Annotated in this window: 40 protein-coding genes (1 of these 40 running past the window's edge); 18 read left to right on the forward strand and 22 right to left on the reverse strand. The window is 67.9% G+C overall.

Annotation, left to right across the window (positions count from 1 at the left end; genetic code table 11):
* Positions 1-952 carry the 3' portion of a flavin-containing monooxygenase gene (locus V1Y59_RS20520; protein ID WP_330506894.1) on the forward strand. It extends 533 nt beyond the left edge of the window, so the window shows 952 of its 1,485 coding nt (coding positions 534-1,485); its start codon lies off the left edge, out of view; the stop codon is at positions 950-952.
* A 24-nt stretch (positions 953-976) separates the two neighbouring features.
* Here the strand turns inward: V1Y59_RS20520 and V1Y59_RS20525 are convergent, their stop codons facing one another.
* Entirely contained in the window at positions 977-1,921 is a 945-nt protein-coding gene (locus tag V1Y59_RS20525; protein ID WP_330506895.1) for a diacylglycerol/lipid kinase family protein, read from the reverse strand.
* Positions 1,922-1,941: 20 nt separating this feature from the next.
* On the opposite strand from V1Y59_RS20525, the gene V1Y59_RS20530 reads away from it, so the two are divergent.
* Together V1Y59_RS20530 and V1Y59_RS20535 are read left to right on the forward strand one after the other, a co-directional pair.
* On the forward strand, positions 1,942-2,550 hold the full coding sequence (locus V1Y59_RS20530) for a TetR/AcrR family transcriptional regulator (protein ID WP_330433624.1): 609 nt from the start codon (positions 1,942-1,944) through the stop codon (positions 2,548-2,550).
* A complete protein-coding gene (locus tag V1Y59_RS20535) occupies positions 2,547-4,082 on the forward strand; it encodes a glycerol-3-phosphate dehydrogenase/oxidase (protein WP_330506896.1) in 1,536 nt (511 codons plus the stop codon). The genes V1Y59_RS20530 and V1Y59_RS20535 overlap by 4 nt, the downstream gene beginning before the upstream one ends.
* A 40-nt stretch (positions 4,083-4,122) precedes the next feature.
* On the opposite strand, the gene V1Y59_RS20540 is transcribed toward V1Y59_RS20535, so the two are convergent.
* Positions 4,123-5,214, reverse strand: a complete 1,092-nt coding sequence (locus V1Y59_RS20540; RefSeq protein WP_330506897.1) for an aminotransferase class V-fold PLP-dependent enzyme — start codon at positions 5,212-5,214, stop codon at positions 4,123-4,125.
* A 79-nt stretch (positions 5,215-5,293) separates the two neighbouring features.
* Here V1Y59_RS20540 and V1Y59_RS20545 point away from each other — a divergent pair, with 79 nt between their 5' ends.
* Positions 5,294-5,776: a MarR family winged helix-turn-helix transcriptional regulator gene (locus V1Y59_RS20545; RefSeq protein ID WP_330506898.1), complete on the forward strand. Its 483-nt coding sequence runs from the start codon at positions 5,294-5,296 to the stop codon at positions 5,774-5,776.
* 15 nt (positions 5,777-5,791) lie between these two features.
* Here the strand turns inward: V1Y59_RS20545 and V1Y59_RS20550 are convergent, their stop codons facing one another.
* Complete coding sequence (locus V1Y59_RS20550; protein WP_330506899.1) at positions 5,792-6,874, reverse strand: hypothetical protein; 1,083 nt, start codon at positions 6,872-6,874, stop codon at positions 5,792-5,794.
* A 51-nt stretch (positions 6,875-6,925) separates the two neighbouring features.
* Here V1Y59_RS20550 and V1Y59_RS20555 point away from each other — a divergent pair, with 51 nt between their 5' ends.
* Genes V1Y59_RS20555 through V1Y59_RS20565 form a run of 3 tightly spaced genes read left to right on the forward strand, consistent with a single transcriptional unit; the run spans position 6,926 to position 8,573 of the window.
* Positions 6,926-7,513 carry a TetR/AcrR family transcriptional regulator gene (locus V1Y59_RS20555; RefSeq protein ID WP_330506900.1) on the forward strand — a complete coding sequence of 196 codons (588 nt, stop codon included), beginning with the start codon at positions 6,926-6,928 and terminating at the stop codon, positions 7,511-7,513.
* 51 nt (positions 7,514-7,564) lie between these two features.
* Positions 7,565-8,212 carry an NAD(P)-dependent oxidoreductase gene (locus V1Y59_RS20560; protein WP_330506901.1) on the forward strand — a complete coding sequence of 216 codons (648 nt, stop codon included), beginning with the start codon at positions 7,565-7,567 and terminating at the stop codon, positions 8,210-8,212.
* A 46-nt stretch (positions 8,213-8,258) separates the two neighbouring features.
* Positions 8,259-8,573, forward strand: coding sequence for a hypothetical protein (locus V1Y59_RS20565; RefSeq protein WP_330506902.1), 315 nt, complete (start codon positions 8,259-8,261; stop codon positions 8,571-8,573).
* Between the two features lie 13 nt (positions 8,574-8,586).
* Here V1Y59_RS20565 and V1Y59_RS20570 read toward each other — a convergent pair whose 3' ends face one another.
* The 4 genes from V1Y59_RS20570 to V1Y59_RS20585 all read right to left on the reverse strand — a co-directional run bounded on the left by V1Y59_RS20570 (position 8,587) and on the right by V1Y59_RS20585 (position 14,567).
* Positions 8,587-9,735, reverse strand: a complete 1,149-nt coding sequence (locus tag V1Y59_RS20570; protein ID WP_330506903.1) for a metallophosphoesterase — start codon at positions 9,733-9,735, stop codon at positions 8,587-8,589.
* The gene (locus V1Y59_RS20575) at positions 9,735-11,975 is read right to left on the reverse strand and encodes an MMPL family transporter (RefSeq protein ID WP_330506931.1); all 2,241 of its coding nucleotides are present in this window, start codon (positions 11,973-11,975) and stop codon (positions 9,735-9,737) included. Before V1Y59_RS20575 ends, V1Y59_RS20570 begins: the two co-directional genes overlap by 1 nt.
* Positions 11,976-12,407: 432 nt before the next feature.
* A complete protein-coding gene (locus V1Y59_RS20580; protein ID WP_330506904.1) occupies positions 12,408-13,925 on the reverse strand; it encodes an MDR family MFS transporter in 1,518 nt (505 codons plus the stop codon).
* 60 nt (positions 13,926-13,985) lie between these two features.
* Positions 13,986-14,567: a TetR family transcriptional regulator gene (locus V1Y59_RS20585; RefSeq protein WP_330506905.1), complete on the reverse strand. Its 582-nt coding sequence runs from the start codon at positions 14,565-14,567 to the stop codon at positions 13,986-13,988.
* 121 nt (positions 14,568-14,688) lie between these two features.
* Here V1Y59_RS20585 and V1Y59_RS20590 point away from each other — a divergent pair, with 121 nt between their 5' ends.
* The 3 genes from V1Y59_RS20590 (at position 14,689) to V1Y59_RS20600 (ending at position 16,370) form a co-directional block, all read left to right on the forward strand.
* The gene (locus tag V1Y59_RS20590; protein WP_330506906.1) at positions 14,689-15,018 is read left to right on the forward strand and encodes a hypothetical protein; all 330 of its coding nucleotides are present in this window, start codon (positions 14,689-14,691) and stop codon (positions 15,016-15,018) included.
* Positions 15,019-15,169: 151 nt separating this feature from the next.
* A complete protein-coding gene (locus V1Y59_RS20595) occupies positions 15,170-15,754 on the forward strand; it encodes a carboxymuconolactone decarboxylase family protein (protein WP_330506907.1) in 585 nt (194 codons plus the stop codon).
* Positions 15,755-15,794: 40 nt separating this feature from the next.
* Positions 15,795-16,370, forward strand: a complete 576-nt coding sequence (locus V1Y59_RS20600) for a hypothetical protein (protein WP_431309248.1) — start codon at positions 15,795-15,797, stop codon at positions 16,368-16,370.
* Here V1Y59_RS20600 and V1Y59_RS20605 read toward each other — a convergent pair.
* On the reverse strand, positions 16,330-17,661 hold the full coding sequence (locus tag V1Y59_RS20605; RefSeq protein ID WP_330433634.1) for an MFS transporter: 1,332 nt from the start codon (positions 17,659-17,661) through the stop codon (positions 16,330-16,332). The genes V1Y59_RS20600 and V1Y59_RS20605 overlap by 41 nt on opposite strands.
* 51 nt (positions 17,662-17,712) lie before the next feature.
* Between V1Y59_RS20605 and V1Y59_RS20610 the strand changes: the two genes are divergently transcribed.
* Positions 17,713-18,360 (forward strand): YqgE/AlgH family protein, encoded by a 648-nt coding sequence (locus V1Y59_RS20610; protein WP_330506909.1) that lies wholly within the window; start codon positions 17,713-17,715, stop codon positions 18,358-18,360.
* Between the two features lie 195 nt (positions 18,361-18,555).
* The gene (locus V1Y59_RS20615; RefSeq protein ID WP_431309249.1) at positions 18,556-20,541 is read left to right on the forward strand and encodes a CocE/NonD family hydrolase; all 1,986 of its coding nucleotides are present in this window, start codon (positions 18,556-18,558) and stop codon (positions 20,539-20,541) included.
* Between the two features lie 12 nt (positions 20,542-20,553).
* On the opposite strand, the gene V1Y59_RS20620 is transcribed toward V1Y59_RS20615, so the two are convergent.
* The 3 genes from V1Y59_RS20620 to V1Y59_RS20630 all read right to left on the reverse strand — a co-directional run bounded on the left by V1Y59_RS20620 (position 20,554) and on the right by V1Y59_RS20630 (position 22,820).
* Positions 20,554-21,219, reverse strand: a complete 666-nt coding sequence (locus V1Y59_RS20620; RefSeq protein WP_330506910.1) for a helix-turn-helix domain-containing protein — start codon at positions 21,217-21,219, stop codon at positions 20,554-20,556.
* A gap of 65 nt (positions 21,220-21,284) precedes the next feature.
* Positions 21,285-22,289 carry a bile acid:sodium symporter family protein gene (locus V1Y59_RS20625; protein WP_431309246.1) on the reverse strand — a complete coding sequence of 335 codons (1,005 nt, stop codon included), beginning with the start codon at positions 22,287-22,289 and terminating at the stop codon, positions 21,285-21,287.
* 6 nt (positions 22,290-22,295) lie between these two features.
* Positions 22,296-22,820 carry an SdpI family protein gene (locus V1Y59_RS20630; RefSeq protein WP_330506912.1) on the reverse strand — a complete coding sequence of 175 codons (525 nt, stop codon included), beginning with the start codon at positions 22,818-22,820 and terminating at the stop codon, positions 22,296-22,298.
* A gap of 197 nt (positions 22,821-23,017) precedes the next feature.
* Here V1Y59_RS20630 and V1Y59_RS20635 point away from each other — a divergent pair, with 197 nt between their 5' ends.
* Together V1Y59_RS20635 and leuS are read left to right on the forward strand one after the other, a co-directional pair.
* Positions 23,018-24,643, forward strand: coding sequence for a cation:proton antiporter family protein (locus V1Y59_RS20635; RefSeq protein ID WP_330506913.1), 1,626 nt, complete (start codon positions 23,018-23,020; stop codon positions 24,641-24,643).
* 194 nt (positions 24,644-24,837) lie between these two features.
* Positions 24,838-27,717, forward strand: a complete 2,880-nt coding sequence (leuS, locus tag V1Y59_RS20640) for a leucine--tRNA ligase (protein ID WP_330506914.1) — start codon at positions 24,838-24,840, stop codon at positions 27,715-27,717.
* 111 nt (positions 27,718-27,828) lie between these two features.
* On the opposite strand, the gene V1Y59_RS20645 is transcribed toward leuS, so the two are convergent.
* Positions 27,829-28,161, reverse strand: coding sequence for a TfoX/Sxy family protein (locus V1Y59_RS20645; protein WP_330506915.1), 333 nt, complete (start codon positions 28,159-28,161; stop codon positions 27,829-27,831).
* Positions 28,162-28,225: 64 nt separating this feature from the next.
* Here V1Y59_RS20645 and V1Y59_RS20650 point away from each other — a divergent pair, with 64 nt between their 5' ends.
* The gene (locus tag V1Y59_RS20650; protein ID WP_330506916.1) at positions 28,226-29,422 is read left to right on the forward strand and encodes an acyl-CoA dehydrogenase family protein; all 1,197 of its coding nucleotides are present in this window, start codon (positions 28,226-28,228) and stop codon (positions 29,420-29,422) included.
* A gap of 19 nt (positions 29,423-29,441) precedes the next feature.
* Here the strand turns inward: V1Y59_RS20650 and V1Y59_RS20655 are convergent, their stop codons facing one another.
* Together V1Y59_RS20655 and V1Y59_RS20660 are read right to left on the reverse strand one after the other, a co-directional pair.
* Positions 29,442-29,789, reverse strand: a complete 348-nt coding sequence (locus V1Y59_RS20655; RefSeq protein WP_330506917.1) for a hypothetical protein — start codon at positions 29,787-29,789, stop codon at positions 29,442-29,444.
* A gap of 84 nt (positions 29,790-29,873) precedes the next feature.
* Positions 29,874-30,710, reverse strand: a complete 837-nt coding sequence (locus tag V1Y59_RS20660) for an RDD family protein (RefSeq protein WP_330506918.1) — start codon at positions 30,708-30,710, stop codon at positions 29,874-29,876.
* 100 nt (positions 30,711-30,810) lie between these two features.
* On the opposite strand from V1Y59_RS20660, the gene V1Y59_RS20665 reads away from it, so the two are divergent.
* Entirely contained in the window at positions 30,811-31,806 is a 996-nt protein-coding gene (locus tag V1Y59_RS20665; protein WP_330506919.1) for a stage II sporulation protein M, read from the forward strand.
* On the opposite strand, the gene V1Y59_RS20670 is transcribed toward V1Y59_RS20665, so the two are convergent.
* From V1Y59_RS20670 to V1Y59_RS20700, 7 genes are all read right to left on the reverse strand, one after another.
* Positions 31,784-32,305, reverse strand: coding sequence for a putative immunity protein (locus tag V1Y59_RS20670; protein WP_330506920.1), 522 nt, complete (start codon positions 32,303-32,305; stop codon positions 31,784-31,786). The genes V1Y59_RS20665 and V1Y59_RS20670 overlap by 23 nt on opposite strands.
* Positions 32,302-33,594, reverse strand: coding sequence for a DUF58 domain-containing protein (locus V1Y59_RS20675; protein WP_330506921.1), 1,293 nt, complete (start codon positions 33,592-33,594; stop codon positions 32,302-32,304). The genes V1Y59_RS20670 and V1Y59_RS20675 overlap by 4 nt, the downstream gene beginning before the upstream one ends.
* A 12-nt stretch (positions 33,595-33,606) precedes the next feature.
* Entirely contained in the window at positions 33,607-34,578 is a 972-nt protein-coding gene (locus tag V1Y59_RS20680; protein WP_330506922.1) for an AAA family ATPase, read from the reverse strand.
* On the reverse strand, positions 34,575-35,840 hold the full coding sequence (locus tag V1Y59_RS20685) for a DUF4350 domain-containing protein (RefSeq protein ID WP_330506923.1): 1,266 nt from the start codon (positions 35,838-35,840) through the stop codon (positions 34,575-34,577). The genes V1Y59_RS20680 and V1Y59_RS20685 overlap by 4 nt, the downstream gene beginning before the upstream one ends.
* Positions 35,837-36,502: a DUF4129 domain-containing protein gene (locus V1Y59_RS20690; RefSeq protein ID WP_330506924.1), complete on the reverse strand. Its 666-nt coding sequence runs from the start codon at positions 36,500-36,502 to the stop codon at positions 35,837-35,839. Before V1Y59_RS20690 ends, V1Y59_RS20685 begins: the two co-directional genes overlap by 4 nt.
* Positions 36,499-37,722 carry a glycerophosphoryl diester phosphodiesterase membrane domain-containing protein gene (locus tag V1Y59_RS20695; RefSeq protein WP_330506925.1) on the reverse strand — a complete coding sequence of 408 codons (1,224 nt, stop codon included), beginning with the start codon at positions 37,720-37,722 and terminating at the stop codon, positions 36,499-36,501. The genes V1Y59_RS20690 and V1Y59_RS20695 overlap by 4 nt, the downstream gene beginning before the upstream one ends.
* 110 nt (positions 37,723-37,832) lie before the next feature.
* A complete protein-coding gene (locus V1Y59_RS20700; protein ID WP_330506926.1) occupies positions 37,833-38,759 on the reverse strand; it encodes an NAD-dependent epimerase/dehydratase family protein in 927 nt (308 codons plus the stop codon).
* Between the two features lie 147 nt (positions 38,760-38,906).
* Here V1Y59_RS20700 and V1Y59_RS20705 point away from each other — a divergent pair, with 147 nt between their 5' ends.
* Positions 38,907-39,296, forward strand: coding sequence for a nuclear transport factor 2 family protein (locus V1Y59_RS20705; protein ID WP_330506927.1), 390 nt, complete (start codon positions 38,907-38,909; stop codon positions 39,294-39,296).
* A 2-nt stretch (positions 39,297-39,298) separates the two neighbouring features.
* On the opposite strand, the gene V1Y59_RS20710 is transcribed toward V1Y59_RS20705, so the two are convergent.
* Entirely contained in the window at positions 39,299-39,979 is a 681-nt protein-coding gene (locus V1Y59_RS20710; RefSeq protein WP_330506928.1) for an SDR family oxidoreductase, read from the reverse strand.
* 76 nt (positions 39,980-40,055) lie between these two features.
* On the opposite strand from V1Y59_RS20710, the gene ggh reads away from it, so the two are divergent.
* Positions 40,056-41,396, forward strand: coding sequence for a glucosylglycerate hydrolase (gene ggh, locus V1Y59_RS20715; RefSeq protein ID WP_330433670.1), 1,341 nt, complete (start codon positions 40,056-40,058; stop codon positions 41,394-41,396).
* Positions 41,397-41,596: the final 200 nt, after the last annotated feature.

A 41,596-nucleotide genomic window follows, 5' to 3' on the forward strand; every position in this document is an offset into this window, starting at 1 on the left:
CGCCGGCAAGAAGGTCGTCGTCATCGGCAGTGGAGCCACCGCCGTCACCCTCGTCCCGACCATGAGCGAGGACGCCGCGCACGTGACGATGTTGCAGCGTTCCCCGTCCTACATCTTCTCCATTCCCTCCTACGACAAGATCTCCGAGAAGCTGGGGAAGTGGCTGCCGCAGAGCGCGGTCTACCGGTTCGGTCGCTGGCGCAACATCGCCGTCCAGCGGGGCATCTACCTGGCCAGCCGCCGGTGGCCCGCCGCGATGCGCAGATTCCTGCTCTCCCAGGTGCGCAGGCAGCTCGGGCCCGATGTCGACATGACCCACTTCACCCCGAACTACATGCCCTGGGACGAGCGACTGTGCGCGGTACCCAACGGCGACCTGTTCGCGGCCCTGCGGGACGGACGTGCGTCCGTGGTCACCGATCACATCGACACCTTCACCGACAAGGGCATCCGCCTTCGGTCGGGCGACGAATTGGAGGCCGACCTCGTCATCACCGCCACCGGCCTCACCATCCAGATGCTCGGCGGTGTCGAGCTCATCGTCGACGGCCAGGCGCGCCGGTTCGAGGACCAGCTCACCTACAAGGCCACGTTGATCGAGGGCATCCCCAACTTCGGCTGGGTGTTCGGCTACACGAACGCGCCGTGGACCCTGAAGTCCGACATCGCCGCCACCTACCTCTGCCGCCTGCTGACGCACATGGCGGACAACGGCCATACCGTGGTCGTCCCGCGGGACACCGACGACCAGTCGCTCGGGATCGGCATGCTCGATGCGCTGCAGTCCGGCTATGTCCAGCGGGCCAAGGACACCCTGCCGCGCCAGGGCAGGTCGGGTCCGTGGCAGGTGCGCATGCACTACGGCCAGGACAAGAAGATGCTGCTCGACGAGCCGGTCGTCGACGGTCACCTGCAGTTCAGCTCGTCGCGTGCTCTTTCCGCGGCGGTGTGAGCGACGCGACCGAGCTCCGAGGACTCACGATGGCGCGAAGAACGTCGCCGCGCCGGGCGTCACCTCGAACACCGCTGGCAACTCGCCCACGACGTCGCCGTCGATGGACACGAGAGCCGGTGGGTCGCAATAGAGTTCGATCTCCTTGCCGCGCATCGTGCGGACCATCGGATGATCGACGTGGCGGCCGCTGAACACCTTGGGGAACACGCGGGCGACGGTCAGGCGGGCAAGTCGTGACGGTCGGCGGCCCAGGGTGAGGTCCATCAGACCATCGGTCATCGACGCGGCCGGGGTGATCTGCATGCCGCCGCCGTAGGAGGTGGTGTTGCCGATGGCCGCGAACACCAGGTCGTCGTCGACCTCGACGTCGTCCACGCGGATCTCGTAGTGCCGCGACCGCAGCCCGATCAGTTCGCGCAGGGCGGCGAGCGTGTAGCGCGCCTGACCGTTGGGCCACGACATCTCGACCGCGCGGGCGGTCACCGACGCGTCGAACCCGGTCGCGGCCACCGTGGAGAACAGCGCACACTGTCCGTCCGGGAACGTGACCCGCCCGAGGTCGACGGACCGCGTGCGACCCGCGACGATCACCTCGACCGCGGCGGCGACGTCGTCGCGCGGGATGTCCAGATTGCGGGCCACGTCGTTGCCGGAACCGGCCGGTATGATCCCGAGCGGTTTGCCCGTGCCGAAGGTGGCTTCGATCGCGAGCCGGATGGTGCCGTCCCCGCCGACCACGACGATCCCGTCGCAGTCACCGCGGGCCTCTTTGCCGGCCTGCTCGGCGGCGTCCTGCGCATCCCGGCCGATCACGACCGTGGCCTGCACCCCGCGAGCCGCGAATTCGGCGACGGCCGTGTCCGCGATGGACCGTCCCGCGCCATGCCGCGCGTGCGGATTGGCCAGCACGGTGACATGGCTGACCCGCACGCTATCCGCGTGACGGTCGGGGGGCGGGGCTGCCATAGGTTACGATGTTACACATCATGTCAATCTGTAAAGCGGACATCGGTGATCAGGTATTGGACGCGGCCCGCGCCTGCCTGATCCGTAGTGGCGGGCGCAAGGTGACCCTGGCCGAGGTCGCCCGCGAGGCAGGAGTCAGCCGGCCCACCGTGTATCGGCGCTGGCCGGACATGTCGGAGATCACCCGCGCACTGCTCACCCGCGAGGTCATGGGCATTGTCACCGCGGTCACCGACGTCACCCCGCTGCGGACCGCCGAGTTCGACGCGACCGTGGATCTGGTGGTCCGGGTGGCCGCGGCCCTGCGCGACGACGAACTGGTCGCGGCGTTGTGGCGCTCCCAACGCGAGTTCATGACGCCGTACGTCTTCGACCGCCTCGGCACCAGTCAGCAGGGTGTCCTGGCGATCCTCGCCGACGCGATCGCGCACGGCCAGCGCCGCGGGCAGGTCCGCGACGGCGAGCCGGAGAAGCTGGCGGCGATGGTGCTGCTGATCACGCAGACGTCCATCCAGTCGCGCGCCCTCGTCGAGTCGATCCTCGGAGACGACTGGAGCCGCGAACTGCACTACGCGTTGTCGTCGTACCTGCGTCGGCCGGACGGCGACCTGCCGTCGATTCCCGGATGACCGTCATCGACGCCGCCCATCGTCGGCGGTGGCTCGCCGACCTCGCGGAGCAGGAGCGGCCGCTCGACATGCTGGTCATCGGCGGCGGGATCACCGGTGCCGGGGTGGCGCTCGACGCGGCGACCCGAGGATTGCGTGTCGCGCTGGTGGAGTCGCACGACCTGGCGTTCGGTACCTCGCGGTGGAGCAGCAAGCTGGTGCACGGCGGTCTGCGGTACCTGGCCGGTGGCCGGTTCCCGATCGCCTACGAGAGCGCGGTCGAGCGACACCATCTCATGACGACCATTGCCCCGCACCTGATCCGGCCGCTGTCGCAGGTGGTGCCGGATCACGGATCGCGGGCCACCACCGCGTTGATCCGCACCGGACTGCGCGCCGGCGACGTGCTGCGTCGCGCCGCGCGCACCCCGACCGACGTCCTGCCGGGTCCCCGTCGGCTCTCGGTCGACGAGACGTTGGCGTTGTGCCCGCAGACGTCGCGGCGCGGTCTGCGCGGAGCCTTCGCGCATTCCGACGGTCAACTCGTCGACGATGCCCGACTGGTCGTCGCGGTCGCGCGGACCGCTGCGGCGTTCGGCGCGTCGATCTGTACCTACACCCGCGCCGACCAGGTGACCGGCACCGGAGCGCGACTCACCGACAGCTGCACGGGGGAGTCGCTGACGGTGTCCGCCCGGACCGTCGTCAATGCGACGGGTGTGTGGGCCGGCGACATCGACCAGACACTGCGTGTCCGGCCGAGCCGTGGCACCCACCTGGTCTTCGACGCCGAGCGTTTCGGCAATCCGGCCGGTGCGCTCACCGTGCCGGTGGCCGGGTCGTTGTCGCGCTTCGTGTTCGCGCTTCCCGAACCACTCGGACGGGTGTTCGTCGGACTCACCGATGTGGACGCGCCCGGGCCGATCCCGGACGTCCCGCGGTCGTCCGACGACGAGATCGACTACCTGCTCGACGCGATCAACGTGGCCCTCGACCGGCCCGTGACACGCGACGACATCATCGGCACCTTCGCCGGTCTGCGACCACTCGTGGACTCCGCCGACGAGAACGCAACGGATTCAGGCAGTCTCGCCGATCTGTCGCGACGGCACCGGATTCAGGTGAACGACGGGACCCTCGTCGGTGTCCTCGGCGGCAAGCTGACAACCTACCGGCGGATGGCCGAGGACGCCGTCGACGTCGCGGTGCGTGCGGGCGGACTCGACGCCGGTTCGTGCATCACCACCAGCACCCCGCTGATCGGCGCTACGGGGAAGGGCCGTCGAGCGGGATTGCCGTCGTCGATGGTGAGCCGGTTCGGGACTGAAGCGGCCAAGGTCGTGTCGTCGGCGATGGTGGACGGGCCGCTGGAACCGATCGCCGACGACCTCGACGTCACCCGCGCGGAGGTGGAGTTCGCGGTCACTCACGAGGGCGCCCTGTGCGTCGACGACGTGCTGGACCGGCGCACGCGGATCGGTCTGGTCCGCGACGACGCGGACCGGGCGCGGCAGGCCGTCACCGAGATCGTGGAGAAGTTCGGCGCCCACTGATCCCGTCTCCGACGGAGCTGCCGGTCACTGCTGCGGCAGGTCAGTAGCCCATCGTCCGCAGCGCGTCGGCGAGTCTGTCGAGGTCTTCGCGCTCGACGTCGAGGTGCGGGCTGACCCGCAGCAGCGACTGCTCGGTGGTCAACGGTGCCCGCCAGGAGTCGGCGCAGGTCACCAGGATGGCGAGGGAGAGCAGCTTCACGCGGGCGGCCGCGACGTCGGATGGCTGCCAGCCCGGCGGCGGGGCCAGGGTGGTGATCGCCGACGGCTCGTCGACGGGTTCGAGAACCTCCCAGCTGCCGATGCCGTCGAGGCGTTCGCGGGTGGCCCGGCCAATCAGTGCGAGCTCCCGGAAGACGCGTTGCTGGCCGATGCCCAGCACCTCCGACACCGCCATGCCGAGTCCGAGGCGGCCGGCGACGAACGCCTCCGAACTCTCGATCTCCACCGGCCGCAGCGCATCCTTGCGAACGGCGACGAACCCGACCCCGCGTGGACCCGCCAGCCACTTGCGGCTGGTGCCGTAGACGACGTCGGCGCCGGTCACCGTCGGGGTGTGTCCGGCGGTCTGCGCCATGTCGACGACCACGGGAACTCCCGCGGCGTGCGCGATCTCCACGATGCGGGTGACGGGCTGGACGATTCCCGACATCGCGCCGATGTGGCAGATGTGGATGAAGTCCGGTTGTTCGAACTGCAGCATGTTCTCGAGCGCGTCGGTGTCGACGTGGCCGGCGATGTCGGCGTCGGGCAGGGGACGCACGGCGAAGCCGCGGCGTTCGAACTCGACGAGGTTGGGGCCGAACTCGTTCTTGGCCACCCACACGGTGGTGGAGATCGGCAGATTCCAGTAGGTGAGCAGCGCACGCAGTGCGGCGCGGGCACTCTCCCGGAACGCGAGTTCGTCGGCGGTGTGGCCGATGAGGGAGGCGAGATCCCGCTTGTCGCGGGCGATCTCCTCGACACGATCCTCGGCCGCGATGTACGACCCGCGTTCGGTCTCCCGCCACAGATGTGCCGAGATCGTCCCGATCACGGCGTTGGACGATCGGCCGGCGGCCGCGGAGTCGAGGTGGACGACTTCCGGGCGGAGGCGGGAGCGGCGCCATTGTTCACCCAGTTCGCTCACGTACATAGACCCTGAACCTACCGGTCGAGGCCGGTGACACGATCACCGGGTGCCGTGCCCTAACAGTTGTTACGATCGGTCGGCTATGGACAGAGACGACGATCGTGCGCGATTGCTCAGGAGCTTCGGGATCGTCACCAAAGGGCTCCGGCATTGGGCCAACGGCCAGATCTCAGCGGACAACTCGTCGATGACGATTGGTCGAGCCGCCGTGCTGTCCGGTCTGGCCGCCTCCCCAGAGCCGATGAGCATGAGCGACATCGGCGCCCTCCTCGACCTCTCGGCTCGCAGCATGACGGTCCTTGCCGACGGACTCGAGAAGAACAAGTGGGTCCGGCGCATCCCACACCCCGAGGATCGACGGGTGACACTCATCGAACTCACCGATGAAGGCAGAGCGTATGCCGCCGATCATGTGCTTCCCGCGCAACTGGCGGCCGCCGCGATCTTCGACGACCTCACCGTCGACGAGCGACAGACGTTACAGCTCTTGCTGACCAAGGTCGCTCGCTCGCTCGCCGATCGCGGCGTGCCGGTTGCGCAGGCGCACATGGAGTCCGAATCCTGACGTGCCGGCTACGTCCTAGGAGGTGGCCGCCGTTGACAGAACGCGGGACTCGTCGGCCGGCAACGGTTCGGGAGTGTTGGGAGTGCGCATCGAACGCCGGTACGCGATGGCGGTCAGGATGACACCTCCCACGATCCACCCGGCCAGTACCAACCACGACGACGCGGTGTCGGCGTTCGGGAAGTAGGACAGTTCACGAACCAGCGTCGCCGATGCGCCGGGCGGGAAGTACTGCCCGATCTCGCCCCACGCTCCGGGCAGGAACTGGGACGGCAGTGCGCTACCCGAGATCGGGTTGGCGAACAACATCATCACGACAGGTCCGATGGCGGTGCCGGCGCGTCCGATCAGTGCGACGCATCCGATCATGGGTGCTGCGATCGCGGCGATGGCCATGGCGAAAGCGCTGACGTTGAGCAGGAAGCTGCCCTGGATCGACCCGAACCACAACTGCAGGATGCCGGCGAGCACGATACCGCCGACGATGGAATACACCGTCACCGCGAGGATGCGGCGGCGGGAACCGACGATGACGGTGGCGATTAGAACGCCGCCGATGATGCCGCCGAACAGCATCGGGAAGAACGCCGAACTCAGCAGTGAGCCATTGGGGTCGTCCTCGGAGAACGGCGCGATGTCGGTGACCGTCACCGTCGTCTGATCGCCCGGTGGCACACCGGACTGTTGAATCAGGTTGGCCTCCAACGGGACTGCCAATTGCGCGACCACCTCGTTGACCGCACCGTTGGCTGATGCGGTGAGTACCTCGGGTTCCGCTCCGAGGACGATCCCGCCCATGTAGTCCCGGGCCTCGATGCCGGCCACCGCAGCATCGCGATCCTCGACCACGGTGACGTCATACACCTCGCCGCTGGTGGACAGTTGCTCTTCGACCTGGGTCACCGCCTGTTGCGGCCCGGTGACAGCGATCGAGATGCCCTGCGGGTCGGCGGTCAACGCGGGCCAGGAGAAGGCCAACACGATGATCGCGATGACAGCAGTCAACGCCGCCGCGATGGACAGCGTGCGTGCGACGGGGGTCTCAGGTGGGGTCTCCGGCTCCGGGGTGGGTAGGGGGTCCGGGTGTTTCTCGGACATTCTCATCAACTCCTTAAAACGAATGCTCGTTCTTTAACGTACACTAGCGTCATGCCGAAAGTCACCGAAGCCCACCGTGCGGCTCGTCGCGATGAAATCCTCGACGCCGCTCAGCGCGTGTTTGCCCGAGACGGTTACCGCAGCTCGTCGATGTCGGCGATCATCCGGGAGTCGGGATTGTCCGTAGGAGCGATCTACAGCTATTTCGACGGCAAACAAGCCCTCTTCCGCGCGGTGGTGGAACGTACCCTCGCATTGCGTACCGCCGAGATCGGTGGCGCCGCAGGTTCTTCGCCACGTTCGCCGGCGGAGCTCGTGCGGTCGGTACTGCTGTCGATGCGAGACAAACCGGTGATGACCATGGCTCCGCAGATCTGGGCAGAAGCGGCTGTCGAACCCGATGTCCGTGCCGTGGTCGAGCGGATCTTCACCCAACTCGGCGAGATGTTCCGGACCGAGCTCACGGCGTGGGCGGCACAACATCCCGAACGCGCAGGTGACCGGCCGGCGGAATGGTCCGATCGGGTGACGCCGGTGCTGATCTCAGCCATACCCGGATTCCTCCTCCAGAGCCAGAACATCACCGACTTCGACGAAGAGGCGTATCTCGGCGCCCTCGATGACGCGTATCGCGTCTGATACCAACCAGATTCACGCTCGAGAGATCGGGCAGACGAAAGGAGAACGATAATGAAGATCGCAGTACTCGGGGCCACCGGACGAACGGGGGGCGAGTTCGTGAACCAAGCACTCGCCGCAGGCCACGACGTGGTGGCCTACGTGCGGCGTCCCGAAGCCATGGACGCGGCAGCCAACCTGACCGTGGTGGGTGGACAGCTCGCCGACACCGATGCCCTGGTCGACGCCGTACGCGGATGCGATGCGGTGGTACTGACGTTGGGGCCCAAGATCAGCGAATCGAGCAAGCCACTGATGCAGATCGCGGTACCCGCCGCCATCGAGGCAGCGAAGCGCGCCGGCGTGCAACGAATCGTCGTGCTGTCCGCCCTGGGAGTCGGTGACACGTTCGACAACACCCGCTACCCCTACCGTCTTGGCTGCCGCACCTTCCTGGCCGGCAACTTCCGTGACCACATGGCAGGTGAAAGTCAACTCAACGACAGCGGATTGAATTGGACCACTGTGCATCCCGGTCCGCTCGGCAACGGTGACCGCACACCTCACCCGTTGGTGGTCGACGCGGCCACCAAACGCAAGATGCCGAGGGCGCCGCGGACTCAACGCGCGGATGTCGCTCATGTTCTCCTGGCCGTCATCGACGACACGAGCACTTATGGCAAGCAGATGATGATGACCTCTGCCGAGCAGTCGAACTAGGACCAATGGCAATCACCCACTTCGACAACCAGGAGGTACCGATCCGATGTCTGCCAAAGATATTGCCACCCATGCCCTGAGCGGAGCGCTCTCCGTCAACGCGGTGCCACATGTGGTCAGCGGCCTGCTGGGCCGTCGCTTCACGACCCCGTTCGCCAGCCCTCCGGGCCGGGGCCTGTCGTCACCCACGGTGAACGCGGCCTGGGGAATGGCGAACGCGATTGTGGCGATCAGGCTGTTCAACCCCGGCGAGGATCAGGCCAAGCACGCCGCGTACGTCGCCGGCGCCGTCGCAACCGGACTCGTCCTGTCGACGGTGTTCGGGCGCGCAGGAGCGGATGGCAGGCAAGCCGTGGCCTGATGTCGCCGGCCGATCATGCCTCAGGCGAACGCAACTCCAGAATCGCGACTTCCGGGGGTGCGCCGACCCGGACAGGTGGTCCCCACGCGCCGGCACCGTAGGTGGTGAAGACCGTGGTGCCGTCGACCGTGTCGACACCGGTCACGGCGGGGTCGGCGGCGAGCGCCGCGGCATAACGCAGCGGCCACATCTGGCCGCCGTGTGTGTGGCCGGAGACCTGGAGGTCGACATCGTGTTCGGCGGCTTCGCGCACGTGGTTGGGCTGATGCGCGAGCAACAGGGTGAACTGGTCGTCGGGCCGGCCGGCGAGCGCCGCGTCGAGGTCGGGTTCGTAGGGTGCCGAACTGCTCAGGTCATAGACCCCAGCCACATCGATCGTCGCTGCGCCACGCTGGATTTCGACGCTGGCGTTGTTGATGGTGGTGATGCCCAGCGAACGCCACAGGTCCAGCCACCCCTCCACGTCGTCGGAGATCTCCTCGTGATTGCCGGTGACCCCGAAAACACCCAAGGGAGCGCGCAGATCGGCGAGTGGACGCAGGTCCGGTCCGACATAGTCGATGGTCCCGTCCGAGAGGTCACCGACAACCGCGATCAAATCGGGTTCCTCGGCGTTGACCAGATCGACGACCTTGCGAGTGAGCGCTTCTCCGCGCGCGGCGCCGAGGTGCAGGTCGCTGACCACAGCCACCCGCATGCCGTCGAACTCGGCCGGGAGTCGTTCCATGCTGAGGGTTTCACGCGTCACCCCCCCCGAAGCGGCCTCGCCCACACCGTAGAGCGTGGTGGCCATCGCGACGATGACCATGCCTCCGGTGGCCACACGGAGAAAACGTTGCCGGCCGGCCTGCGTGGGAGATCCGCGCAGGCGTCCGACGACCCGGAGCACCGCCGGCACGATCCCGATCACCGCGAGACCGAGCAGTAGGTAGAACACCAGTGCCAGCCAGGTCATCCCGACGAAACCGATGACCCGGGTCCACGTGGCCGGAAACACGACCCCGACGCCGACCGCGATGACTGCGGACAGCCAGCCGACCGCGAGGAGGACGTCCGCGGCCGTGGCCCATCGTCCCCGCACACCGGGAGCCCGCACGAGGCGCCGATGAAAAAGGAAGTGGACCAGGCCGAGAACGACTGCTGCGATGCCGAGTTGCAGCATCAGCGACTACCTCCGTTTGCGGTTGTGACGGACTTGGCTTTGTCGTCGGACTCGGTGAGCTCACGGATGGCGGTGCCCTCGACGTCGACGTTGGGCAGGATTCGGTCCAGCCACGACGGCAGCTTCCAGGCCCACTCGCCGAGGATCGTGATGACCGCGGGCACGACGATCATGCGAATGATGAACGCGTCGAAGAAGATCGCCGCCGCCAGCGAGAAGCCCATCATCCGCGCGAATGTGTCCGGCGCCAGCATGAACGCGATGAACACCGAGATCATCACCACCGCTGCGGATGTCACGACTCGCGCACCGTGCTGATAGCCGATGATCACCGAGTCCTTCGGCGACCTGCCGTGCACATACTCCTCGCGCATCCGGGTGACCAGGAAGACCTGATAGTCCATGGCGAGGCCGAAGACCACACCCACCAGGAAGATCGGGATGAACGAGTTGAGGGCTGCCGGGTGTTCGATGAGGCCGAAATGGCCCTCCTGGAAGACGAAGACCGCTGCGCCGAACGTGGCGCACACCGAGAACAAGAAGCCGACGGTGGCGACCAGTGGCACCAGGATCGAGCGGAACACGATCATCAGGATGATGAATGCGAGGCCGACCACCAAGACCAGGAAGGGAATCAGCGAGGAACTCAGCGTGGCGGAGATGTCCGACATGATCGCCGTCTGACCGCCGACATGGATCTCGGCACCGGCCGGTGCGGATGCGTCGATGGCCCGGATCTGCTCCATAAGGTCGTGGGTCGCTTCACCGCTCGGTGACTGCTCGGGTGTCACGGTGATGAGGGCGGCGGTGGCCCCATCGTGGGCGGGCACCGGGCCGGAACCGTTGCCGATCCACATGATCTGTGCGGGATTGGCGACGTTGTCGAGCGTGGCGATCTCATCGACCACCGCGCCGGCGGCCGGTGCGATGTCGCCACCATCGGCGTCGCTGACCGTGACGAGCAGCGGGCCGTTGATGCCCTCACCGAACCCGCGCTTCAGCAATTGTGTTGCGTTGTATTCACTGTCGGTGGTGGTGTCCAGACCCAGTTGCAGATTGGACATCGGGATGGCGGCCACGGCCAGCAGTACCAACCCGGCGATCGCGGTGGGCCAGGGATAGCGGGTGATGAACCGGGCCGTGCGCAGGCCGTTGGAAGGCTGGTCATCGGACTCGTCGCCGTGCCGGATACCAGGAACGCGTGGGGTGAAGGCGAACCGGCCGAATACGCCGAGCAATGCAGGAATCAGCGTGATGGCGCCGAGGACGGCGATCAGGATGGCCACCGCCGCCGCAAGACCCATCTGGGTGACGAAGGGGATGCCGACCACCGACAGCGCGGCGACCGCGATCATGACGGTGAGACCCGCGAACACGACTGCCGAACCCGCGGTGCCGACGGCGCGGCCCACGGCGAGTTCCCGGCCATCACCTCGGTTCAGTTCGGAGCGGTAACGCGAAACGATGAACAACGCATAGTCGATGGAGACGGCGATGCCGAGCATGGTGATGATTGCTGTTGCGCTGGACTGGATATCGATGACAGCCGCGCTCAAGGTGAGCAGCAGGATGCTGATTCCCACTCCGACTATCGCGGTCAAGATGGGGATGAAGGCGGCGATCAACGCGCCGAAGGCGACGATCATCACAATGAAGGCAACGGCGAAGCCGAGCAACTCGGCCGCGCCACCGACTTCCATGACCTGCATGAGCGATCCGGTGCCCTCGACCTCGAGACCGCTGCCGCGATGGTCGGCCAGCAGCGACTCGAACGCCTCTTTGTCCTCGGCGGTGAGTTCGTCGGCAGGGATGTCCTGGCGGACCTGTATCAGCCCGACCGTGCCGTTGTCGCCGAGGACGGTCGAGGCGAGCTCGGGGCGTGCCTGCGCAACCGTGACCGGGTTGGCGACGGTCTGCGGGTCCACCACCTGAGGCAGCTGACGGGCGTCGACGACCAAGGCGTCGATCTGCTGCGTGTGGTTGGTTAGCCCATCGTCGGCGGCGACGAGGATGCTCGTCGAGGCCTCGGTCTGTTGCTCGTTCGCCGCCGGAAACTCCTCGCGCAGAATCGTCATGGCGCGGTCGGAGTCGGTGCCGGGGAGTTCGAAACTGCTGGCGAACTTCGGTTGCACGGCTCCGACGAGGGCTCCGAGTGCGACCAGAGCAGCCAGCCAGGTGGCGACAAACCACCATTTGTGTCGAAATGCGAAGCGGCCGAGCCGGTAGAGCGCGAGGGACATGATGATGCCTTTCAAACGCGGGTTCGGGTGGTAGGTGGCTATGAATCCGGCGAACCGCGCATAAGCGACGCGCACAGTAGATATAGTAACAATTGTTAGTAATTGCCTGCCAGGAAGAGGGTTGTCATGCGAGAACGACGATTCTCGATCCGTCCTCGCCGTCTGCCGGCTACCCGGCGGCGCGAAGTCGAGCGGGGTATGCGCAACGTGCGGCGTGCCCCGACCCCGTACTCTGCTCGCTCGTTTTTCGTTGCACCGCATGGGATCGCGTGCGGTAGCGCGCCGACGCACGTGTGGGTGCATCTCGGACTCGTGCGGCACCTGCTGCGCCTGGGTGACCACCGGGGCGCCGGCCTGGAGGTGCTGAGTACGGTGCCCTGTGTGCTCGACCCGCCATGCTGAACACCTCTGGCGCCAACGCCCCCGGCACCCTCAGAGCCCGGGTGTGGCAGGCGTGGACTGGCCTCGCGGATTCCCATGGCGGGGAAAGAACATCGCAGGTATGAAGATCACCGCCGTGAGGGCGAAGGCCACCCAGAACGCGAACCCGAATGCCTCGGACAACAGTGGACTGATGATCGGCATGGCCTCCGGCGGAACGGAACTGATCTGATCGGTACCGCCGCCACTGACGGGTACACCTTGGTCGGTGAGGTTGTGGGTGAAGCGTTGGGTCAGTGCGGTCACCAGCAGCGCGCTACCGAGCGAGGCGCCGACCTGCTGTATCGCAGACAAGGTGGGCGCGGCGCGTGACACCGACGCCTCCGGAAGGTGGGTGTACGCCGCTGCGATGGTCGGCATCATCACCGCGCCGAGACCCATGCCGCGCACGAACAGTGCGACGCTGAGCCACACATAGGAGGAGTCGGCCTCGACTTGGGTGAACGGGATGGTGCCGACCAGTGCGAGCACGACGCCGACGGGAACCACCCAGCCGGCACCGATGCGGTCGGTGAGTCGGCCGCCGATCACCATCGCGACGATCGCGCCGAGACCCTGTGGTGCCAGCAGCAGTCCGGCGGTCAGCGCTCCTTCTCCGCGTGCCGTCTGGTAGTACAACGGCAACAGCAGCATGCCGCCGAACATCCCGATCGCGACCAGGAAGATCGCGATCGTTCCGCTGGCGAACAGCCGGTCCTTCAGGAGCCGGACGTCGATGATCGACGAGGCGCCCTTCGACAGGCTGTGCCAGGTGTAGAGAGCGAGACCCACCGCCCCGCCGATGAGCCAGGCGATAACCGTCCAATCGCCGAAGCCGCCTTCGGAACTCGCCCGGGACAGACCGTAGAGCAGGCACACGAGGCTGCCCGACAGGAGAGCCAGACCCAGGTAGTCGAGTCGACCGGCATCGTCGAGATGGTCGCCGGAGGGAAGCTTCCACACGGCGAGGGCGACTGCGAGGATTCCGACGGGCACGTTGACCAGGAAGATCCAGTGCCAACTGGTGTACTCGACGAGCGCACCACCGATTACCGGGCCGAACACCGGCCCCAACAGCATCGGAACGCCGATGATGCTCATAGCGCGCCCGAGGCGTTGCGGCCCTGCGGCTTTCGCGATGATCGCCTGGCCTCCGGGGAGCAGCATCCCGCCGCCGAGACCCTGGATGATGCGGAAGACGATGAGGCTCTCGATGGACCACGCCGTGGCGCACAGTGCGGATCCGAGGGTGAACATCGTCACCGCGGTGATCCATGTCGCCTTGGAACCGAATCGGTCCATCGCCCAACCGGTGATCGGGATGACCAGTGCGACGGCGAGGAGGTAGCCGGTGACCACCCATTGAGTGGTGGAGAGGGTGGCGTCGAGCTCATGGCTCAGGGTGTCCAGCGCGACGTTGACGATGGTGGTGTCGAGAACCACCATGATCATGCCGGACACGATGACGAGTCCGGTCACAATCACGCTGCGGTCGAGTTTGTCCGGTGATGCGGCGTCGGCGTTTGCCATGTCAGCTCCTGGCGGCTGGTGGTCGGGGTCGGGCCGGTCTTCAGTTGGGTGGGTCGATCATCAAGCGAAAAGCGCTGCAGCGCCATCGAATGCGGTGACATAGTGGTCGGCGAGGCTGATCTCCGGGGACTCGATGTAGGCCTCGAGTGCGAGGTCGAACAGCGACAGGGTCGCAGTCGCCGCGCCGCGGGCACGCAGCTCGCCGAAGTCGGCTCCCTCGCGCGCGCGGACCGCATCGGCAAGGAACTCGGCGAACCGTGCGAACTTGTCGTGCAATGCCTTGTGCAATCGGGCATCTGACGCCACGAGGCGACGCACACGATCGAGGTCTGCCGGGTCCGCGTCCTTGCTGTCGAGCAGGTTCGTGATGACCGTCTTGATATCGACGGACAGCCGGCCGGTGGGCCCGCCGGCCCGGAACTCCACCAGACGCTCCGGATTCGGCGCGGTAGGTGAGCCGAGGACTGCGTCGATCTTGCCCGGGAAATAATTGAACAAGGTACGACGCGAGACGCCCGCGCACTCGGCGACCTCGTCCATCGTGAAGCCGTCGAGCCCGCGCTCCTCGGCCAACGACTGCGCACAATCGACGATCGCGGCCGCGGTCCGCTGGCGACTCGCCGACATTGCACGCTCGGACATGGGTGCAACTATTGCACTCGTCGAGCCGTAGTGCAACAGGTGGATGACCGCGGACGGCTCCACCGGGGTGCGGATCCTGCGACCATGGGCGTCAAGCGGACGATTCGAGGAGGCGGCCACCATGTCGACAGACAAGAGCCCGGACCCCGGCCGGGGGAGAGATCTCGGCGAACCGATCGCCATCGACGAGCACACCACGATGATCCCGGTGACCCGTCGAGGGCTGCGAGGTCGCCCGGTCACGGTCGGCGCCTTCACCATCACCGACGGTGTCACCACGTGGACGCCCGTCGTGGACTCGGGCCGAGTGGCCGTGATCGGGGTGATCACCGGGCTGATCGCCGCGACGCTGGGATCGGCCGCGGTGCTGCGTCAGCCGCCGTGGCCCAAGATGACGATCGAGACCGATCATCTCCCGGGGCACCGGCACCGAGACCGGACGACTACGTAATCCCGGCGGGGCGTCTCGCACCACGACCTCCAGGGCCGGTGCCGTGTGATCGAGCGCGGCGATCTCGCGTTGATCGCGGCAGAGTAGGACGGTGCGTCAACCCCTCGGAATCCGCCCACACCGTTCCGAGCAGAACGCGACAGGAGCCACCATGCCCGACGACACGTTCGACCTGCCCCCGCTGCCACCCGAGTCGGCGGCTCTGCTCGACAAAGTGGTCCCGCCGCCGCATCGGCCACCGCTGCTCTATCGGGCGATGGCCGCCAATCCGGGGGTGCTGCGGGGGTACATCGAGCAACCGATCCTGGGTCTGCGCGGTCTGCTGCACACCGGGCAGCTCTCCGCGGACGAGCGCGAGCTCTGCGTTCTGCGCGTCACCGCCAAATGCGACGCGGAGCATGAATGGGGTGTCCACGTCGCCTACTTCGGGAAGACCTCGGGCCTCACGCAGAGCCAGATCGACGCCACCGTGCTCGACACCGACCCGGAACCCGGCTGGTCGACCCGGCAACGCGCCGTCCTGGACATCGTCGACGCGGTGGTCGACATGCGGCGCCTCGACGCGGCGGAACTGGCCGCGATCGATCGGACGCTCACCATCGAGACCCGTACCGAGATCGTCGCGGTGGCGTCGCTGTACCTGGGGATCTCGGCGACCTGCCGGGTACTGGGGATTCCGCCGGAACCGGGTGCCCCGCGTTTCCCGTCCTGGACGGGTGCACAACGAACACCGTGAGCGGGTGGAACCTGCGACGGCAGCGCTGCGTCCAAACCGCATGGACGACCCCATCGAGTACCTGTTCGGGACCGGGGACGGCGCCACCACCTCGTGGGTGTCGGCGCCCGACGCCGACGTCGACCATGACGGACAGCTCGACGCGGTGACACTCGACTTCGACGGCGACGGCCGCCGCGACGACGCCATGTGGGACACCGACGCCGACGGCATCGCCGACACCGTGGCACTCGACCGCGACGACGACGGACGACCCGACGACTTCTACGGCGACGACGGGAGCGGAGTGTGGGGTGAGCGCACGGCCCGGTCCGAACCGGACCGCGACGAACCACCTCCGCGTCCGGGCCGTGTCGCGGATCCGGCACCACCACCCGAGCCACCCCAACCGCCCGAGGCCGCCGACACGATCGTCGTGAGCTCAGATCTCGACGGCGATGGAACCGACGACATCGAACTCGTCGGTACGCGCCGCGGCGGTGTCCCCGTGGCCGAACGTCTCTACGTGGACTACGACGGCGACGGGCGGTTCGATCGGGTGCTCGTCGATTCCGACGGCGACGGCCGCGCCGACGTCAGCTTTGATGCCCGGTCGCCTCGATTCGAGGGTCGGTGACGGCCAGCGGGCCGTGGTGCGGCGGGGTGTGCACGACCCGCACGACCACCGCGCCGACGAGATACAGGACCACACCGAAGACGAGCAGTCCCACCGACCGCCCGTCCGGGGGGATGGCAACGGCCGCGAGAGTCACCGCACCCACGTAGGCGATGTTGAACACGGCGTCCTGCACCGAGAACACCTGTCCGCGGACCATGTCGCCGATGTCGACCTGCATCGCGACGTCGCCGCACAATTTCGCCATCTGACCGATGAGACCCAGCACGAAGGCGCCGATGCAGAACACCACCGGATTGAAGGTGATCAACGAGAGCTCGGCGACCGCACCGATCAGCATCGCCGCCACCAGCGTCGGGCGCCGGCCGTACCGCTCCACCGAGATCGGCGTCACCACCGCGGCGAGGAAGGCACCGCCCGCCGTGAAGCCGGCGACCACAGTGACGCCGAAGAGGCCGTCACCGAGCCCGGCCTGTTTGCTCAACACGAGCAGCATCAGCGTGTTGATCCCGAACACCAGCCGGTGCGCGCCGATCGCCGACAACGCCGCCGACACCGTGCGCGAGTGCGCCACTGCCCGCGCACCATGACCGAGACCGACCGTGATCGCGTGCACCGCCGACCGTCCGGGATCGTCGGGCTCGTCGGGGCCGAGCTGCAGACGGCCGAACCCGTGCGCGATCGTCGCGGCGATCAACGCGATCACGACACCGCCCAGGGTGGTGAACGCACTGCCGGAGTTGTCCGGACCGAAGATCGCGCGCAGCACCGCCGCGATGCCGGCGCCCACGGCGAGCATCCCGGCCCCGAGGGTGGTGAACAACGCATTGGTCGCCACGATCACGTCGCGGTGCGCGACATGCGGCAGTGACGCCGAGAGCCCCGATGCGACGAACCGACTGGCGCCGGTCACGGCGAGCGCACCGATCAGCACCACGGTCTCGCTGGCGCCGGCGGCGATACACACGGCGACCAGCGCGATCAGCCCGGCCCGAATCACGTTGGCGTACATGAGCACATTGCGGCGGTCCCAGTGATCGAGCAGTGCGCCGGCGAACGGGCCGATGAGCGAGTACGGCAACAACAACACCGCGAGGCCACCGGCGACGGCCAACGGATCGGCGTGTCGCTCGGGGTTGAACAGGATGGAGGCGAACAGCGCCGCCTGGAAAACACCGTCGGTGATCTGGCTGGTCAGGCGCACCGCGAGCAGTCGTCCGAGGCCGGGTGAATGGCCCAGTGAACGAATGAACCCCCGTAGACCGGGGGTCGCATGGGGCGACCCAGACATCACTGATTCAGAGTACCGACCTCGACCCGCCCGCCATGCCATGATGAGGGGGTGGCCGCCGGCGACGAGTCAGAGGAACCGACCCCCGAGTTCTACTCCGAGGGGGCCGAGGGCTCCCCGCGCGACGTACCCGCTGCGCGCCGCGTGCGGCCCGGGACATTGCTTCTCGCCGCGACCGATCTGCTCGAGCCGACGTTCGCCCGCACCGTCATCTACGTCATGGAGCACAACGACGCCGGCAGCCTCGGGGTCGTCCTCAACCGCATGAGTCAAACGGCCGTGCACAATCTGCTGCCGCAGTGGGCCGATCTGTCCGCATCCCCGCGGGCGCTCTTCGTCGGAGGTCCGGTCAAACAGGACGCCGCTCTCTGTCTCGGTGTGGTGAAACTCGGCGCCGACATCACCGGCATCGAGGCGCTGCGCCCGGTGGACGGCCGGATCGTGCTGGTCGATCTCGACGCCGACCCCGAAGAGCTCTCCGCGGTGCTCGACGGCGTGCGGGTGTTCGCCGGCTACTCGGGGTGGGGTGTCGGTCAGCTCGACGGGGAGCTCGAACAGAACAGCTGGATCCTTGCATCGGCGCTCGCCAAGGATCTGCTCGCGCCGACCACCACCGACCTGTGGGGTGCGGTGCTCCGACGCCAGACGTGGCCGACGCCCCTGCTCGCGACGCACCCGATCGACATCAGCCGCAACTGAGACGCGCACCTACCGTTGTGTGAACAGTGACATAGCGCACACCTTTCTGTTACCTTTCGGTCGCTTGGCCAACTCGGTTGGTCAACTCGGCTGGGGTCACAACTGAACGGGGGATTCGGCGACGTGCGGGCGGGAACAATGGTGCGGGCGGGAGCCGTGGCGCGGGCTGCGGTGATCGCGGCCCTCGGTGTGTTGATGGTGCTGGTTCCGGCGACCGCGGGCGCGGCGCCGCCGCCGAGTGGTGGTGCCGCGGCAGCGCGGTGGGTGGCCTCCCACGACGGACCCCAGCCCTATCCGGGCGTGGCCGTCACCTGGGACGTCCCGATCCGGATGAGCGACGGAACAGTGCTGCGCGCCAACGTTTATCGGCCCGCGGATCAGGCCGGCCGCGCGACGACGAAGAAGCATCCGGTGATCGTCAACATGACGCCGTACACCAAACTGATCACCGCGGTCGGGACGGCCGCCACCCAGCACCCGGTGCTCGGGCCGTTCCTGATGCAGCTCGTCAACGGGATCAGTCAGATCGCCGCACCCATCCGCGACATCGCCGACATCTCCCACTTCACCGGCGCCCTCGCCGACGGCGGGGCCCGCACATTCCTGGTCGACGAAGACCTCGTCCGCAGCGGATACACCCAGGTGGTCGTCGACGTCCGCGGCACCGGCTTCTCCCAGGGCACGTGGGACGTGTTCCAGAACCGGGAACAGCGCGACACCGTCGAGGTGATCGACTGGGCTGCGCGACAGGGCTTTTCGAACGGCAAGATCGGCATGTCCGGGGTCTCCTACTCGGCCATCAACCAGATCCAGGCGGCCAACAAGAACCCGGAGCCGCTCGAGGCGATCTTCCCGGTCGAACCCGGCGGGGACCTCATCCGCGACATCGTCGCGCCCGGCGGTGCCCTCGGCGTCGGTTTCCTGCCGATGTGGCTGACCCTGGTCAACACCACCAAGATGGTGCCCAACGTCGCGTCGATGCTGAACGGCACCTTCGACTGGAAGTGGCTCGCCGACCGCATCTCCGACCCGTTCACCTTCTACCCGGAACTGTTCTCCGCGTTGCTCACCCCGGACATCCCGTCGGTCCCGCCGGAGCTGGACAAGCTCCTGCAGTCGGGATCGGAACCACGAACCGCGTGGCTGGACCGGGCCGAACGCATCACCACCCCGACCTTCATCTACGGCGGCTGGTTCGACCTCTTCACCAACAGCGAGGTCCGGATGTACGACAAGATCCCGCTGCCTCCCGGCCGCAAACAGCTCATCATGGGCGACGGCTATCACCTCACCATCGGCGGCGGCCAGGGCCGGGCCGGTGCTCCACCGCGCCTCGACGTTCTCCAGAAGGCCTGGTTCGACAAGTGGCTCAAGGGAATCGACAACGGCATCGACTCGTACGGTCCGGTGAACCTGAAACAGGTGGGCGACTCCTGGATCACCGCCCAGCAGTTCCCGCGTGCCGGGATGACCCGCCAGCGCCTGTACCTCGGCGATCGCCGCAGCGGCACGGCTCCGCACGCCGTACGCGACGGCAGTCTCACCGCCGAGCCGACCGGGTCGCGGGGCCGGATGACGATCTCGCCCGGCGTCCTGACCCTGTGCTCGCGTGACTCCGCCCAACAGATGGCCGGCGTGACCGCGTTCTTCCCGTGGTGCGCCGAGGACGCCCGGATCTCCGAGCACAACGCGCTGACCTTCACCAGCGCCCCGATGCGCACCGCCCGCAGTGTCTCCGGCTATTCGAATGTCCGGGTGAACGCCGTGATGGACGCGACCGACGGATACTGGACCGCCACCCTCAACGACGTTGCGCCCGACGGCACGTCGAAGGTCATCAGCTCCGGCCAGGTGACGGCGTCGTTGCGGAACTACGACCGATCGCAATCACAGTTCGCGCCGAACGGCGACGTGATCGACCCGTTCTACACACTCACGCTGGACACCCGTGAGCGCGTCACCCCGGGCCGACCCGTCACCATCGACATCGGACTGTTGCCGACCGAGGCGCTGATCAAACCGGGCCACCGGTTGCGTGTGGACGTGTTCGCGATGAACCTGCCGCGCGGACTCCCGTTGCGGCCGCTGCTGAACGAGTCGCAGCTCAAACCGCAGCACATCCAGCTCGATCCGCGGTCCCCGAGCTTCGTCAATCTGCCGCTGTCACGGCCGGTGGGGTAATCGACGAGCGGCTCACTCCGTCTCGTGATTGTCCGGATAGGCGGTGACCGCGAGAAACCGGATCGGCAGGCGCACCAGGTCGTGCGGTCCGTGGATACCTTCGCCATCGAGCAGCAGGCAGTCGCCGGGGCGCAGCGTGTACTCGGCCTTGCCGTGCCCGTAGACCATGACGCCCTCGAGCATGTACAGCATCTCCGTGCCCGGATGTTGAAAGCGGGGAAACACCTCGCTGTCGTCGGTGAGGGTGACCAGCACCGGTTCGAGACGCTTGTGCTGGCCGCGGAGCCCGCCGAGCAACTCGTAGTGGTGGCCGACCCGGGTACCGCGGCCGACGATCACGGCACCTTTGCCGGCTTCGGTGAAGATGGCCTCGCGGTCGACGTCGGCGCCCCGGAACAGTGAGGTGACCGGGACGTCGAGACCTGCGGCCAGGCGTGCGAGAGTGGAGAGGCTGCAGGAGGTCTGGGCGTTCTCGATCTTCGACAGCATCGCCTTGGAGATGCCGACCTTGGCCGCCATGTCGGCGACCGACATACCCGCGTTGCGGCGTAGCAGCCGCACCTGGTGGGCGATCGCGGCCTCGAGGTCACCGCCGGTGGGTGCGTCACCGACCACCTCGCGTTGAACGGGTGCGGGATCACCGGTATCGCGAACGGTCGGCGTCGTGTCGGCACTCATGTGGGTAGTCTAGCGAACTATCGTTTCCTCGCAGTGGACACACTCTGGGGTGCGTTCGGCCGTGTTCAGACCGTCGCGGCGTCGGCTTCCCGCCCGTAGCGCGTGGCCAGCCACGAGCACAGGATCAGCTGGATCTGGTGGAAGATCATCAGCGGCAACACGATCAAGCCCACCGTCGAACCCGCGAACAACACCGTGGCCATCGGCAGACCGGTCGCGAGACTCTTCTTGGTGCCGCAGAACTGGATCGCGATCACGTCCTCGCGTCGGAATCCGAGCCGTCGGGGCACCCAGTGCGTGACGATCAGCATCACCACCACCAGGACCAGCGAGATCAGGGTGACCGCGATCAACTGGCCGACATTCACGATCGACCAGATGCCCTCCCGGACGCCCTCACTGAAGGCCACGTAGACCACGAGCACGATGGTGCTGCGGTCGGCGTACTTGGTGACCTTCGCGTGCCGGGCGAAGAACGGCCCGACCCACGGCCGGGCGAGCTGACCGACGATGAACGGCACCAGGATCTGACCGATGATCTCGAGGATCGAGCCGCCGTCGATGGAGACCCCGCCCTCTGTGCTCATGAGCGCGACGACCAGCAGCGGCGTCAGCACCACCCCGATGATGTTGGACGCCGACGCGCTCACGATCGCACCCGGCACGTTGCCGCGGGCGATCGAGGTGAACGCGATCGACGACTGGACCGTCGAGGGCACCAGGCACAGGAACAACATGCCGGCGTAGAGGTCGTCGCCGATCAGTGGCTCGACGAGCGGTTTCATCGCCAGCCCGATGAGCGGGAACACCACGAACGTGAACGTCAGGATCGTGGCGTGCAGCCGCCAGTGCTTGAGACCGTCGAGCGCCTCGCGCGGATGCAGGCGTGTGCCGTAGAGAAAGAACAGGGCCGCGATCGCGACCTTGACCACCCAGTCGAGGACCTCCGCCGCATCACCCCGTGCCGGGAGGAAGGCAGCCACGACCACCGCCGCGAGGATGGCGAGGATGAACCCGTCGATGGGTGAACGGTTGAGCCAGTCGCGCACGACCGCCACAGGGGAGGCCACCGTGGTTCAGTTCCGCGACGACTCGTCAGCGCAGACCCCGCGCAGGCTGCACGCCCCGCAGCTCGACGTCCCGCACTCGGAGGCGGGGTCGGCCGGGTCGTGGTCATGCGGGGGCTGGTCGGCCTGCTCCGTACTTGTTGCGTCCTGCGATGAACAGCACGCGCAGCCGGTATCGGCCGGTACTGCGGCGGCGGCACGCACGCCGTAGGCGCTCACGATCCCGACCACGAACATCGCGGCCACCAGACCGACAACGGCGAACACCAGCGACCAGTACCCACCGACTCCGAGGGTGAGGATGCCGGCCAGCACCAGGATGCCGGCGGCCGCCAACTCACCCGGGGCGGCCACGCGGTTGGCGACGGCGAACGTCTGCTCGGAGCGCAACGTCTCGGGCGACCGCACCCCCAGCCACCGATTGCGGCGCAGCCGGCCGGTGATGCCCAGGGTGCCGACCACCAGCCACATCGCGGCGAGCACGAAGACGATCACGGCGGCGACGACAAGCAGGACGTTCACAGGCACAACCATACGACCGACCGTCGTAGCAGTACCAATCCGTTTCCGGTCCTGGGGCCGCGGCCGGTCGGTGTCGTGTCGCGCTCCGTGGAGGAATCCGGTGCCAGCCGCGATACTTGGTGCACCCGACCGCAGGACCAGAACTCGAACCGCAGGGGTGTGGCCGCCGGTACCGGCGATGGACATGCCGCTATGAGCAGGGGAAACGCTTGACAGAAGTCGCCATCTACCTCGTCGTCACCTTCGGTCTCGGGGGCCTCGCCATGGCGCTGCGCCTGCCCCCGTTGGTGGGGTTCCTGGCGGCCGGGTTCGTCATCAACGGCCTCGACGTGGAGGAGATCCCGCAACTCGACATCCTCGCCGACCTCGGCGTCACGCTGCTGCTGTTCGCGATCGGACTCAAACTCGACGTCCGCATCCTGTTGCGGCGCGAGGTGTGGTTGACGACGTCGGTGCACATGTTGGTCAGCGTCGTGTTCGGCAGCATCGCACTGTGGATCGCGGCAGTGGCGGGCATGGCGATGCTCGCCGGGCAGAGTCTGCAGACCATCGCGCTGCTGGCCTTCGCGCTGTCGTTCTCCAGCACGGTGTTCGTCGTCAAGATCCTCGAGGAGCGCGGCGAATCGCATTCGCTCTACGGCCGCGTCGCCATCGGCATCCTGGTGATGCAGGACGTCATCGCGGTGGTCTTCCTGACCGCCACGGGCGGCGAGATGCCGAGCCCATGGGCGCTGACTCTGGTCGGGTTGTGGCCGCTGACCTGGGTGCTGCGCCGGATCTGGAGCCGGCTCGGGCACGGGGAGATGCAGTCGCTGTTCGGGATCGTGATGGCCCTGGTGCCGGGCTACGCCTGGTTCACGGCCGTCGGGCTCAAGGGCGACCTCGGCGCTCTGATCGTCGGGGTGCTGTTGGCGTCGCATCCCGCCGCCTCCGAACTCGCCCGGTCGCTCTTCCACATCAAGGAACTGCTGCTCGTCGCGTTCTTCGTGTCGATCGGTCTGACCGGGCTGCCGGATCTGCCCACCATCGGTGTCGCCCTGCTGATGCTGCTGTTCCTGCCGTTCAAGGCGGCCTGGTACGTGGCGTTGCTGTCGTTCCTGAAGCTGCGCTATCGCACCGCGATCCTGGCCGGACTCGGATTGATGAACTACTCGGAGTTCGGGCTGATCGTGGTGTCCGTCGGGGTCACGGCCGACCTGCTGGGGGAGGCCTGGCTGGTGGAGATGTCGATCGCCGTGGCGATGAGCTTTGTCGTGTCGGCGCTGGTCAACGGGCGTGGACACCTGATGGTGGAGAAGATCGCCGCGCGGCTGCCTGACCAGGACGAACGCAAGCTGCATCCCGAGGAGCGGCCCGGTGACGCCGGTGACGCCGAGGTGGTGGTGATCGGTATGGGACGCGTCGGATTCGCCGCCTACCAGCGGCTCACCGATCATTACGGGCTGCGGGTGGTGGGCGTCGACTACGACGGTCCGCGCATCGGTCGCCTCAAGGAGCAGGGCCTGCGGGTCATCGAGGGCGACGCCACCGACCTGGACTTCTGGAACCAGCTCCGCCACTCGGACTCCGTGCGGATCGCGGTGCTGGCGATGCCGCGCCACGGCGCGAACGTCACCGCCCTCGAATGTCTGCGCGAGTCCGGATTCAGCGGCCAGGTCGCCGCGGTCGCCCGCTACGACGACGAGGTCGCCTGGGCGCGCGGGCACGGCGTGGGCATCGCCTTCAACGTGTACGCGGGCGCCGGGCTCGAGCTCGCCGATCAGGTCGCCGGTGGTGACATACCACGCAGGCGGGAGCCCGACGCCGAGACCGACGATGATCGGACGACGGGGTAACTCTTCCGTGGGTCGAGTAGGCGTGCCCGTTCCGCAGGTCGAGTAGGCCTCCCCTCCCGTGGGTCGAGTAGCCCCGCGAGCGCAGCGAGCAGGCGTTCCCTTTCCGTGGGTCGAGTAGCCCCGCGAGCGCAGCGAGCAGGCGTATCGAGACCACCCCCGACGACCGCCGAGAACCGACGATTTACGCTGGTCGGGTGACTTCAGCTGATTCTGCTCGCACCGCACCGACGGCCACCGACGCGGGTGTGCCCGGCCACCGGTACACCGCGGAGCTCGCCGGTGAGATCGAGACCCGGTGGCAGGCGAACTGGGCAGACCAGCATGCCTACGAGGCGCCGAACCCCGTCGGACCGCTCGCCGGCGACATGAGCGCCGTCGGCGGTGACGCCCCCGATTCGCCGTCGAAGCTGTTCATCCAGGACATGTTCCCGTACCCGTCCGGATCGGGACTGCACGTCGGGCACCCGCTCGGCTTCATCGCCAGTGACGTCTTCGCGCGCTATCAGCGGATGACGGGCAAGAACGTTCTGCACACGATGGGCTTCGACTCCTTCGGCCTGCCCGCCGAGCAGTACGCGGTGCAGACCGGCACGCACCCGCGGACCACGACCGAGGCGAACATCGAGCGCTACCTCGGCCAGATCCGCCGGCTGGGACTCGGCCACGACGAGCGGCGCCGCGTCGCCACCACCGACGTCGAGTTCTACCGCTGGACGCAGTGGATCTTCCTGCAGATCTTCAACGCCTGGTACGACACCGACCAGCAGAAGGCGCGGCCGATCGCCGAACTCATCGCCGAGTTCGATTCCGGCGCACGCACACCCGCCGACGGCCGGGGCTGGTCGGCCTTGTCGAAGGCCGAGCGCAACGAGCTCATCGACTCCTATCGCCTGGTCTATCAGAGCGATTCGCTGGTCAACTGGTGTCCCGGACTGGGTACCGTGCTGGCCAACGAGGAGGTCACCTCCGACGGCCGCAGCGATCGCGGCAATTTCCCGGTGTTCCGAAAGCACCTGCGGCAGTGGATGATGCGGATCACCGCCTACTCCGACCGGCTGATCGACGACCTGGACCTGCTGGACTGGTCGGATCAGGTGAAGACCATGCAGCGCAACTGGATCGGGCGTTCGCGCGGCGCGCAGGTGACATTTCAGGCCGACGGTCACTCGATCGAGGTGTTCACCACCCGCCCCGACACCCTGTTCGGCGCCACCTACATGGTGCTGGCGCCGGAACACCCACTGGTGGACACCCTGACGGCGGCGTCGTGGCCCGAGGGTGTCGACGACCGGTGGACGGGCGGTGCGGCTCGACCCGCCGACGCGATCGCGATCTATCGCGCGGCCATCGCGGCGAAGTCGGATCTGGAGCGGCAGGAGAACAAGGAGAAGACCGGCGTGTTCACCGGTTCCTTCGCCACCAATCCGGTGAACGGCGAACAGGTTCCGGTGTTCATTGCCGACTACGTGCTGATGGGCTACGGCACCGGCGCGATCATGGCCGTGCCCGGCCACGACGCCCGCGACCACGAGTTCGCCTCGGCGTTCGGGCTGCCGATCCGGGAGGTCATCGGCTCCGAGCAGGGCGTCGAGAACGAGGCGTATGTCGGTGACGGCCCGCTGGTGAACTCGGGCTTCCTGGACGGCTTGGCGGTCGACGAGGCGAAGTCCGCGATGATCGATTGGCTGGAGAAAGAGGGCAGCGGCGTCGGGAAGATCCAGTACAAGCTGCGCGACTGGCTGTTCGCCCGCCAGCGGTATTGGGGTGAGCCGTTCCCGATCGTCTACGACGCCGACGGACAAGCCCACCCGCTCCCGGAATCGATGCTGCCGGTAGAGCTTCCGGAGGTCGACGACTACGCACCGGTCTCCTTCGACCCCGACGACGCGGACAGCGAGCCGTCGCCGCCGCTGGCCAAGGCCACCGACTGGATGACCGTTGAACTGGACCTGGGCGACGGTCTGCAGACCTACACGCGGGACGCCAACGTGATGCCGCAGTGGGCAGGCAGCTCCTGGTATCAGCTGCGCTACATCGACCCCACCAACGACGAGACGTTCTGCGCCAAGGAGAACGAGGCCTACTGGATGGGCCCGCGACCCGAGCTGCACGGACCTGACGATCCAGGCGGCCTGGACCTGTACATCGGCGGCATGGAGCATGCGGTGCTGCACCTGCTGTACTCGCGGTTCTGGCACAAGGTGCTGTTTGATCTCGGCTATGTGACGAGTCGCGAGCCGTACCGAAAGCTGTTCAACCAGGGCATGATCCAGGCCTTCGCGTACACCGATGCCCGCGGCATCTACGTGCCGGCGGACGAGGTCGAGGAGCGTGACGGGAAGTACTTCCACAACGGTGAGCTGGTCACTCAGGAGTACGGCAAGATGGGCAAGTCGCTCAAGAACTCCGTTGCGCCCGACGACATCTGCCGCGACTACGGCGCCGACACGCTGCGCGTGTACGAGATGTTCATGGGTCCGCTGGACCAGAGCCGGCCGTGGGCCACCAAGGATGTCGTGGGGTCGCAGCGCTTCCTGCAGCGGATCTGGCGTCTCGTCGTCGACGAGGAGACCGGGTCGCTGCGATGCGCCGACGTCGACCTCGACGACGACACGACACGGTTGCTGCACAAGACGATCGCCGGTGTGCGCGAGGACTACGCCGAGCTGCGTAACAACACCGCGGTCGCTAAGTTGACCGTGCTGACCAACCACCTGACGAAGAACTTCGAGAAGTCCGGTGCGCCGCGTGCGGCCGTCGAACCGCTGGTGCTGATGCTGGCGCCGCTGGCCCCGCACGTCGCCGAGGAGCTGTGGCACCGCCTAGGACACGAGACCCTGCTCGTGCACGGACCGTTCCCCGAGGCCGACGAGCAGTGGTTGGTGGAGGACACCATCGAGATCCCCGTCCAGGTGAAGGGCAAGGTCCGCAGCCGCATCACCGTCGCCGCCGACGCCGACGAGGCGACCGTGCGGGCCACCGCCCTGGCCGACGAGAAGATCGCGCCGCTGCTCGACGGCGAACCGCGCAAGGTGATCGTCGTGCCGGGCCGGATGGTCAACGTGGTCCCGTAGGTCCACGGTCTCTGGAGTGCCCGTTCCCCGGTCCCTGAGGAGGTTCGGAGCGCTAGCGGAGAACCGTCACGAAGGGCCGCCCCGACCGATGGCCCCCACCGCCTCCACCGCCTACTTCGGCGGCAACTTGCGCGCGTAATCGGACCCGAGGGTCACCCAGCGCTGCAGTTGGCGCTCGGTGCGGATGCCGTCGTCGGAGACCCGCAGCCAGCCGCGCAGCTCACGTCCGGACATGACCATCGGTTCGGTGTTGTCGAAGGCGAGGAGCCCTTCGGTGTCCTCCGGCGGCACCCGGACCATGATGCCGCCCTGACCGCTGGCGGCGAGCGCCATGTTGCCGTTGATCAGGAAGGCCAGCCCACCGAACATCGACTTCTCGTCCACACCGCACTCTTCGGAGAGCATCCCGCGAATCCGGTACGCGAGGTCGAGGTCGTAGGCCACGGGTTAGAGCCTAAGTCCTCAACGGGGGTTGGAAAAGAACTTACCGCTCAGTAAGATGGCGGGCATGGCGATCAACCTGGAGCTCCCGAAGAAGTTCGATTCGACGGTCGAGCGCACCCACATGGCGGCCGAGCACATCTTCCGGCCGATCTCGCGCAAGTACGACCAGGCCGAGCACGAGTACCCGACCGAGCTCGACGAGCTGGGCAAGCTCGCCCAGCAGGCCCGTAAGCAGGAGAAAGAGGCCGAGGCCGGGGAGACCGCCGACGGCGACGCCGGGACCGTCAACGGCTCCAACATGCGCGCCCTGATCTCCGCGCGCGAGATGAGCTGGGGCGACGTCGGCCTGCTGCTGTCGATCCCGTACCAGGGCCTGGGCAACGCGGCGATCGCCGCCGTGGCCAACGAGGAACAACTCGAGAAGTTCTCCGGAGTGTGGGCGGCGATGGCGATCACCGAACCGAGCTTCGGTTCCGACTCGGCCGCCGTCTCGACCACCGCCACCCGCGACGGCGACGACTACCTCATCAACGGCGAGAAGGTCTTCGTCACCGCCGGCTCCCGTGCCGACCACGTCGTCGTGTGGGCGACCGTCGACAAGAGTGCCGGGCGGGCCGCGATCAAGAGCTTCGTCGTCCCGATGACGACCGACGGAGTGACCGTCGCACGCCTCGAGCACAAGCTCGGCATCAAGGCGTCCGACACCGCGGTGATCCGTTTCGAGAACGCCCGTGTCCCCGCCGACAACCTGCTCGGCTCACCCGAGGTGGACACCAAGAAGGCATTCGGCGGGGTCATGCAGACCTTCGACAACACCCGCCCCGTCGTGGCCGCGATGGCGATCGGCCTGGGCCGTGCCGCTCTCGAGGAGCTGCGCCGCATCCTCGAGGAAGCCGGCCACGAGATCGACTACGACAAGTCCGCCGCGGCCCAACATGCGTCGGTGTGTGAGTTCATCCGCCTCGAATCCGACTGGGAGGCATCGTGGTTGCACACGGTGCGCGCCGCCTGGATGGCCGACAACAAAGAGCCCAATTCCGCGGAGGCGTCGATGTCGAAGGCCAAGGCCGGGCGCACCGTCACCGACATCACCAACAAGGCCGTCGAGATTGGAGCCACCGCGGGATTCTCGGAGACCTCGCTGCTGGAGAAGTGGGCGCGCGATTCGAAGATCCTCGACATCTTCGAGGGCACCCAGCAGATTCAGCAACTGATCATCGCGCGGCGGGTGCTGGGGAAGTCGAGCGCCGACCTGAAATGACCGGACGGCGGTCGTCAGGTCACCGGGTGTGCCCGGTGTCGTCGTCGCCGCGGTACAGCTCCTCGTAGTGTTCTTCTTCCTCCGCGGTCACCTCGGGCTGTAGCGGATCCTGCTGGATTCGGGTGTCTCCGGGCTGACGGGCGGAGATGTAGCGGCTCACGAAGAGCAGTGCGACGGCGACGATCGCGACCAGCACGGCGGCGACCGTCCACCAGATCGCGGCGGAGTGTCCGCCGGCGGCGCTGCCCACGGCGGCGGCGACCAGGACCAGGGTCACCATGAGGGCGCCGTATCCGACGAACCCCATCCCCTTCAACAGGCGTGCATGCTCGGCGGGACGCCGGCGGGTGTTCGATCGATCGGTCATCGCTCGTACCTCGACTTGTGAAACGGACGTGACGAGTGTGCCCGTTCCGGCGGCGGGTCAAACGTACGGGCTGCGGGGCCGCGGTCAGCGCAACAGCCGCTGACGCAACCGCTGATCCCGTTCGATCCGTTCGGAGTCTCTACGACGTCGTTCGGCCATGATCGCCGCCAGTACCATCTCGTCCGGTGCTCCTGTAGGTGGTGCGGGCGCGACGAACGGGGCGGCATCGTGGACGAGCCGCTGCGCCAGCAGGATTCGTGCCTGCGTGGACAGCCGTTCGCGGCGGCCGAGGAACTGGCGGACCGCGATCGCCAGGTGCACGGGAAGCGGCGCGACGTCCGCGGTCTGTGCCCAGCCGGCGAGCGCCGGCGGCATCGGGATGGGTTCGGGCACGTCGAGCTTGTGCCGGTCGCGGATCACGTACGTCCCGGCGAGCAGATCGCCGAAGCGCTTGCCCTTCTTGGTGCAGACCGCCGCGACGAGCGCCGGCAGGCCGCCGCAACCGTAGATCTCGATCACGCCGAGCAAGGCCCGGGTCAGCGCGTGCCGGAAGCCGATCGGTCCCGCGTCGTCGCGGACGGTGCGGATACCGGTGACCCAGTGGCCGACGGTCTTGCCGCGGGTGACGGTCTCCAGCGTGGTCGGGATGATGACCAGGGCGGTGATCAGCGACAGGGTCAGCGACGCGACGAGCATCGCGAAATCGGTGTCACCGACCACCTTCAGGGTCAGCCACCGCAGCGCCCACCATGCCGTGTACCCGAGGAAGAGGTCGATCAGCCCGGAGACCATCCGCAGCCCGATCCCCGCCGGCGGGAGATCGAGGGCGACGGCCTCGCCGGAGACGAGGTCGTCGCGGCCCACGCCGTACGTCGCGCTCACGCCGCGAGACGCCGTCGGCGGAGGGACAGGACCGTACATGACCGAGAGCGTAGTCGCGTGTGGTCACCGGCAGCAGGCTCCTGCACCGCGTGAATGACGATGCGGACGGCGACGTCGCGGGTGCGGTTACGCTGACCGCGTGGACCTCGACGCCTATGTGGCCGCACATCGCGCGACATGGGAGCGGCTCGACCAACTCACCCGGCAGCGCCGGCTGTCGGGTGCCGACGCCGACGAGATCGTCGACACCTATCAGCGTGTGGCCACCCATCTGTCGGTGATCCGGTCGACGGCACCCGACGCGTCGCTGGTCGCCTACCTCTCGGCGCTGTTGGCGCGCGCCCGGTCCCGCGCCGCCGGTACCCGGGTGATGTCGTGGTCGGACGTGGGGCGGTTCTTCGCGCGGACCTTCCCCGCAGCGCTGTATCGCCAACGGTGGTGGTGGCTGTCGGTGATGGCGGCGTCCATCGGTGCCGCGGTCGTGATGGGCTGGTGGATGCTCGATCACCCGCGCATCGAGAGTTCGCTGCTCTCCGAGGCGCAGATCGAGCAGCTGGTGAACAACGACTTCGAGGAGTACTACAGCGAATACGCGGCGACATCGTTCGCCGCGCGCGTGTGGACCAACAACTTCTGGCTCGCCGCACTGTGTATCGCGTTCGGTGTGTTCTGCCTTCCGGTTGTCTACATGTTGTATTCGAACATGCTGAACCTGGCGATCATCGGGTCCATCATGATCCGCCACGGCCGCGGTGACCTGTTCTTCGGACTTCTCACGCCCCATGGCTTGCTCGAGTTGACGTGCCTGTTCGTCGCGGCCGGCGTCGGACTGCGACTGTTCTGGGCGTGGGTGTCACCGGGGGACCGGACGCGGGTGCAGTCGTTGGGCGAGGAGGGACGCGCAGCCGTCGGCGTGGCGCTCGGACTGGTGGTGTTGCTGTTGATCTGCGGGCTGATCGAGGCATTCGTGACACCCTCGGGCTTGCCCACCTGGGCCCGGATCGGGATCGGGGTGACCGCGTGGATCGGCTTCCTGGGCTACGTCTTCACTCTCGGGCGGTGGGCCCACAACGCCGGTGAGACCGGCGATCTCGCCGAGTCGGAGCGCGGGTTCACGGTCCGGACGGCCGCCTGAGTGCGGCATCGAGTTCTCGCAGAAGACGTCCGAGGGAGGTGTCGCCGGCGACCGAAGGCGGCAGCTCGCCGACCATCTGTCGGACGGGTTCGTCGGCATCGGCGATCATCTGGGCGATGACCTCCGCAGCGACCTGCGCACCGTGTGCATGTTCGGTGGCCTGCGCCGCGTAGGCCGCCGCGCCCAACAGATGTCGGGTCTGACGGGCTGCCGCCGTTCCGGTGAGATCGAGGTGGGTGTATGCGACCGCGGCGGCCATCGAGGCGGCACGGGCGGCCGACTGCGCGGCCGTGTCGGTGTACGCACCCGCGGCGCGATGGGCGCCGAACGACGCATCGCGAAGTGCCTTGTCCCGAGGGCGGCCATCGGCGAAATCGCGTGCCGCCTCGATGGCCAGCCGGACCCGGGCATCCGTCGGGGCGACAGTCTCGAAGATCGGGAGTACCCGTTCGGCGCAGTTGGCGGCCCACGCGGCGACCGGACGGAGGTCGGAGGTCACAACAACCCACGCGACTTGAGCACCAGATAGTGATCGGCCAACGCGGCCGGCAATCGCTCCGGCTCGGCGTCCACGACATCCACCCCGAGCCGTCCGACGGCAGCCGCTGTGCGGTTACGGAGCGCCATCGTGCGTGCGGCAGCGGCGGCGTCATAGATCTCGCGCGCGTCGTCGCGATGTTCCAGCATTTCCAGGAGGGCCGGATCGGCGACCGACCCGATCACGACCCGATACCGTTGCGCCAGAACCGACAACGGCGGGAGCAGCGACTCCTCCACGGCGGCCGGCTCGAGTGGGGTGAGCAGCACGAGCAGTGCCCGCTGCCGCGACACCTTCGTCACCTCGGCGCCCAGCAGCGGCCAATCCGCCTCCAACAGAGCGGGTTCCAGTGGAGCCATCGCGTTCACGAGGTCGCTGAGCAGCGTGGTCCGCGACGACCCGACCACCCGCCGGTGCACGCGGCGGTCGCCGGCGATGAGGTCGACCCGGTCGCCCGCATGCGATGCCAGCGCGGCCAGCAGCAGCGCGGAGTCCATCGCGGCGTCGAGCCGCGGAACGTCTCCGACCCGTCCGGCCGACGTGCGTGAGGTGTCCAACACGATGACGATGTGCCGGTCCTTCTCCGGCTGCCACGTGCGCACCACCGTGGATTGTCGACGTGCGGTCGCCCGCCAGTCGATACTGCGGACGTCGTCGCCCTCGACATAGTCGCGCAGCGAATCGAACTCGGTGCCCTGGCCGCGGATCCGCACCGCGGACCGGCCGTCGAGCTGTCGCAGCCGCGCGAGCCGCGACGGCAGGTGCTTGCGCGACCCGAACGGCGGCAGCGCGCGGACATGCCCTGGTACATACTGCGACCTCTGCCGACCGCCGAGGCCGAGCGGCCCGGTACGGCGGATCGTCACCCGAATGGCATGCCGGTCGCCGCGTCGGGTCGGACGAAGGGCGGTGGTGACGGCGCGCCGTTCCCCGGCGGGGATCGCGACACGGTGCCGGTTGCCGGTCGCGCCGGCCGACGGCTGCCACGCGTCGCGGAGGTGGCCGCGAAACCGCCGACTGCCGAGATTCTCCACCAGCAGCGTCGACTCAGTGGCGTCCCCGAGGCGAATGGGTGCGGTCGGTGTCCGGGTCATCCGCACCACCGCGGTCGAGCCGGCGCCGAGAACGTCCAGCACCAGCACGATCACACAGAACAGCAGCCACAGACCGACCGTGCCGAAATGTGGGTACACGACGATCGGTACGGCACCCAGCAGCACCAGGGCGAAGAAGCGGCCGGTCACGAACATGTCGACGGCCGGTCAGCGCGGAACCGGGACGGAGCCGATCGCGGCGTCGAGCACCGCAGCCACCGACACCCCTTCCAGTTCCGCCTCGGGCCGTAACGACAAGCGGTGTGCCAGCGTCGATTGCGCCAACGACTTCACGTCGTCGGGGGTGACGTAGTCGCGGCCGTTGAGCCACGCCCACGCCCTGCTCGTGGCGAGCAATGCCGTTGCACCGCGCGGACTCACGCCCAGCGCCAGCGACGGGGACATCCGGGTCGCACGGGCGAGGTCGACGATGTAGGCGGCCACCGGCGGCGACACCGCGACCCGCCGCACCGCGTCCGAACCGGTGATCACGTCCCGGGCGGAGGCGACCGGGCGCACCCCGGCGGCGGCGAGATCGCGCGGATCGAATCCCGCGGCGTGCCGCATGACGACGGCGATCTCGTCGTCGCGCGGCGGAAGCGGAAGCGTGACTTTGATCAGGAACCGGTCGAGCTGCGCCTCGGGCAGCGGGTAGGTGCCCTCGTACTCGACCGGGTTCTGCGTGGCCGCGACGAGGAACGGCGACGGCAGCGGCCGCGGGATGCCGTCGACCGAGACCTGCCGCTCCTCCATGGCCTCCAGCAAGGATGCCTGCGTCTTGGGGGGCGTGCGGTTGATCTCGTCCGCCAGCAGCAGATTGGTGAACACCGGGCCCTCGCGGAACGTGAACTCCGACGTGGCGCCGTCGAACACCAGTGAGCCGGTCACATCACCGGGCATCAGATCGGGCGTGAACTGGACGCGCTTGGTGTCGACGTCCAGCGCGGCCGCGGTGGAGCGCACGAGCAACGTCTTCGCGACACCCGGGACACCCTCCAGCAGGATGTGGCCGCGACACAGCAGCGCGATCAAGATGCCGGTCACCGCGGCATCCTGTCCGACAACGGCTTTGGCGGTCTCCTCGCGGACGGCGGACAGCGCGGCGCGGGCATCGGCGAAGGTGGTCGGATTGACGGTCATGGTATGCGACGGACTTCCTGGTCGAGGGCGGTCAATTCGGATGTGAACTGAACGAGCTGCTCCGGTGTCTGGGGGAGTGGACCCGCGAGCAACGCGTGGACGTGGCGGGGGTCGTGGCCGGTGGCTTGCGCGGCTGCGGCGACGATCGCCAGGACGGCCGGGGTGGGTGGACCGACACCCCCGAAGTCGTCGGCATCGTCGAGGTCCCGACTCGCCCGCGCCGCGTCGAACGGCAGACCCAGATGGCGGGACATGCGCTCGAGGGTGTGGATACGCAGCTGCCCGGCGGCGCGGTCATCGGCTCGCGCCTTGTGGTACATCCGACCACGCGCCTGGGTGGTCTCGATGGCCTTCACGACCGCGGGCAGCGGTTCACTGACCAGCGGACCGAAACGCCTTCCGCGCCAGAACATCAGTGCGATCAGGCCTAAGAAGGCGAGAAGAACGAGCGGCCCGACCGCGAGGGGCACATCAGACGGTTCGGCCTCGACATCCGGGGTCGTCAGGGTGTCGTCGAACGACGGCAGGTACCACAGCAGGCGGTCGGAGTTCCCGAAGGTGCGTACCGCGACGCCGGCGTTGTCGAAACGGGTGATCTGGTCGTTCTGCAGGAACTCGCCGCTGACGACGAGCACCTCCGGGCGGGTGGATGTCGCGTCGAGGCGAACGACGCCCGACACGTCGTCGACGGTGAAACAGCTGGTGGCGGCAATGCTCTCGCCCACCACCTGATACCCGTCCACGTCGTGCAGGATCATGTCGTCGCGGGCGATGTCGTCGGTGATGCAGTCCGCGTCGACGGCGTCGGTGATCCCGATGGCCGAGCCGGTGACGACGGGGAGATCGAGCAACCCGAGGCCCTGCATCGTCGGGGCGACGACGATGATCCGGCCGGCCCCGCGGACGTGGTCGAGGAACTCTCGGGCGGTCGTATCGCCGAGTTCGTCTGTCGCACCGATCACCACGGTGGTGTTCGAGCCCGGGCGCGGCTCGTCGAGCAGGTCGTTCTGGCGACGCGCGACGGTGACCGCGACGCCGCGATCGTCGAGAACCGCGGCGAGCGCACCCGCGCCGATCGCGCCGGGGTTCTGCGGGTCGAGCCGCTCGGCGGGGGCGTCGCCCGGGGAGTCGCCGACGAGTGCGGCAAGGATGGCGAGAGTCGCGACGACCACCACGGCGAGCAACGTCCAGCCGGCCACCCGCCACCCTCCGCCCCGGCCTCCGCCGCGGGCGACCCGTGGCGCCTCGGTGGTGGCCGTCACGCTCCGGCCTCCGCCACGGGAGCCGCGGGCGTGTGGGGCCGGGTCCGCGCGAGGGTGTCATCGAGGTCGATCATGGCCAGGGCCTGCCCGTGATCGGCGTGCCGCCCGCCATAGGCGACCTCGTCGAAGACCGCTGCGGCGGAACGCAGTCGAGCCGTCTCGCCGGGAAAACTGGCGGCCAGTCCGTCGGCGACCTCGTGCGCGGTGAGCGACGGCGCGTCGGGCAGCAGCGTGCGTTCGTAGCCGCGGCGCGCGATGGCCCGCATCGCGTCGCGGACGGCGGTGTCGAAGTCGTTGCGGGCCATGGCGTCACGAGCTCGTCGACGGAACTCGTCGGCGCTCAGGACTTCGCCGGCGAGCACGCTGCCGCTGCCGTCGGTGCGGGCGCGGGGGGTGCGGCGAACGAATCGAAGGAGGTACAGACCGAGAGCGAGCAATGCGACCGCCACGATTGCGGCGACGAACCCGGGCAGGGGCGTCGACGTGCCGCTGATGGAGCCGAGCACCGAATCCAGCCAGTCGTTCACCGCGGTGGTGAACCGTTCCAGTAGCCCGGGTTCACTCTCGCCGTACCGGGGTTTCGACAGTTCGTCCTCGAGCCACTCCCGGGCCTCGTCGTTGTCGGGGGACAGGCCGGCGGCGATCGTGGCGGCGATCGTCACGGGGTGGTCCAGCCACCCGGCGGTCGGCCGGCTGCCCGGTTGGCGGCGGTCTGGCCGAGCACGAGATCGTAGCCCTCCGAACGGATGCGGGCATCCACATGCAGGGCCGCGACGGTGATCGCGACGAACGGCTGCGTGACGATACCGGCGACCGCGGAACCGAGCAGCGGCAGCACGAGCGCGAAGATGAACCCGGCGGTCAATCCGACGTCGCCGGTGCCACCGATCCCCCACACGAGCGCTGTCATGGTCTGGATACCCCCGGAGATGACCGATGAGACGATCGAGGCGAGGAAGCTGACCAGGAACAACACTCCGAAGGTGCGCCAGAAGCGCCCCGCGGTCAGTTGGAATGACCGTCGCAGGGCATCGAACACACCCCGTCGCTCGACGACCACCGCAGCGAGGCAGAAGGCGAATCGCACCGACACCCAGGCGCCCACGACCGCGAGCAGCAACAGGATGAGCAACACCATCGACAGTGGAATCTCGTCGGCCACCACCCCGGTGATGGTCAGAGCCAGGACAGGCCCGACGACCAGCGTCGACGCGCCGGCGAGCAGCAGATACAGCCCGCACAGCGGCAGGAGCGTCGACCGGGTCTCACGGAGGGATTCCGCCACCGTGGGCGTTCGGCCGATCGCCTGCTGGTTGAACGGGTAGGCCAGGATGCCGCTGAGCGCCGCACTGACGAACCCACCCAGCACCGCCAGCAGCGTCACGCCGGAGAACGCGACCACACCGTCCAGATCGTCGGCGCCTCCGGTCCAGATGAACGCGGTGAGAGCGCCGCCCACCACGCCGAGCACGAGCAGAAACGCGAGCCACGTCACCAGGGTCAGCCCGAGGTAGGTGCCCGGGCCGCGGCGCACCGCGCTGAACACCGCCTGCAGGATGTCGCCGACGGTCAGGGGGCGCAGCGGGATGATGCCGGGCTTGTGCGCGACCAGCGGATTCCCGTATGGCGGTTGGCCCCCGCCGCCCACACCCCATTGGGGTGCCGGGTACGGGGGTGTCGGGAAAGGTTGCTGCGGAGAGGGATACGGAGGTCCGGGATACGCAGGCCCCCCATACGGCGCCGACGGTGGCGCCGGACCCCAGCCCGGCGGAAACCCGGCATCGGGTTGCGGTTGGGGCGGTGGCGTGCCGGCCGGATCGCCACCGGGCGGCGCCCATGGAGCACGTGAACCGGGCGGTCGATGATCGGGGATCTCACCCATGGTGCGTCTCCCCTCTGTGGGCGTTCCGCTGGTCTGTGTGCGGCGAAACTACCAAAATCAGACGCCGCGGAGCCGGTATGTAGGTTGCGCGGATGACCGCGCGCCGACGTTCAGCCGTAACCGAGCGCGCCGGCCATCTGGGCATAGCCTTCCCGGACACTCGGATACCGCGGCGCCCACCCCGTCGCGTCCCGAAACCGTGTGTTGCGTACCCGCAGTGACCTCGTCATCGACGTGGTGCGGTCGCCGAGCAGGGCGGCGGCGCGACCCGGCACGCCGATCCACGGACGCGTGCCGACGGCTGCGCCGACCGCCTCGGCGTGGTCCTCGGCGGTGACGGGTTCGTCGTCGACGATGTGAAAGGTTCCGCCCGGGCAGTGCAGCGCAGCCACGACCGCCGACGCAGCGTCTTCCAGATGAATCGACGACATGTAGCTGTCACGTCGTCCGGCCCGAAAACCGATGTGGCGGCGCGCCATCCGCATGATCTGCTCGCTATGAGCGGCGCCCGGCCCGTAGAACAGCCCGAAACGCAACACCACCGCGGTGCCGCCGGAGTCGCCGAATCGACGTGCGTTCGCCTCCGCCGCGTGGTTGCCGACGGCGACCGGGAAATGGTCGACGTCAGCGTGTTCGTCGACCCAGTCTGCTCCGCCATCGGCGCAGATCATCACCACCGATTCCTGGATCAGACGAGGCACGCCCGCCGCGAGCGCCGCGTTCACCACGGCGGTGGACCCCTCGGTGCGGATTCGCGTGCACTCCTTCCACGCGGACCGCAGGACGAAGCGATGCGTCGGTGGCAGCGCGGACGCAAGGTTGATCACCACGTCCTGGCCGTGGAAACACTCGGCGAGAGCCTCCTGGTCGAACAGCGAGACCTCGACCGGGTGCGCGCCCTGGCTGCGCAGCAGCTGCGCCTTCTGCGGGGTCCTGGCGAGCGCGGAGACAGTGTGCCCGGCGCATATCAGGGCGGGGACGGCGTGGCCGCCGAGCGCACCGGTCCCGCCGGTGACGAAAACCTTCGACGGACGCATGTGCCCAGTGTCGCACCGTGGGACCGGCGACATGCCGACCTCCGTCCAGGCGTATCGACCCCGGATCGGGCGAACGCGGGTGACCTCCCTGCCGACAGTGCTACCGTCACGAACTAGAACACGTTCTACTTCGATGAGAGGCCAACCATGACGGTGGAGCAGGGGACCCTGAGCGAGCAGATCAACGCGACCGTGGACGCGTACGTCGAGTTGCTGACCAACGGGTCGGCAGAGCAGATCGCCGACCTGTACGCCGCGAACGCGACGGTCGAGGACCCGATCGGGGCCGAGCTGCGCACCACCCGCGAGCAGCTCATCGAGTTCTATTCGGTGATCACCGGGATGGACGAGCGGTCGGCGACCCTCAAGTGGAAGAAGATCGCCGGCGACACGGCGGTCTTCGAGTTCACGCTGGTCACCGGCACGTCGGGCATGAAGTTCGAGATCACCCCGATCGACATCATGGTGTTCGACGCCGACGGCAAGATCTCGACGATGCGCGCCGTGTGGGAGCAGTCGGATCTGAAGCAGCTGTAGGACTAGCCGCGCCCCGTCGGCCTCAACACGATCTCCTCGGGATGTGCGTCGGCCGACGTGGTGACCGCGTGCACGACCGCGGCGGCGACGGTCGAGGTCTTCAGGAACCGGGACGGGTCGTACTCGTCGCCCTCGCGCGCGACGATGTCGCGCTGCATGTCGGTGTCGATGCGGCCCGGGAAGATCGACGTGACACGCAGCGTCGGTTCCTCGGCGCGCAACGCGTCGGCGAGCGCTCGTAGACCGAACTTGCTCGCCGCGTACGGTGCCCAGCGCGCTTTGGCGTTCCGGCCCGAACCGGAGTTGATGAACACCACATGGCCGTGCGCCTCGCGCAGCGCCGGGAGCAGCAGTCGGGTGAGTTCGGCGGCGGCCACCAGGTTCACCTCGAGCACGTGTTGCCACTCCTCGACGGGCGTCTCGGCGATCGTTTCGAGGCTGCTGCCGACCCCGGCGTTGTGGACCAGGACGTCGAGGGACGTGATGGCCTCGACGGCGGCCTCCACCTCCTCATAGTCGGTCAGTTCCACGGGAAACGTGGTCGCGCCGTCGAGCTCCGCGGCGAGCCGATCCAGCTCGGGTGACGGGCGTCCCCCGAGCAGCAGGTCATGGGTGGGGGAGAGCCGGCGGGCGATCTCGGCGCCGAGGCCCCGACTGGCGCCGGTGATCAATGCGGTCGACACCGCGTTGACGTTACCTGGCACATCCCGGGGCCCTCCTCGGTGCGCGACGACGACGCGGGCGGTGCAGAATCGACCCGTGGCCCGGTATGGATTCACCCCGACTCAGTTGTCTGCCCGCGCCGCGTACCTGCTGCGCGGCAACGATCTGGGCAGCATGACCAGCGCCGCGCCCAAGCTGTACCCACACATGTGGAGCTGGGACGCCGCCTTCGTGACCGTCGGCCTCGCGCCGCTGTCGGTGGAGCGGGCGGTGATCGAGATGGACACACTGCTCTCGGCGCAGTGGGACAACGGGATGATCCCGCACATCGTTTTCGCCAACGGCCGCGACGGGTATTTTCCTGGGCCGGCGCGCTGGGAGTGCGCGCGCCTCGCGCCGAGCGCCCCGGACGCCCCCGACACCTCGGGCATCACCCAGCCGCCGGTCCACGCGATCGCCGTCCAACGCATCCTCGACCATTCGCGCCGGCACGGCCGGACGACCCGGGCGGTGGCCAACGAGTTCATCGACCGGCGGTGGGCGTCGCTGGTGCGGTGGCATCGTTGGCTCGCGCACGCGCGCGACCCGCACGGCAACGGCCGGGTCACCTTGTTCCACGGCTGGGAGTCCGGGATGGACAACTCGCCGCGGTGGGACCGCCCGTACGCGAACGTCGTACCGGGCGTCGATCTGCCGGCCTACGTCCGCGCCGACCTGGACCATGTCGGGGACCTCTCGATGCGGCCGTCGGACCTCGAGTACGACCGCTACCTCTGGCTCGTCGAGCAGATGAAACGCGCGAACTACGACGACGACCTGCTGCCGAAGGTGATGAGTTTCGCCGTCGAGGACGTCTTCGTCAGCGCCATCTTCGCCGTCGCCTGCGATGTGCTCGCGACGATCGGCGAGGACTACTCGAAGCCACGCTCCGACGTCCGTGATCTGCGCGCGTGGGCGGATCGATTCCGTGCCGGGGTGGTGGCATCGGCGAACGAACGCAACGGCGCCGCAAGGGATTACGACCTGCGCACCGATCAGTGGATCAACACCGAGACGCTCGCGGTGTTCGCGCCGCTGCTCTGCGGCGGGTTGTCGCGGGAACGTGAGCGCGCCCTGCTGCGCCTGTTCGACGGCCCGCGGTTCTGCGGTCATCCCGATCTGCGCTACGCGGTGCCGCCGTCGACGTCGCCGATCTCGATGGACTTCCGTCCGCGCGAATACTGGCGCGGACCGGTGTGGCCGGTGATGACCTGGCTGTTCAGCTGGGCGTTCGCGCGCCGCGGGTGGACCGAGCGGTCGGCCCGGCTGCGCGAGGAGGGGCTGCGGCAGGCCACCGACGGCGCGTTCGCGGAGTACTACGAACCGTTCACCGGCGAACCGCTCGGCAGCATGCAGCAGAGCTGGACCGCGGCGGCGGTGCTGGACTGGCTGGACTGAGCGCCTTTCCGCTGATCGAGTAGCTGGGCTCCTCCTTCCGCTGATCGAGAGTACGTGCCGCTGCTTTCACTGACCCGCTGATCGAGACATCCCTGAAGGTTTGATGTCAAGCCGCGGCGGGGGTTTGGTCCTTCCATGCGGTGGCGGGGTCGTAGGGGATACCGCGGGCTAGGCAGCCATGGAGTATGCCGACGAGGCGG

It is taken from the genome of Gordonia prachuapensis, assembly GCF_036350515.1.
Taxonomy (GTDB): domain Bacteria; phylum Actinomycetota; class Actinomycetes; order Mycobacteriales; family Mycobacteriaceae; genus Gordonia; species Gordonia prachuapensis.

Coding starts and splice junctions, on each gene's coding strand:
- V1Y59_RS20525 (WP_330506895.1), bottom strand. CDS start 1,921: ATGGCAGCCCCGCCCCCCGACCGTCACGCGGATAGCGTGCGGGTCAGC.
- V1Y59_RS20530 (WP_330433624.1), top strand. CDS start 1,942: ATGTCAATCTGTAAAGCGGACATCGGTGATCAGGTATTGGACGCGGCC.
- V1Y59_RS20535 (WP_330506896.1), top strand. CDS start 2,547: ATGACCGTCATCGACGCCGCCCATCGTCGGCGGTGGCTCGCCGACCTC.
- V1Y59_RS20540 (WP_330506897.1), bottom strand. CDS start 5,214: ATGTACGTGAGCGAACTGGGTGAACAATGGCGCCGCTCCCGCCTCCGC.
- V1Y59_RS20545 (WP_330506898.1), top strand. CDS start 5,294: ATGGACAGAGACGACGATCGTGCGCGATTGCTCAGGAGCTTCGGGATC.
- V1Y59_RS20550 (WP_330506899.1), bottom strand. CDS start 6,874: ATGTCCGAGAAACACCCGGACCCCCTACCCACCCCGGAGCCGGAGACC.
- V1Y59_RS20555 (WP_330506900.1), top strand. CDS start 6,926: ATGCCGAAAGTCACCGAAGCCCACCGTGCGGCTCGTCGCGATGAAATC.
- V1Y59_RS20560 (WP_330506901.1), top strand. CDS start 7,565: ATGAAGATCGCAGTACTCGGGGCCACCGGACGAACGGGGGGCGAGTTC.
- V1Y59_RS20565 (WP_330506902.1), top strand. CDS start 8,259: ATGTCTGCCAAAGATATTGCCACCCATGCCCTGAGCGGAGCGCTCTCC.
- V1Y59_RS20570 (WP_330506903.1), bottom strand. CDS start 9,735: ATGCTGCAACTCGGCATCGCAGCAGTCGTTCTCGGCCTGGTCCACTTC.
- V1Y59_RS20575 (WP_330506931.1), bottom strand. CDS start 11,975: ATGTCCCTCGCGCTCTACCGGCTCGGCCGCTTCGCATTTCGACACAAA.
- V1Y59_RS20580 (WP_330506904.1), bottom strand. CDS start 13,925: ATGGCAAACGCCGACGCCGCATCACCGGACAAACTCGACCGCAGCGTG.
- V1Y59_RS20585 (WP_330506905.1), bottom strand. CDS start 14,567: ATGTCCGAGCGTGCAATGTCGGCGAGTCGCCAGCGGACCGCGGCCGCG.
- V1Y59_RS20590 (WP_330506906.1), top strand. CDS start 14,689: ATGTCGACAGACAAGAGCCCGGACCCCGGCCGGGGGAGAGATCTCGGC.
- V1Y59_RS20595 (WP_330506907.1), top strand. CDS start 15,170: ATGCCCGACGACACGTTCGACCTGCCCCCGCTGCCACCCGAGTCGGCG.
- V1Y59_RS20600 (WP_431309248.1), top strand. CDS start 15,795: ATGGACGACCCCATCGAGTACCTGTTCGGGACCGGGGACGGCGCCACC.
- V1Y59_RS20605 (WP_330433634.1), bottom strand. CDS start 17,661: ATGTCTGGGTCGCCCCATGCGACCCCCGGTCTACGGGGGTTCATTCGT.
- V1Y59_RS20615 (WP_431309249.1), top strand. CDS start 18,556: ATGGTGCTGGTTCCGGCGACCGCGGGCGCGGCGCCGCCGCCGAGTGGT.
- V1Y59_RS20620 (WP_330506910.1), bottom strand. CDS start 21,219: ATGAGTGCCGACACGACGCCGACCGTTCGCGATACCGGTGATCCCGCA.
- V1Y59_RS20630 (WP_330506912.1), bottom strand. CDS start 22,820: ATGGTTGTGCCTGTGAACGTCCTGCTTGTCGTCGCCGCCGTGATCGTC.
- V1Y59_RS20650 (WP_330506916.1), top strand. CDS start 28,226: ATGGCGATCAACCTGGAGCTCCCGAAGAAGTTCGATTCGACGGTCGAG.
- V1Y59_RS20655 (WP_330506917.1), bottom strand. CDS start 29,789: ATGACCGATCGATCGAACACCCGCCGGCGTCCCGCCGAGCATGCACGC.
- V1Y59_RS20660 (WP_330506918.1), bottom strand. CDS start 30,710: ATGTACGGTCCTGTCCCTCCGCCGACGGCGTCTCGCGGCGTGAGCGCG.
- V1Y59_RS20675 (WP_330506921.1), bottom strand. CDS start 33,594: ATGTTCGTGACCGGCCGCTTCTTCGCCCTGGTGCTGCTGGGTGCCGTA.
- V1Y59_RS20680 (WP_330506922.1), bottom strand. CDS start 34,578: ATGACCGTCAATCCGACCACCTTCGCCGATGCCCGCGCCGCGCTGTCC.
- V1Y59_RS20695 (WP_330506925.1), bottom strand. CDS start 37,722: ATGGGTGAGATCCCCGATCATCGACCGCCCGGTTCACGTGCTCCATGG.
- V1Y59_RS20700 (WP_330506926.1), bottom strand. CDS start 38,759: ATGCGTCCGTCGAAGGTTTTCGTCACCGGCGGGACCGGTGCGCTCGGC.
- V1Y59_RS20705 (WP_330506927.1), top strand. CDS start 38,907: ATGACGGTGGAGCAGGGGACCCTGAGCGAGCAGATCAACGCGACCGTG.